This window comes from Fortiea sp. LEGE XX443, from assembly GCF_015206815.1.
GTDB lineage: Bacteria > Cyanobacteriota > Cyanobacteriia > Cyanobacteriales > Nostocaceae > Nostoc_B.
The window spans coordinates 1-54,999 of the sequence record NZ_JADEXZ010000037.1; the positions used below are offsets into that span (position 1 = coordinate 1).

Annotated in this window: 38 protein-coding genes and 1 CRISPR repeat array; of the genes, 16 read left to right on the forward strand and 22 right to left on the reverse strand. The window is 38.2% G+C overall.

Annotated features, from left to right (window positions below; translation table 11 throughout):
• Positions 1-475: 475 nt before the first annotated feature.
• From crtA to IQ259_RS14980, 4 genes are all read right to left on the reverse strand, one after another.
• The gene (gene crtA / locus IQ259_RS14965) at positions 476-1,360 is read right to left on the reverse strand and encodes a cyanoexosortase A (RefSeq protein WP_193886082.1); all 885 of its coding nucleotides are present in this window, start codon (positions 1,358-1,360) and stop codon (positions 476-478) included.
• An 851-nt stretch (positions 1,361-2,211) separates the two neighbouring features.
• Positions 2,212-2,913 (reverse strand): DevA family ABC transporter ATP-binding protein, encoded by a 702-nt coding sequence (locus IQ259_RS14970; protein WP_193886084.1) that lies wholly within the window; start codon positions 2,911-2,913, stop codon positions 2,212-2,214.
• 32 nt (positions 2,914-2,945) lie between these two features.
• A complete protein-coding gene (gene devC / locus IQ259_RS14975) occupies positions 2,946-4,118 on the reverse strand; it encodes an ABC transporter permease DevC (RefSeq protein ID WP_193886087.1) in 1,173 nt (390 codons plus the stop codon).
• Positions 4,119-4,194: 76 nt separating this feature from the next.
• A complete protein-coding gene (locus tag IQ259_RS14980; protein ID WP_193886089.1) occupies positions 4,195-5,388 on the reverse strand; it encodes an ABC exporter membrane fusion protein in 1,194 nt (397 codons plus the stop codon).
• A gap of 667 nt (positions 5,389-6,055) precedes the next feature.
• Between IQ259_RS14980 and IQ259_RS14985 the strand changes: the two genes are divergently transcribed.
• From IQ259_RS14985 to IQ259_RS15015, 7 genes are all read left to right on the forward strand, one after another.
• Positions 6,056-6,286 (forward strand): hypothetical protein, encoded by a 231-nt coding sequence (locus tag IQ259_RS14985; RefSeq protein ID WP_193886150.1) that lies wholly within the window; start codon positions 6,056-6,058, stop codon positions 6,284-6,286.
• Between the two features lie 404 nt (positions 6,287-6,690).
• The gene (locus IQ259_RS14990; RefSeq protein ID WP_193886091.1) at positions 6,691-13,650 is read left to right on the forward strand and encodes a type I polyketide synthase; all 6,960 of its coding nucleotides are present in this window, start codon (positions 6,691-6,693) and stop codon (positions 13,648-13,650) included.
• A 49-nt stretch (positions 13,651-13,699) separates the two neighbouring features.
• On the forward strand, positions 13,700-17,011 hold the full coding sequence (locus IQ259_RS14995; protein ID WP_193886093.1) for a type I polyketide synthase: 3,312 nt from the start codon (positions 13,700-13,702) through the stop codon (positions 17,009-17,011).
• Positions 17,012-17,069: 58 nt separating this feature from the next.
• The gene (locus IQ259_RS15000) at positions 17,070-18,740 is read left to right on the forward strand and encodes a PfaD family polyunsaturated fatty acid/polyketide biosynthesis protein (protein WP_193886095.1); all 1,671 of its coding nucleotides are present in this window, start codon (positions 17,070-17,072) and stop codon (positions 18,738-18,740) included.
• 45 nt (positions 18,741-18,785) lie between these two features.
• The gene (locus IQ259_RS15005; protein WP_193886097.1) at positions 18,786-20,120 is read left to right on the forward strand and encodes a condensation domain-containing protein; all 1,335 of its coding nucleotides are present in this window, start codon (positions 18,786-18,788) and stop codon (positions 20,118-20,120) included.
• A 135-nt stretch (positions 20,121-20,255) separates the two neighbouring features.
• A complete protein-coding gene (locus tag IQ259_RS15010) occupies positions 20,256-20,561 on the forward strand; it encodes a phosphopantetheine-binding protein (protein ID WP_193886099.1) in 306 nt (101 codons plus the stop codon).
• Between the two features lie 60 nt (positions 20,562-20,621).
• Positions 20,622-22,490 (forward strand): hypothetical protein, encoded by a 1,869-nt coding sequence (locus tag IQ259_RS15015; RefSeq protein ID WP_193886101.1) that lies wholly within the window; start codon positions 20,622-20,624, stop codon positions 22,488-22,490.
• A gap of 230 nt (positions 22,491-22,720) precedes the next feature.
• On the opposite strand, the gene IQ259_RS15020 is transcribed toward IQ259_RS15015, so the two are convergent.
• A complete protein-coding gene (locus IQ259_RS15020; protein ID WP_193886103.1) occupies positions 22,721-23,563 on the reverse strand; it encodes a hypothetical protein in 843 nt (280 codons plus the stop codon).
• 1,022 nt (positions 23,564-24,585) lie between these two features.
• On the opposite strand from IQ259_RS15020, the gene IQ259_RS15025 reads away from it, so the two are divergent.
• The 3 genes from IQ259_RS15025 to IQ259_RS15035 all read left to right on the forward strand — a co-directional run bounded on the left by IQ259_RS15025 (position 24,586) and on the right by IQ259_RS15035 (position 28,396).
• The gene (locus tag IQ259_RS15025) at positions 24,586-26,937 is read left to right on the forward strand and encodes a ribonuclease R family protein (protein ID WP_193886105.1); all 2,352 of its coding nucleotides are present in this window, start codon (positions 24,586-24,588) and stop codon (positions 26,935-26,937) included.
• A 20-nt stretch (positions 26,938-26,957) separates the two neighbouring features.
• Positions 26,958-27,578: a flavin prenyltransferase UbiX gene (locus tag IQ259_RS15030; RefSeq protein WP_193886107.1), complete on the forward strand. Its 621-nt coding sequence runs from the start codon at positions 26,958-26,960 to the stop codon at positions 27,576-27,578.
• Positions 27,579-27,697: 119 nt separating this feature from the next.
• Positions 27,698-28,396, forward strand: a complete 699-nt coding sequence (locus tag IQ259_RS15035; protein WP_193886109.1) for a LapA family protein — start codon at positions 27,698-27,700, stop codon at positions 28,394-28,396.
• Between the two features lie 48 nt (positions 28,397-28,444).
• On the opposite strand, the gene IQ259_RS15040 is transcribed toward IQ259_RS15035, so the two are convergent.
• Positions 28,445-28,645, reverse strand: coding sequence for a hypothetical protein (locus IQ259_RS15040; protein WP_193886111.1), 201 nt, complete (start codon positions 28,643-28,645; stop codon positions 28,445-28,447).
• A gap of 469 nt (positions 28,646-29,114) precedes the next feature.
• Between IQ259_RS15040 and IQ259_RS15045 the strand changes: the two genes are divergently transcribed.
• From IQ259_RS15045 to argB, 3 genes are all read left to right on the forward strand, one after another.
• The gene (locus IQ259_RS15045; RefSeq protein WP_193886113.1) at positions 29,115-30,731 is read left to right on the forward strand and encodes an NB-ARC domain-containing protein; all 1,617 of its coding nucleotides are present in this window, start codon (positions 29,115-29,117) and stop codon (positions 30,729-30,731) included.
• A 42-nt stretch (positions 30,732-30,773) separates the two neighbouring features.
• Positions 30,774-31,322 (forward strand): shikimate kinase, encoded by a 549-nt coding sequence (locus IQ259_RS15050; RefSeq protein WP_193886115.1) that lies wholly within the window; start codon positions 30,774-30,776, stop codon positions 31,320-31,322.
• Positions 31,323-31,385: 63 nt separating this feature from the next.
• On the forward strand, positions 31,386-32,279 hold the full coding sequence (argB, locus tag IQ259_RS15055) for an acetylglutamate kinase (RefSeq protein ID WP_193886117.1): 894 nt from the start codon (positions 31,386-31,388) through the stop codon (positions 32,277-32,279).
• Between the two features lie 103 nt (positions 32,280-32,382).
• Here the strand turns inward: argB and IQ259_RS15060 are convergent, their stop codons facing one another.
• A complete protein-coding gene (locus tag IQ259_RS15060) occupies positions 32,383-32,829 on the reverse strand; it encodes a hypothetical protein (protein ID WP_193886119.1) in 447 nt (148 codons plus the stop codon).
• Positions 32,830-32,979: 150 nt separating this feature from the next.
• Here IQ259_RS15060 and IQ259_RS15065 point away from each other — a divergent pair, with 150 nt between their 5' ends.
• Together IQ259_RS15065 and IQ259_RS15070 are read left to right on the forward strand one after the other, a co-directional pair.
• The gene (locus IQ259_RS15065; protein ID WP_193886121.1) at positions 32,980-33,510 is read left to right on the forward strand and encodes a tetratricopeptide repeat protein; all 531 of its coding nucleotides are present in this window, start codon (positions 32,980-32,982) and stop codon (positions 33,508-33,510) included.
• Between the two features lie 77 nt (positions 33,511-33,587).
• Positions 33,588-34,463 (forward strand): DUF3153 domain-containing protein, encoded by an 876-nt coding sequence (locus IQ259_RS15070; protein WP_193886124.1) that lies wholly within the window; start codon positions 33,588-33,590, stop codon positions 34,461-34,463.
• 92 nt (positions 34,464-34,555) lie between these two features.
• Positions 34,556-35,316: a CRISPR direct-repeat array (repeat unit 37 nt; unit sequence GTTTCAATCCCTAATAGGGATTAATTGAAGTTGCAAC).
• 211 nt (positions 35,317-35,527) lie between these two features.
• Here IQ259_RS15070 and cas2 read toward each other — a convergent pair.
• The 14 genes from cas2 to cas3 all read right to left on the reverse strand — a co-directional run bounded on the left by cas2 (position 35,528) and on the right by cas3 (position 49,708).
• On the reverse strand, positions 35,528-35,806 hold the full coding sequence (cas2, locus tag IQ259_RS15075) for a CRISPR-associated endonuclease Cas2 (protein WP_193886159.1): 279 nt from the start codon (positions 35,804-35,806) through the stop codon (positions 35,528-35,530).
• A 55-nt stretch (positions 35,807-35,861) separates the two neighbouring features.
• Entirely contained in the window at positions 35,862-36,866 is a 1,005-nt protein-coding gene (gene cas1d, locus IQ259_RS15080) for a type I-D CRISPR-associated endonuclease Cas1d (RefSeq protein WP_193886126.1), read from the reverse strand.
• Between the two features lie 81 nt (positions 36,867-36,947).
• The gene (cas4, locus tag IQ259_RS15085; RefSeq protein ID WP_193886161.1) at positions 36,948-37,541 is read right to left on the reverse strand and encodes a CRISPR-associated protein Cas4; all 594 of its coding nucleotides are present in this window, start codon (positions 37,539-37,541) and stop codon (positions 36,948-36,950) included.
• Positions 37,542-37,595: 54 nt separating this feature from the next.
• Entirely contained in the window at positions 37,596-37,961 is a 366-nt protein-coding gene (locus IQ259_RS15090) for a four helix bundle protein (protein ID WP_193886127.1), read from the reverse strand.
• A gap of 220 nt (positions 37,962-38,181) precedes the next feature.
• On the reverse strand, positions 38,182-39,009 hold the full coding sequence (gene cas6 / locus IQ259_RS15095) for a CRISPR-associated endoribonuclease Cas6 (protein ID WP_193886130.1): 828 nt from the start codon (positions 39,007-39,009) through the stop codon (positions 38,182-38,184).
• On the reverse strand, positions 38,999-39,619 hold the full coding sequence (locus IQ259_RS15100) for a 2OG-Fe(II) oxygenase (protein WP_193886132.1): 621 nt from the start codon (positions 39,617-39,619) through the stop codon (positions 38,999-39,001). Before IQ259_RS15100 ends, cas6 begins: the two co-directional genes overlap by 11 nt.
• A 31-nt stretch (positions 39,620-39,650) precedes the next feature.
• Positions 39,651-40,358 (reverse strand): type I-D CRISPR-associated protein Cas5/Csc1, encoded by a 708-nt coding sequence (gene cas5d / locus IQ259_RS15105; RefSeq protein WP_193886134.1) that lies wholly within the window; start codon positions 40,356-40,358, stop codon positions 39,651-39,653.
• Positions 40,358-41,374: a type I-D CRISPR-associated protein Cas7/Csc2 gene (cas7d, locus tag IQ259_RS15110; protein WP_193886136.1), complete on the reverse strand. Its 1,017-nt coding sequence runs from the start codon at positions 41,372-41,374 to the stop codon at positions 40,358-40,360. Before cas7d ends, cas5d begins: the two co-directional genes overlap by 1 nt.
• A 46-nt stretch (positions 41,375-41,420) precedes the next feature.
• A complete protein-coding gene (cas10d, locus tag IQ259_RS15115; protein WP_193886138.1) occupies positions 41,421-44,774 on the reverse strand; it encodes a type I-D CRISPR-associated protein Cas10d/Csc3 in 3,354 nt (1,117 codons plus the stop codon).
• Complete coding sequence (locus IQ259_RS15120) at positions 44,767-45,210, reverse strand: DUF86 domain-containing protein (protein ID WP_193886140.1); 444 nt, start codon at positions 45,208-45,210, stop codon at positions 44,767-44,769. The genes cas10d and IQ259_RS15120 overlap by 8 nt, the downstream gene beginning before the upstream one ends.
• Entirely contained in the window at positions 45,207-45,659 is a 453-nt protein-coding gene (locus IQ259_RS15125) for a nucleotidyltransferase domain-containing protein (RefSeq protein ID WP_193886142.1), read from the reverse strand. Before IQ259_RS15125 ends, IQ259_RS15120 begins: the two co-directional genes overlap by 4 nt.
• A 58-nt stretch (positions 45,660-45,717) precedes the next feature.
• Positions 45,718-46,737 (reverse strand): YhcG family protein, encoded by a 1,020-nt coding sequence (locus tag IQ259_RS15130; protein WP_193886144.1) that lies wholly within the window; start codon positions 46,735-46,737, stop codon positions 45,718-45,720.
• Positions 46,738-47,006: 269 nt separating this feature from the next.
• Entirely contained in the window at positions 47,007-47,234 is a 228-nt protein-coding gene (locus IQ259_RS15135) for a hypothetical protein (protein ID WP_228014550.1), read from the reverse strand.
• A gap of 296 nt (positions 47,235-47,530) precedes the next feature.
• The gene (cas3, locus tag IQ259_RS15140; protein ID WP_193886165.1) at positions 47,531-49,708 is read right to left on the reverse strand and encodes a type I-D CRISPR-associated helicase Cas3'; all 2,178 of its coding nucleotides are present in this window, start codon (positions 49,706-49,708) and stop codon (positions 47,531-47,533) included.
• A gap of 97 nt (positions 49,709-49,805) precedes the next feature.
• Between cas3 and IQ259_RS15145 the strand changes: the two genes are divergently transcribed.
• Entirely contained in the window at positions 49,806-50,672 is an 867-nt protein-coding gene (locus IQ259_RS15145; RefSeq protein WP_193886146.1) for a YafY family protein, read from the forward strand.
• Between the two features lie 7 nt (positions 50,673-50,679).
• Here IQ259_RS15145 and IQ259_RS15150 read toward each other — a convergent pair.
• Positions 50,680-54,999, reverse strand: a 4,320-nt coding sequence (locus IQ259_RS15150) for a hypothetical protein (RefSeq protein ID WP_193886148.1), incomplete at its 5' end; no start/stop codon positions are given.

Below are 54,999 nucleotides of genomic sequence, written 5' to 3' on the forward strand. Positions count from 1 at the left end.
GTTCTTTACTATTTTTGATAAAATCTTCTAATGATTGCATCCACATCACTACACCCTCACCTTAGTTGCAAGCGCTACCTTTCTATCTTCTAAGTATTTTCTCATGAATCATTCCGGATTGCTATATCTATTATTGGTAAGTACTACTAAACAATAAATAAAATTTCTTCAATCTAATCATGAATCACTACACGTTATCATTTTTTCAGTATCTAAACTTTGCCAAAAAAAATAGTTTTTATGAAATTTAATCATATAGCAACAGCCAAGGTGATTAAGACATAAATAGATGATAAAACCTGGATAATAAAAGACTTTCACCCCTGTCACCTGTCTTCTGCTATATAAGCCTCACTTCTGTATTCTTCTAGTTTTGGCATGTTTTTTGATTTTTCCTGTAGGACATTCACAAAAACTAAAATAATACTGCCTAGAGTTACAGCTAACAATATAATACGTAGTTTGCTCCAAATCATCATTGGCTTTCAGACCTTGTAATATTCTTTTTTTTAGCATCTTCTTGGTTAAGTAATAACCAGTAGAATAATCCAAAAATAATGACTGTAATCATGCCAAAGACGAAGGAACCATCTCCCACATGCCAAAACTTAAATGCCGCTTGTTGGTCTTGGTTAGCAGCAATAACAGCTAAAATGGCCACTCTTACTGCGTTAACTATAAAAGCAATAATTACAGCCACAATAGGTACGAAGATTCTTTTTTTAGGGTCTGGAGGAAACATCAATAAACCAATTACAGATAATCCTAAAAGATGGCAAATCCATTCGATACCTGCACAGTTTTCTGCAACTTTAATACCACCAGTTGGTAAATTTATATAGACATCTTGGAGATAGACTTCAAAGCCACTATACCAAAGTATTAAAGTGGAAAACTTGGCAGTTAAAACAGATAGTGGTGTAATATCTAGTAAAGCAAAAATTAAGACTTTAGGTACACCAGCAAAAAAAATAATGACGAGTTCTTGCCAATATTGCTTTAATCCCTTCACTCCCGAAGCCAGTAAACTCAATCCAAGAGCAGCAATAAAAGGTGATAGATGAGTGTATACTGCAAATAATTTCCCCTGAGGAAAATACTTGCTAAACCAAAGTACAATGCTTATTATTAGTGCGCCTATGACACTAGAAAAAATATCGCTTTCTAAATTCAGTTTATGTTTTTTATCTCCTATTAATGAGGCTACAGCAAATAAAGCTAAAACACTCATTCCCAGATGAGAATTATCGTCAGCCTTCCAAATTACGGTTAGAAGAATTGCGACTAAACCGCCACTTATTCCTAATAACCACCATTTGGGGTTTTGTATTGGTTGATTTAAAACGTGAGTAGCTTTCATGAGTTGTTTAAGAATAAACGCCTAAAACCAATTCAACTTGAATAATAATTGTTTTTAAACCTTACAAAGAGAAACAGCATCTCGGAAGATATGGCTTGTGGTTGTTCATGTTAGTTAAACACAGAGGTCGTAATGAAATTGTTAACCTTACTATTAATTTGTGATTAACTGATGTTTTTAAGTAATACTTCTCGATGTGTTTAGTAATTAAGATTACTTGTTAAGTAAACAGAATCAACTATTTTGATGAACTTTTATTAAATCTTTAATTTAAAAAAAATCTGGTAATTATTTCCTATTCAGCTACAAATGCTTTAATATCAAGCTTTTATAATCGGAAACAGCAGTCTCCTTTTATAAAATTTATGTAAATTTATTTTTAAACAATGGTAAGCTTGTATTAGTTTATACTCTAAATAAATTTATAAACTCCAAATTTGTAAAGATTTTGTATTCATCCCATACTAATATTTAAAGTGCATCCAACTTTCAGAAGATTTTTTATTTTTAGATTTACTTTAACGTGAGTTCGACGGATTTAAAACGTTATAATCTTTGCGAATCAAAGGTTTTGAAAGTCAAGGTTCAAACTTAGCTCAATCATTTGTTGAGAACAGTGTCAATAATTGACAGATTCAAGGGTTACTGATTTTATTGTCAATAAACCTAGAGATTTTTAGAAATTCTTAGTTCTCACAAACAATACTGGTTAAGGGTTTCCGGCTTTATAGCTCATCGAACTCACGTTACTTTACGAAGGATAATCACCGTATCTCCGTGTCAGCCTCAATCATCCTATGATTCAGCAACGCCCTCTCGACCCTAGCTTAATACCGTATTGAGATATGGGCTTAATGTCGATTGCACACAACTTCTTTAATTAATCTACCGTCTTCCATGTGAATAATTCGATCTGCAATATCTAAAATACGGTTGTCGTGAGTGACCATTAAAATCGCACAATTCTGTTCCTTAGCCAGTTGTTGCATCAGGTTAACAACATCTCGCCCAGATTTACTATCTAAAGCGGCTGTAGGTTCATCAGCTAAGATTAATTTGGGATGACTGACTAAAGCACGGGCGATCGCTACCCGTTGCTTTTGACCTCCAGATAAATCTGATGGGTAGTAATTAATTCGATGTCCTAACTTAACAGCATTAAGCATAGCCTCTGATTGAAGGCGAGCTATTGATTCGGGAATATCTTTGTGTAACTCTAATGTCATTTGAACATTTTGTCTGGCTGTTAAAAAATCCAACAAATTGTGAGCTTGAAAAATATAACCAATATGACGACGTATTTGTACTAATTGCTCATTACTAGCCCGATAAAGCTCTTGATTTAAAAATTTGAGGCTTCCCTCTTGAACAGAACGTAAACCCCCTATTAAAGTTAACAAAGTTGTTTTTCCAGAGCCAGAAGGCCCAGTCATAATTAAAATTTCACCAGATTTAATTACAATATTAATATCAAATAATATTTGGGTTTTTAATTGCTGTTTTCCTAAGTATTGGTTGAGATTGTGTATGTTTACAATAATTTGTTGCTGCATTTTTAAAAAAGTATTTAATTAAATAAAGTGAGTTAAAAAATATCTGCTGGATCTACATTTCGTAGCTTGTTTGTAGATAAAAATCCCGAAACCAAACACATTAAAACTGCCAAAAATAATACTGTAATTGCTCTTTGTAAACTCATTGAGATAGGTAATTTAGTAGCATTTTTTGCTATATCATATAGACCAAGAGATATAGCAAAACCTGGAATGTAACCTAGAGATGCTAAAATTAAAGCTTGTTGGAATACTATACCCAGTAAATATTTATTTTTAAAACCCATAGCTTTGAGTGTGGCATATTCCGCTAAATGAGTAGAAATATTACTATATAGAATTTGATAGACAACAATTACACCAACAACAAATCCCATCACTACCATCAGGTCAAATACAAAGCCGATAGGTGTTCTCAAAGTCCAATAATCTTTTTCTAAATTAATAAAATCATCACGAGTAATGACTGTCACATCTTTCGGTAATTTAGCTGACAACTCAGCCAAAAGTTTTTTTTCATTCGCGCCGGGTTTGAGTTTAATCAATCCTATATCTATATTTTCCACCGAACGTTCTTGAAATATCCGCAGAAAAGTTGAGGTACTAACAATTAAATTTCCATCAACTCCAAAAGAAGGCCCCATACTAAATAAGCCAGCAACTGTTACTTGATACCCAACTAAATCTGTGTATCTAAATATTTCAACATCTACAGTATTTCCTTGGGCAAAATTTTGAGCAATTTCACCAAATTCTGGACGAGAAGCTCGGTCAAATAAAACCTTGTTAGGAAGTTGTAATAAATTGAGATTTTCTTTAATATTCGCTATATGAAAAATTGATCTTACAGGATCAAATGCTAGTATATATATGGGGTATTTCAGACCAGTTTCTTTGTTTTTTAATTTAGCAAATTGTACATATAAAGGACTAACTAATTCTACATCTTCAAAACCCAAAGCCTGATATAAACGCTGACGAGGAAAGCTCTGATTAGAGGTCAAGGATTGATATTGGATACTAATAATAAATAAATTTCCTTCCAGGTTTTGATGTAACTGTGTAGCACTTGCATATAGAGCATCTTGAAAACCAATTTGCAAAAACATCAGCACCGAAACAAAGGCAATTCCAGCTAAAGCGACAATAAAGCGAACTCTTTGTTTAGCTAATTGTAGCCAAGCTAAAGGTATCTGAAGAATCATTAGAAAAACCTCAAGTGATGCAGATGAAACTGCTGATGAGAATAATATAAAATCCGAGAATAATCTCTGTACTCATTTATATATAAATGAGTACTTGTACTTGTAAATTAGTTAAAGCAGTAACTTGTTGGTTATCTGTTAGGTTATTGATCCGAATTTTTACTTCAACTACTTTATTATCAGTATTAGCTTGAGGATTAATATCAAAAATATTTTGTCTACCAACTTGTAGGCCAATATCTGTGACTTCTCCTCGTAATTCTCCTGAAAAAGCATTGCTGGTAATAATAGCCGACTGGCCTAAACGCACTTTTTGAATATCAGTTTCATAGACTTCTGCAACCACAAACATCTGTTGTGTGCGTCCTAAATCAGCTATGCCGTCGTTGCTGATAATTTCTCCTGGACGAGTATTAATTTTTAGCACTTGTCCGTCTATGGGCGATCGCACAGAACTTAAATCCCATTCAGCTTGAGCTTGTTTGACTGAGGCGATCGCACTTTCAACCTGAATTTGTGCTGCTTGTATATCAGTAGGACGGATTTCAGCAATACTATTGAGCCTAGCTGAAGCTTCGCTTAACTGCTTCTGCATACTTTCTACAGTCAGGTAAAAATTAGCTTGTGCTTCATTAAGTTGTTGTCGCACAGTATCAACTCGCAACTGCCTCACCTCTGAATCAGAAGCTGAAATAGCGCCTTCTTTGTATAGCTGTTGATATCGTCGATTTTCGCTGTCAGCATTCTGTAACTCAGCTTCTAAGCGAGCAATCGTCGCTTTTTGTGTAGACATCTTTCCTCTCATCTCAGCTTCTAAACGAGCAATCGTTGCTTGTTGTGCAGAGATGTCTCCAGCTTTTGCTCCGGCTTTTACCTGGTTGAGATTAGCTTGAGCCACTAAAACTTGTTTTTGGGCTTTTTCTAAGGCTGCCAGTTGAGTGTAGTAATTATCTAGAACTGCCACAACTTGTCCTTGACGTAACAAGTCTCCTTTATTAACTAAGAGTCTTGCTACTCGAACACCAGCTTGAGAATTAGCCGCCGATAGACGAATGATTTCATCTTGAGGCTGTAAACGTCCTAATGCAGCAACAGCAATTATTTTTGGGGTAACGTTTGATGTAGTTGGAGGCTCCAATGTAGAGCTTAAACGAAATCTCGAAACACTGTAGAAAGAAACTGTACCAGTAGCTATTGCTATAGCGATCGCCAAAATTATTGACCACTGATTTACAGGTTTTGTGAATGACTGCTTTTGTTTGGGTATCATAGTTACTGTTTTCGTCGCAATTAGAAATGTCTAGCTGCAAGTCACTTGCATTAAGAAGCATCTAGGATAATTCCACATGGGTTGTTGTCAACCTATGTATATTTTTACCTTGCAACTTGAACAGCATTCAATTGCATTTTCAATCATCCTAAGATAAACAGTTTGATACTCAATTGCAACCCATATGCAACAGCTTTGTAGATTAACAATCGGCACAATGGCATAGATAAACTTTATAAATAAGTTATACAAAATAATAGATTTTCATCAGATTCTTTACTCACGTAACTTGATGTGTAACTAAATTTATTCCCCTGTCATCCTTGAGATATAGTTATTAGTAAATAATTTTACATTTCAGCATAAATAATTGATTAAGCCTATCTTTAGAAAGAGAAATTACATGGTTTATGCAATAATTTTAGTATTAGCATCACAACAAAAATAAAAAAGAAAATTCGCAAGTAATGGTTTTGTTTGAAATCCCTCTAAAGAGGTAAAACAAATTTTGTAATTCGCTGAAAATTGCTCTGTATGCAACTTGTATGCAATTTATTTAAATAAATTTTAATTATGTGGCACACTAATGAAATCAGACTTTTAATAACTTTAGAATTAGTGATTGTTCCCCTTCATTAGCATAGAAAAAATGAGATTACAGCGATTCATGCTCTCATTACCAAGTTTTGATAATCGGAGGCTAATCTTTCATGCGTCTCGTCAGACTCTTCGTAAAGCGGAGATGGCACGGCTGGCGGTGCATGAATGGCTAAATCAACACGATTTAGAGCTAGAAGAGTGGAAAAGCAAAACAGCTTTTGAGCTTGGTATTAGTATTAGTGAGTTAGAACAAAAGTTACTAGCACGTCACGGTGGAAATAAGCAGACTGTTAAATAGCCAAAACTTTGTCCTTGTAATTTTACTTACAAGGTTTAGCTATTGTCTAATTAAGGTAGTGTTCTTGATAACTAAGCGATGTATTTAACTGCCTGCATGAACAGCTTTTTTTAGGTAAAACATATTAAGTTGCATATGAGTTGCAATTGAGAATCAAGCAGTTTAATATAACTGCAATTGGCAAATTCATAGGATGACTTCCATTAGGATTAAGCTTCTACGCTAAACCATCCAAACTAAATTTGTGAATTTAGTTACACAGTAGCTTTAAAGATATCCAAAATTGATTTGCCTAAAAAACTGTTTTACCTAAAAAAAATTTCCTAATTTTCTGACTGGCAGAGGAAAGCAGATTTTCCAAATGTCTATCTACATCTCCCAAACATAAAAATCAAGAGCAAGTCATGGTTGCTTCTAGAATTGAAGCTGAATTAGAACAGTTGCAAGCTGAAATCAGCAATTGTGAAAAATCTTTACTTAAGCTAATACAGGTTCAGAATATCATGGTGAACACTGCACCGCTAACGACTAGCGAAATCAATACACAACTGCAAAAGACTCAGATTGCCATTATTGGTATGGCTTCTATATTTCCGCAATCCCAGAACTTACAGGAATACTGGGAAAAGATAATTCACAAAGTAGATTGTATTAGTGATGTTCCTTCTTCACGTTGGAGCATAGATGATTATTATGATCCTGACCCCAAAGCACCGGATAAAACCTACTGTAAACGAGGTGGATTTATCCCGGATGTTGATTTCAATCCTATAGAATTTGGACTACCACCTAATATTTTAGAAGTCACAGACATTTCTCATTTGCTGGGTTTACTGGTTGCTAAAGCCGCCATAGAAGATGCTGGTTATGGCGAATCTCAACAGTTGAAGCGTGAGATTTACGATAAACTTCGCCAGCGCACTGGTGTAGTGTTGGGTGTGGCTATTGGTAGGCAATTGGCGATACCACTCAGTTCTAGATTGCAATATCCCATCTGGGAAAAAGTTCTCAAAAGCAGTGGCTTATCTGATGAAGATACGCAAAACATAGTTGAGAAAATTAAAAGTGCATATGTGCAATGGAACGAAAACGCCTTTCCGGGAATGTTAGCTAATGTAATTGCCGGACGAATTGCTAACCGCCTAGATTTAGGAGGAATGAATTGTGTTGTAGATGCCGCCTGTGCTAGTTCATTGGGGGCGCTGCAAATCGCAATTAGTGAGCTGATTACCGGTCGTTGTGACATGATGCTCACTGGTGGAGTAGACACAGATAACTCTATTCTGGCCTACATGTGTTTCAGCAAAACCCCGGCTGTTTCCCCTAGTGAGAATGTCAAACCTTTCGATGCTGAATCTGATGGCATGATGTTGGGTGAAGGCTTGGGCATGTTAGTACTAAAGCGTCTGGAAGATGCCCAAAGAGACAACGATCGCATTTATGCAGTTATCAAAGGTATTGGCAGTTCTAGCGATGGTCGCTATAAAAGCATCTATGCACCTCGTCCAGAAGGTCAAATTACAGCCTTACGCCGTGCTTATGAAGATGCAGGATTGCCACCTACAAGTATTGGTTTAGTTGAAGCACACGGTACTGGGACGATGGTGGGAGATCCCACCGAATTTGCATCGATTAAAGAAGTTTTTGGCGAAAACAATCCCAAACAACAACATATTGCCTTGGGAAGCGTCAAATCCCAGATTGGACACACAAAAGCAGCTGCGGGTGCGGCAAGTCTAATAAAAGCTACCTTGGCTCTCCACCATAAAGTATTGCCACCCACAATTAATATCACTAAACCCCACCCAAAACTGAATATTGAAAATTCTCCATTTTATTTAAATACAGAAACCAGACCTTGGCTAACTACTAATAACCAACCAAGACGTGCTGGTATTAGTGCTTTTGGCTTTGGTGGGACAAACTACCATGTTGTTTTAGAAGAATACCAAAGCGAACACAACAGCCCTTATCGCATACATAACAGTTCCCAAACCGTACTGCTATCAGCAGCAACACCAGAACAATTGCGATCGCGCTGTCAAGAATTCCAACATCAATTACAATCCGACGAGGGACAACAGCATTATTTAGAACTGATTTCGGCATGTAAATCTCTAAAAATTCCAGTCACAGATGCCAGAGTTGGGTTTGTTGTTGATTCTCTAACTCAAGCTAGAGACTTGTTGCAAAAAACCATCGACTCACTCACAACCCAGCCACAAGCAGAATCTTGGGAGCATCCCCAAGGAATTTATTACCGCAAGACGGGAATTACCACAGAAGGGAAAGTAGTAGCTCTATTTTCTGGTCAAGGATCACAATACTTAGAAATGGGTCGGGAATTGGTAATTAACTTTCCTGAGCTACGGCAGACTTATGCTGAGATGGACAGCCTTTTCCAAGACGGTTTACAGACCTTATCAGAAGTCGTGTTTCCGGCTCCTGTATTCAATTCCGAACAAAAGGCAGCCCAAATAGAAGCTTTGCAGATGACAGAATACGCACAACCAGCAATTGGGGCTTTTAGTGTTGGTTTGTACAAAATACTACAACAAGCTGGATTTAAACCAGATTTTGTTGCCGGACACAGCTTCGGAGAACTGACTGGTTTATGGGCGGCTGGTGTTTTGAGTGAGAAAGATTACTGTTTTTTAGTCAAAGCTAGGGGTCAAGCTATGGCTGCACCAAAAGACCCCCAGTTTGAAGCAGGAGCTATGCTGGCAGTGAAAGGAGATATTAATCAAGTTCAAGAACTGCTCCAGAATTTTCCTTTAATTGAAATTGCTAACTTTAATTCTCGTCAACAGGTAGTACTTGCAGGGGCAAAAGCTGAAATTGCCAAAGTCGAAACAGCGCTGAAAACGCAAGGATTCCATACCGTATTGCTGAAAGTTTCCGCAGCTTTTCACACATCTCTTGTAGCTCATGCACAAAAACCCTTTGCCAAAGCAATTGACAAAATTACTTTCAACCAGCCGCAAATACCTGTTTACACCAATGTCACCGGGAAGCCTTACCCAACTGAACCACAAGCTATTCAAACAATTCTCAAAGAACATTTGGTGAATCGAGTTTTGTTTCAGCAAGAGATTGAAAACATCTATGCTACAGGCGGTGATTGCTTTATCGAATTTGGCCCGCGCAACACTCTTACCAATTTAGTCAAGGATATTCTGAGCGATCGCCCGCATCTAGCTGTAGCTTTAAATGCCAATCCCCGCAAAGATAGCGATCGCGTTTTGCGAGAAGCTGTTGTGCAATTACGTGTTGCTGGCTTGCCTTTAACAAATCTAGATCCTTATCAACTAGAGAGCAAAATCCCCACAGTTCCTCAAAACAAGGTCTTAAATATTCGCTTAAACAGCAGTAACTATGTGTCGGAAAAAACGCAGCAGTCGTTTGAAAAAGCTCTACAAAACGGACATTCAGCAAAATTGTCCATTAGCAATGGTAGTAAATCAGCAGCAATTGTCAATGATCACTCATCAACACCGGATGTTTTCACTTCTGTATCTACAAAAAGCATAGCAGTCAATGGTCAGGCTAAATCTATGAAAAATGCACAATCAGACAAACTAGATCAACTGGATATCGTATCTAGTCCGAGCAACTACCAAAGAGCTATAGATAACTTAGAGTACACACTGATCGAGTTTAATCGCCATCAACGTCAAATTTTGCAGGTTCATGAACAATCCTTGAAGCATCAAACAGAATATGCTAAAACCTTCTTCCAGTTAATGCAACAACAGCACTTATTGTGGGGAAATAGTAAATTCACCGAACAACCAGAGCCAACCCAGCAACTGGCAATTTCCAGTTCTGAACGCAGCATCATGCGGTTTCATGAACATCAAGCTGATAGCCTCCGCATTCATGAGCAATATCTCTACTATCAACAGGAATATACTCATAATTTTTTCCAATTACTCCACCAACATCAACTGCCTACCTCTCGTGATGTGACTCATGACTATCTGATCCCGTTGCTCAATGAACAAGATAGTTCGATATCAGCAGATCAGCTTGTTTCAGACACAACTGATGTAAAGTTTGTCACCCAACCTGAGTCAGTTTCCACAAATGGTCATCACGGTAACGGTAATGGTAATGGTAATGACGCAAATCATGAAATCAAATTAGTTGTAGATACAATTACGCTCAAAGAAAATCATCCTGAAACTGCAACAATAGTATCTGCACCACCAATAGCTCTTGATTTAAGCAACCTCAGTCAGACTTTGCTCAATGTTGTCAGCGATAAAACAGGCTACCCCAGCGAAATGTTAGATCTGTCGATGGATATGGAAGCAGATTTGGGGATTGACTCTATTAAACGTGTGGAGATTTTGGGAGGATTATTAGAACTATATCCCAGTTTACCCCAGCCAAATCCCGAAGCTCTGGGGCAACTACGTACCCTTAATCAAATAGTTGAGTATATGAAGACTTTGGCTTCTGAAAAATCAGAAATGCCTGTCACCATAAATGAAGTCTTAGCAGATCAGGAAGAAGAAAGATTAACATCTCCATCCCCCCCAGTTCCATCCATTGATTTAAGCAACCTCAGTCAGACTTTGCTCAATGTTGTCAGCGATAAAACAGGCTACCCCAGCGAAATGTTAGAGCTGTCGATGGATATGGAAGCAGATTTGGGGATTGACTCGATCAAACGTGTGGAGATTTTGGGAGGATTATTAGAACTCTACCCCAGTTTACCCCAGCCAAATCCCGAAGCTCTGGCTCAACTGCGTACCCTTGGACAAATAGTTGAGTACATACAGCAGCCGACTGAAGTGACAGAAAAAAAAATTCTTTCCATAGAAACACCGCAACACCAGTCACTTGAAAAAAAGACAGAACAGGGGAAAAACTCTTCTCCCCTGCATCCTGTCCCCCCATCTCTGATTTGCCGCAGTCCTGTTAAACTTAAATTTTTGCCTGAACCCGATGTTTTAGATTGCACCTTACCCGCAGAACACATTGTTTTGTTAAGTGATGATGGTTCCCTCACCACAGCAAAACTAGCTGAGGCTTTAAACAAGCGGGGCTGGAAAACCGTTGTCTTAACTTTTCCTCAAAGCCTGATTAAACAACAGTCGCCTTTACCTGAAGGAATCAATCGCGTGGTGCTGGAAGATTTGAGCGAGGAGCATTTGCAATCTCAGTTAGCCGCGATCGCTAGTGAATATGGTCAAGTCGGTGCGTTTATCCATCTGCATCCCTCCAGCCTAGAAGATACAAGTAATCATGTTTGCTATCTGGAAGCAGAAAAGGTGATTTTGCGCCACGTCTTTCTCATGGCTAAACATCTCAAAAAGTCTCTTAATCAAGCAGCAGATTATGGACGTAGTTGTTTGTTCACCGTTGCTCGTCTTGATGGTGAATTCGGATTAGGACAGAAAACTAATTTTGGCGCGATCGGTGGCGGACTTTTTGGACTAGTTAAAACCTTGAACCAAGAATGGGAACCTGTATTTTGCCGAGCATTAGACCTCAGTCCTGATTTAGATGCTCAAACCTCAGTAGAGTATATCCTTGCAGAACTGCACGACCCGAATAAATTAGTTGTAGAAGTGGGATATAGCTCACAAGGACGCACAACGTTGGTGTGTGAACCACAATTAGAAACTAGGGAAATATCCACAGACAAACAAATTTCTTCTGCTCAAGTATTTCTTGTAAGTGGTGGTGCAAGAGGAATAACGGCTAAATGTGTGATCCAACTAGCACAACGTTATCAATGCAAATTCATTCTCCTGGGTCGTTCTGCGGCTGAACCCGAACCAGTATGGGCTGAAGGCTATGTGAGCGAAACGGAATTGAAACAGCGAATTATAGAAGATTTTATCGCCAAAGGAGACAAGCCTACACCTGCAATGGTAGAGAAAAAGTTTCAAACTATTGCATCCAGGCGAGAAATAGCCGCTACCCTACAAGCCATTGAGCAGGCGGGTGGACAAGCAGAATATTTGAGCGTAGATGTCACCGATGCGATCGCCTTATCTGAAAAACTTGCTGGTGCAGTAGAGCGGTTGGGTGCAGTCACAGGAGTTATTCATGGAGCCGGTAATCTGGCTGATAAATTGATTGAGAGAAAAACAATCCAAGATTTTGAAACAGTTTACGCAGCCAAAGTTAAAGGTTTAGAAAATTTACTGGGATCTGTACCAGCCAGCCAACTGCAATATTTAGTTCTGTTTTCTTCTGTAGTTGGTTTTTATGGAAATGTGGGACAGTCAGATTATGCGATCGCTAATGAAATTCTCAACAAATCAGCTTATCTATTCAAACGCAATTATCCCCATTGTCATGTAGTTGCCATTAATTGGGGCCCTTGGGATAGTGGGATGGTATCTCCAGAATTGAAAAAAGTTTTTGCACAGCGCAATATCAAGACAATTCCTCTAGATATCGGGGCGCAAATGCTAGTTAATGAACTAGATAGGGCAAATCAAAATACCACACAAGTGGTAATTGGTAGTCCTTTAATCTACACACCAACAGCACTCAACCCAAAGTTAAATAGCTTTCGTATCCAACGGCAATTAACATTAGCAAAAAATCCATTTTTATTTGACCATGTAATTGCCGAACATCCAGTGTTACCTGCCATGTGTGCATTCGCTTGGATGGCTAATACCTGTGAACAACTCTACCCTGGTTACAAGTTCTTCAGTTGTGCAGATTTCCGGGTGTTGAAAGGAATTATCTTCGATGGTAATCAAGCCAATGAATACACTTTAGATTTAACAGAAATTTCCAAAACTGATGAACAAAAAATCGAATTACAAGCTCAAATATCTAGTCATAATTCTGACAAGCCGCGTTATCATTTTAGTAGCCGTATTCAGCTACAATTGCAACTACCAACGCTGCCAATTTATCAATCATTCAATCAAGAAAGAACCGTCTCTGAATCAAGCACAACATATTATCAAAATGGGGCATCAAGCCTGTTTCATGGAACAGCTTTTCAAGGTGTAAAATCAGTTTTAAATATTAACCCCAACAAGATAACCGTGGAATGTCTTTTACCCATATTAGAGGAAAATAAACAAGGGCAATTTCCAGTTCAATCCTTCAATTCTTATATTTTTGATGTTCAGATACATTCATTATGGATTTGGAGTCAATATTTTCATCAAGTTGGTTGTTTGCCTTCAGATTTCAAAAAACTAGAACAATTTGCATTCATACCTTTTGATGAACCATTCTACATTTCTTGTGAAATCAAATCGAAGAACGACTTAGCAGTAATTGCTGATATCATCACACACAATCAGCAAGGACAAATATATTCCCAAATCCAGGGAGCCAGAGGAACAATTCTACCTCGACAGTTAAGCAAAAACATTTAACTACACATTGTCCACTGAAGTTATACATAAAAGTTTTAAGAGGTGGGTAATGGACAAGATTACACACAGTAAAATACCTAAAATAGCAATTGTGGGAATGGATTGCTATTTGGGTGGTAACTGCCAAGGATTAGATAATTTTGAACGGAGTATTTATGAAGTAACTCAACACTTTATTCCCCTGCCTACTCAGAGATGGCAAGACATCGAAACGCAAAAGCAGCTACTAGAAAAATATGATTTTGCTAATGTTCAAGCATCATTAGGCGCATATATCAAAGATTTTGAAGTCGATACTGTACGATTGCAAATTCCACCAGAAACAGTGGATAAATTTAATCCTCAACAACTGTTGATACTTCAGGTGGCTGATAATGCTTTGCAAGATGCAGGTTTTCATCCAGGTTCAAAAATTGCTGTAGTCATCGTTACTGCCACAGAACTAGCTCTACCTCCAGATACACCAATAGAATACCCAAACATCGAAAACCAACCGGCTAATTATATTTCTAAATTGTGGAATTTTTCTAGCCCGGCATTAACATTAACATCTGAACAAACGTCTGTTTTCAAAGCCTTGGAATTAGCACAAAATTTACTCACTCTCCAAGAAGTTGATGCTGTTTTAGTCGGTGCAGTAGAACTTGCTGGTAATAGTGCCAGTGTTCTGCTAAGGAATCAAGTTTCACCAGTCAACACAGGTGTAAATACTCTTAGTTACGATCGCCAGGCTAATGGCTGGATGGTAGGTGAAGGTGCAGCCGCTATTGTCTTGCAGCTCCACGAAACCGCAATCCAACAAAATAATCGCATATATGCAGTCATTGATGGCATCAGTCTTGTAGAAAAAACTAAATCTCAAATTTATTCTATTCCCACTGCTATAGATGCGGCTGCTGTAACGCAAGCTTGTCAACAGGCTTTTGTGTTGGCAGATATTAAACCAACAGATGTCAACTATTTAGAAGTTACTGGCAGTGGTATTCCCTTACAAGATGAGTCAGAAATTCAGGGTTTGCACCAGGCTTATAGAACTTCTGAATCTAGTCTTAGTTGTGCCTTGGGTAGTGCTAAAGCTAATGTCGGTCATACCTATGCGGTATCAGGGCTGGTGAGTTTAGTTAAAACAGCACTCTGTCTATATCGCCGCTATATTCCTGCTGTTCCCCAGTGGAGTAGTCCCAAAATGCCTGAGGTGTGGCAAAATACTCCCTTTTATGTGGCTACGGAATCCAAACCCTGGTTTTTAGAACGAGGAGCTACCAAAAGAATAGCGGCTGTGAACGGTATGGAGGTGGATGGCAGTTATGCACATTTAATTTTGTCCGAGGAGCTAGGCCAGCAAAAGCATAGCAATAAATATTTAAAGGAAATTCCTTATTATTTATTTGCGATCGCAGCTGATGATTGTTCCAGTTTATTAGAGCAGATCCATACTCTGCAACAAACTATTACTGATTGCTCTTCTCTTGCTGCTGCTGCCAACCAAACTTTTGTCGCTTTCCAAAAGCATCAAACAGCAACTTACGCCCTGGCGATTCTCGGACGTAACCAAGATGAATTGATGCGGGAAATTCAACGCGCTGTTCAGGGTATTAGTGTTGCCTTTGAGACGGGCAAAGATTGGAAAACTCCTGTAGGCAGCTATTTTACAGCCAAACCACTAGGTAAAGATCATCATATAGCTTTTGTTTACTCTGGTTCTTTCAGTGCTTATGTTGGTATAGCCAGGTATCTCTTTCGTTTATTTCCCCAAATTTATGATGACTTAGTAAATAGAGGAGTTTACAACCGTGCTGCCAGTATAGAAAAACTGCTTTATCCCAGAAGCTTAACTAAAATCTCAAAAAGGCAATTGGAAATAATTGAACAAAAATTGATAGATGATCCAGTAACATTACTTGAATTTGAAATATGTTTTACCGGATTCATGACTGCAATTCTAGGAGATTATTTTCAAATTAAGCCTCAAAGTGCTTTTGGATATAGTCTGGGTGAAACTAGCATGATGTTTGCTCAAGGTGTCTGGACTAACTTTGAGCAAACTAGTAAAATTCTAAATTCATCATCTTTGTTTAAAACCAGGCTATCTGGCCCTAAAAATGCTGTGCGCGAGTATTGGAGATTGCCTCTACAACAGAAAATTCAGGAGGATAATCTTTGGTGTAACTATGTTCTTTTATGTCCAATATTTCGTGTTCAGGAAGCTATCAAAGCAGAAAAAAAAGTTTATGTAACTCTCATCAATACACCAGAAGAAGTTATCATTTCTGGTGAACCACAAGCTTGCCAGCGAGTAATTGAAAATCTCAAATGTAATGCTTATCCCACACCTATTAAGCATGTTATTCATTGTGAGCCAATGCGCTCTGAGTACGATGAACTTGTTCAAATTAACACTTTACCGATTCAAAATTTATCCAACACCATTTTTTATTCCGCAGCGGAATACAAACCCATGACTCTTGATAGTCATTCTATTGGTCACAACATTGCCCAAACTCTATGTCAAGAGCTTGATTTTCCTCGGCTAGTTAATTGTGTCTACAATGATGGTTCTAAAATCTTTATTGAAGTAGGTATTGGTGGTAATTGTTCTCGGTGGATTGATAAAATTCTCCAAAAAAAAGAACACTTTGCTGTATCTTTAAATCAAAGAGGAATAGATGATCATGTTTCAATTATCAGAGCCTTAGCAAAGCTGTTAAGTCATCGAATTGAAATGAACTTATCGCCACTTTATTCTCTCTCACCACCAATTTATAGTTGCAATAAATTAGGATTAAAAACCATTACTATAGGGACTAATAAAAGTGATCCGATATTTTGGCATGAGAAAATTCAGGAAAATTGTGCCAAATATCCAACATCTGATTTACTGACTAAGGTTTCTGAACAACAGCATGAATTACTACAACTTAGTGAATTAGAAAACCTCAGTCATTCCAGAATAAACCATTTGAATAAAAGTGAGCAAAGAAATCTGATGAATACTTTAATTACTGAAAATACACTGGAAATTATTGACTCTAATAATAGTAATAATCCTGAACAAACCTTACTGGGCGATCGCGCTACTACATCTGAAAAAAAAATTCCAAATCATGAGAATTTTTTGACAAAACAGGAATTGTTGCCTTCTAGCCATATAAATGACAGCTTTCTCAGCAAAAAAGATTTACCTAATTTACGTCATCTTCACTATCAAAAGCTCAGTGAAAATGCTTTTCGCATTACCGAAGCCCATGCTGTTTTATTACAAGCACGCCACGAATCTCTCCAGCAAATTAGTTTGGTAATCCAGCAACAATTAGCTTTATACAATAAGTTATTTGACGAAGCTTCAAGTGCTAATTCTTAATTAGTGAATGAGTTGCAATCGCTGTTATTTTTTTCTAACCTTATCAGGGTAAAATGTCATGCTTTCTAATCATAAATTCAAGCAAAGAAATACTATTTTTCCTCTAAAAATCCCAGATTTTTTTATTAAAATAAATCAATATTGGCAAGGTTCTTTAGATACAGTATCTTTTGACGAAGACGGTATAAAAACTAAACTACTTAATTTAGCCAAACCGTGTTATGTGATCAAATTTGAAGAAGAAATTGGTATTACGAACGAAGGATATTTGCTAGATTCACATAATAATCAAACAGGAAAAGTCGAACTGCTCATGGCTATTCCAGCTATGCAGATTCAACATTTAGGTGATCCCAATTTTTTAAATTTCCATAATGTGAAATATGCCTACGCTACTGGTGCAATGGCTCATGGTATTGCTTCTGAAGAATTAGTAATTGCACTGGGTAAAGAGAAGATTTTGAGTTCCTTTGGTGCAGGAGGTTTATCTCCTTCCCGTGTGGAAGCAGCCATCAACCGTATTCAGCAAGCTCTACCCCAGGGCCCTTATGCTTTTAACTTACTCCACAGCCCCGGTGAACCTGCTATTGAACGCGGTGTCATTGATTTGTATCTGCAATATCAAGTAAGAACAGTCGAAGCTTCGGCCTTTTTAGATTTGACTGATAACATTGTTTACTACCGGGCTGCGGGATTAAATTTAAATGCAGCTAATCAAGTGGAAATCAAAAATAAAGTCATTGCTAAAATTTCTCGCAAAGAAGTTGCTACAAAATTTTTACAACCTGCTCCCACCAAAATTCTCAAACAATTAGTAGAGCAAGGTCTCATCAGTGAGTTACAAGCAACTCTAGCCGCCAAAATTCCTATGGCTGATGATATCACTGTGGAAGCAGATTCTGGTGGTCATACAGATAATCGTCCTTTGGTTTGTTTGTTACCTTCAATTCTAGAATTACGAGATCAAATTCAACGCCAATATGGTTACGAAATACCAGTCAGAGTTGGGGTAGCTGGAGGAATTGCCACTCCACAATCAGCTTTAGCTGCCTTTATGATGGGTGCTGCGTATGTTGTGACTGGCTCTATTAATCAATCTTGTATAGAAGCTAAAACTTCTCAACATACTAAACAATTATTAGCTCAGGCAGAAATGGCTGATGTGATGATGGCTCCAGCCGCAGATATGTTTGAAATGGGAGTAAAATTGCAAGTTCTCAAAAGAGGAACTATGTTTCCTCTGCGGGCGCAAAAATTGTATGATTTATACAAAAACTATGACTCAATTGAAGATATTCCATTGGCAGAAAGAGAAAAAATAGAAAAGCAAGTTTTCAGAAATAGCCTAGATGCGATTTGGCAGGAAACAGTTAATTATTTATCTCAACGTAATCCCGATAAATTACATAAAGCTACCAACAATCCTAAACTAAAAATGGCCTTGATTTTTCGCTGGTATCTGGGATTGTCTTCTCGTTGGTCTAATTCTGGTGAAAAAGGTAGGGAAATTGATTATCAAATCTGGTGCGGGCCAGCAATGGGAAGCTTCAATAACTGGATACAAAATTCTTACTTAGCAGATTTAAATAATCGCAAAGTAGTTGATGTAGCTCACCATATTATGATAGGTGCGGCTTATTTATACCGATTACAAAGTTTAAAAATACAAGGGTTACAAATCCCTGATTCTTTTAGTCAATATCATCCAGTTATTTCTCAAAATTTGTAAAAATTTTCCCTACTCGACCAAACTAAACAAGAATCATACAAAAAAATGATTGATAACAGAAAGCTGGGATGTCTTGAGCAGGCTATGGAAAAGTTAAATAGCCGTGCTAAAACATGGAACATAGTAACTATCAGCCGTATCAAAGGCATCCTCAATGAGAAAATTATGAGACAGGCTTTAGATACTATACAGTGTCGTCACCCCCGACTTAATTCTCGGATTATCCGATTTCAGAATAGTCTTTATTTTCAAACTGAAGGGACAACAAAGATTCCTTTGCGTGTTGTAAATAAATTTGATGATCAGCAATGGCAAGAAGTTGTTCAAGAAGAGATGAACCTGGTAATTGATAGTAGCAAATGTCTAATGCGATCTGTACTTGTTCATATCCAGAGTCACAGCCAGATAAATTATCTGATTACAACAGGACACCATGCTGTGGGAGATGGATTATCATCTATTCAACTACATTCAGAAATTTTGACTTATTGTCAGCAAATTATCTCTGGAAATTTAATTACCCCAGTTGCGAGTTTAGTTCCCCTACCGCCTGTAGAAGAATTATTACCTGCGTGGACTAATAAGTTCACAGGTAAAATCAGCAGTACACTTTTTTTGTTGCAGCTTGGGTTACAAAAAATTTGGTATCGACCTAAAACTTTAGGCTTTGAGAAATATGCACCCATTGATCAGCGTAGTTGTCATCTGATTCATAAACAACTTGACTCAGAGTTAACGCAAAAATTTGTTAATTGTTGTCACCATGAGAATACAACTATAAACAGTGCTTTATGTGCAGCTATGATGTTTACAGTTGCTAGTAAATTTACGAAAAAAGAAAAGAAATCTATTAGGGTTAACTGCCTATCATATCTGGATTTGAGGAGATATTTAGAGCCGAAAATCAGTGATGAGCATATGGCTGTATTAGCTTCATCTACTATGGGTTTTTATAGCATACAAAACAATACAACTTTTTGGGATTTAGCGCGGAAAGTTCAACAAAATATTGCGGCTATTACTAAGCATAGTGATATCTTTAAAATGATTTTAGCGGCTAAACATCTAATAGATTTTTCTTTGAATTATCCTAGGCAAGTAGCTGCTACAGTATCTGTATCTAATGCAGGTAGAGTTAATGTTCCCAAAATCTATGGTGAATTTGAACTCGAAGAAATTAGTTTTCTTGGCTCTCATGCTTTATACGCAGGTATGTTTATTACCCATGCTTCAACTTTTCAAGGAAAAATGCTGTTGAATTTCGTATTTTCTGAGCCTTCAATTAGCCAGAATACAATGGAAGAACTTGTAAACAATTTTATGCTGCTTATTTGGCATATTTGCCAGTTTAAAAATGAGAAAAGTTTGACGACTGTTTAAAGCTAAAAATATTTTACTCATCAATACTGACACAGCATTTTTGTTTCTAATTGAAATTTGTGAGATTTAAAAAACATGAATGCTATTTTTTTACTATCTTTAAGATTTAATTACTGTTAATTTAGGGGTAAATAAATGAGTCAGTCTATTCCCAATTCAAATGCTAATCAGTCTTATACTGTAAAAGAAATTCAAGGTTGGCTGATTTCTCATATTGCTGAACATTTGAGTATAAAACCCGATGAAATAGATGTTAACGAACCGTTGGAGAGCTATGGACTAGATTCAGTACAGGCTATTTTGCTGGTAAATAAAGCAGAAAAATTTTTAGGATTTAAGCTGTCTCCTATGCTCCTTTGGCATTATCCTACCATTTCATCACTAGCTAAACGTTTAGTCGAAGAATTGGAAACTTCAGATTCGGAAATCTTTCAAATTTAATCGGTTGCTAAGAGTGTGATTAAACTCATATTTTGCTATAAATAGGGAATTTTGGAACTTATGAATACATCGGAATTTGTTACAAGTCTGACTCAACAAGGTGTTTATTTTTGGGTTGATAATGATAAACTCAAAATTCGTTCTCCAAAAGGAGTCATCACACCAGAAATTCAGGCTGATCTCGCAGCTTATAAAACAGAAATTATAAATTTTATTCGTGAGAAAAATATTATCAAAAATACTGAGCTTGTTCCAATAATTCAGGGCATCAATCTACAAACTATTGGACATTTAATTGGTGGATATATCGGACAAGAAAATGCAGAAGATAAGCCACCAATTGTTGATCCTAGAATAATGGCTCAACAATTAATAGTTACTTTTAAGTCTTTACCTGAAAATTATAAAAATCCAGAAATTTTGCAATTTCGTCAAGATTTACAACATTATTTCCAAGAATATGGCGCGAAAATTCTTCCTTGGGAGCAAGCAACTACAGAATTTAAACATGACATTTTTTTCCCTATCATTAACCAGAAAAAAACCTTTAAATTTAGGGGTGTTAAAGCTGAAATTAATGCTGTGATTGATGTCGAAATACCTGCATCTTGGATGAGAAAATTGGGGATTTTAGTGGCTGAAAATTGGTATTATTTTTATTCCAAATTTATATTAAAAAAACGAGAAATTTCAGTATCTAATATTGCCAGACTGAGTAGTTGGGCGGAAGATCATGCAGCGAAATATGTTGAAAATCCTACTAATACTCAGGTAATAGTTTTAACTGAAATAGATGATGATTTCATTAACCCTGATATTCCGTATCAACAAAAAATTAATATTGGCTTGAATACTTTGGTACGAACTTTTTCAGAGATTGTAATTGGAGTTGCTGTTGATAAGATTTCTATTTTAAATATGAATCTTTCAGACTCTATTTTTGCAAAAAATGAAATAGAAACTTTTGTATTAAATTCATTAATTCCGAAAATTTTTGTGCCAATTTCTCCCCTTTTATTGAATAGATTTGAAGTAGGACAGTATCAACCGAAAGAATCAATCTATGCTAAAAATTTAGTAAAATTGGGTCAGGAACTGGCATCAACAGGTTTATTTCCACCTGGCTTTAAACTAGATGAAGTCATTAAAAGGAAGTCTCACAGAGATATTGTCGATATTATTGTCAACGGCAGAACAGGTGTTTCTTATGGTTTTGTAGCTTATGCTGAACCGCCACAATATTTTGGTGCTAAAGAAATCAATATAACGGAATGGGAAAGTCTGTTACCTATTGCAGGATTTGACAGCAATGAACTTCGTCAAAATGCACAAGGTAGACGTTATCTAAAAACCAGCATACAAGGTGAAGATGTCTTTCAGCAAATTCCTGATGTCTGGCTTGTTAGTTCTCGTTCTGGGTCGAATAAAACAAACTTGAATATTGCCAGTGATATTATCAGAATTGGTTTGAAAGAAAAATTATATCTGGAATTACCTCAAGGTATTCATACAGAGCTAGTAGATATCAAACCTTCTTATGATATTTATGTCATGCTTGCTATTAGTCTTGCTGCTGCTTTATATGCACCAAAATTAATTCAAGATGGTGCGCCAATTGTGCATTTTCATGGCTACCCGGCATTTAATTGGTTTCAAGCAAATGAATATTGCGTTGGAGTACACAACCCTTCAGTACCTTGTGGTACTTATGAATCAGGAGTATTCAATTTTTTAGGAATTTCCAGTTTAGCAAATCAAGCGATCGCAAATATATCTTTAGTCAGTCTAGTCGAGCCAGATCATGGCACAAATTTTATAGCTCACGATATGGATTATTTGCTTAAAAGATTGAAAACTGGATGTGCAGAGGGGCAAATTGAGTTAGGTGGGAAGCATTTTGCGTCTCTCAAGGCTAAGGTAAATAATTAGGAATGGAATAACACTAAGAAAAGCACAAACGCTTATCTGGAGTAAAAGCAAGACGGGAGTATCCCATAGTCTCATTGGTAAGGTGGGCATTATCGTAAGTAGAAAGGTGCAAATAAACCGAACTATGTAACGGAAAGTAAAGTAGCTTGAAAACCTCTTCCCTTCTGCCTTCTGCCTTGTCATAACGACAATTTTTAACACCGACCTACTTACCCATCCTATCAAGCCCATCAAAACCCGGCTATGGGATCAGGTTGAGATTGTAAGTGTTGTAGAAAACTGTGCAATTCTTCTTCAGTAAGTAAAGTGCGCCCTCGCTTACCGTAGGTTTTAATCAGATGCTCTCTTCCTTGTTCTGGTGTCCAGCCTAAACGTTGAAGCTCAACATCGGTTTTCGCAATTACATCCGACAAATCCACTGGTTCAGCTTTCTTTTTTCTCTTGCTTGTTCCCGTTGAAGCAGGTGTATTTTCTTGTGAACTATAACTGCGGGGCGTAAATGGTGTGACATTACTAGCAGCCATCCCTGAAAAAGTTGGAGTTCCTGGCTGATGACTAACTTCTATTTCCAAATTATCCCCAGGGGTAGCAAATGCTGGCTCTTGGCTAGTAGTTAAAGGTAGGTTAGGGCTTAAATCTTGATTGTAAGTATCAGCACTTAGTGTTTCAGTTACGAATAAATCTGGCTGAATATTCTTGTCAGTGGGCAACGGTAGAGATGTTTCAGCCATATTTGTGGCTGATCCCACATCCTCATCTTTTGTAAAAAAATAAGTTGATTCACGTAAATCTGCTGTTGTGTTAATGACGGAATTTAGCTGTACCGGAATTGTTGACTTGGGAGATGGTTCAGCCTGTGTTTGTGGCGAACTTGTGACACCCAAAACCATCAATGCCCTTGTTCGAGCTTGGTCTTCTGCGGCTTCCACGGTTTCTGCGGCTGCTAACCCAGTAGCACGGGTTACACCGTCAATCTGCACGCTGGCTCTAACAATATATTTGCCTTGAAAAATGTCTACTAATTCCGAAATCAAACTACCGTTGGGATACAAGCTCTGAAATTGAGCCAACATAATACTGTCACCAAATCTAATGTCTGCTAAATCACGGGGTGAATACTATATACCCCAGTCAGTTGTCCTGCCTGTGTGCCATCTCCTGAACACTCAGATTTTAGGGAATTTGAAACTGTAGTGGGAGACGACTTATTTTGTCCACAGTAAATCTATGGAAATATTTTAATTTTAAGTCCTTAAATCCTTTGTTGGCAGAGAAATATGTGATTAAAATTAAATAATCTTTGTTTGAGTCGCTGAATTTGTGGGAGATTGATTTCTCAGAGTGAGCGATCGCCAATTACTTACCACCCTGAACTATCGGGTCACTTTGTCTGGTATCTTAAAACTCAAGGTAATGTTTGTGCTGTGTTTGTGTGTTCTAATTTTGGCAGTAACTATTTTTTTCACTAATATGATTGACTACTGCCCCTATTAGCTAGGTGATCTCATCTTCAATGCTATACTATTTACCTAATTCTTGATCTAGAATTATTTCCTGGAAGTACGCTCTAAATCTACAATAATGGAGATAAGGTTCGCCCTCACTGCTTGTATGGCTGCCGACTTAATTGTTACCGATTCTACATGTGGGAAAATTAGGTTTATCGGCAGTTTCTCCTAGTTAAAAATCAGAGTCTGATGGCATAAAAGCACCTTCAAGCTAGACAATCAAACACCTGTGGTTTTTCCTAACCTAGCGCTTTTGGGCAGTGTGGAGAGTAATCCTAAGCCAGCCTCTCAAAAACCCTCTGCGTAATTACTTAGTAAGTAAAAACCCATTAGGCGTACTTTATCAGTTTGGTTAGGTGTAGAAGCCCAAGCGCAAGCTAACTCTGAAATCGTCGTGCAGTGAGAAGTTTCAAGATTTTGGGAGCGGCTTTATCTCAGGGTAGGCTGGCTTCCTAGGCTTGGAATTTCGGGAACCATGCCTCAGGGCAATTCGTTTCCAGTTAGTTAGTGTCTGTAGGCCGTGAGGGTATACAGAAAAGAACCAGATTAAACCAACATGATGTTTTGACCAAAGGTCGGTTCACTGCATGGAATTTTCAATCGCTACACTCCTTGCCAATTTCACCGATGATAAATTGGTAGCTCGGAAAGTTTTAGAAAAGAAACTTGGCTGTGAGGATGAAGATAGTTTAGAAAAGCTGCATATTGCCTTAGAAATACTAGAAAAAATCGGGATTTTGGTCAAAGAACGAGGCAAATATCGCCGCGTGTTTGAAGAAGGCACGATCGAAGCCAAACTCCGTTGTTCCAGTAAAGGCTTTTGCTTTGCGATTCAAGATGTGGAAGGTGCGGAGGATATATACATCCGCGAAAGTCATCTGAGTAATGCTTGGAATGGCGATCGCGTTTTGGTAAGAGTTCTCAAAGAAGGGAGTCGTCGCCGTTCTCCTGAAGGAGAGGTCAAATTAATTTTAGAACGCTCTAACCACACTTTACTAGCTCGGATTAAACAGGTAGAAAGCGGTTTTCGGGCAGTACCTTTAGATGATCGGTTATTGTTTGAACTCAAACTCCAAACCAACGGCATGACTTTTGCAGAAGCCATCGATCATCTCGCCCATGTCGAAGTTCTGCGTTACCCGTTAGCACAATATCCACCCGTAGGTAGAGTAGTGCAAATTTTGGGTAGCGATGCTGAAGCCGCAGCCGATATTGATCTGGTGACTTGTAAACACGATCTATCTCGCAATTTCTCAGAATCAGTCCAAGAAGCAGCTGCCAAGTTACCGAAAAGGATACTGAAAGCTGACTTGAAAAATAGATTAGATTTACGGAGTTTATTTACCTTAGCAATCACTGGCATAAATGCTGATGCCAAGCTGGTAGAAAACGCCTTGAGTTTAGAAAAAACAGCTAACGGTTGGCGTTTAGGTTTTCACATTGCCGATGTTTCCCACTACATCCAACCGGATGAAATCTTAGACAGGGAAGCCCTGAAGCGGGGACGTTCTGTGTACTTGGGTGACTTAGTGCTGCCCATGTTACCGGAAGCTGTGGCAGAAAGATGTTCTTTAGTCACGGGAAGCGATCGCCTAACTCTCTCATTTTTGATTACTATTGATCTTAAATCGGGGGAAGTGTCGGAGTGGGAAATCCAACCGAGTGTGATCAACGTAGACACAGCCCTGAATAAGGATAAAGCCGAAGCAATTTTAAGCGGTCAAACCTCCAAGGAATCTGAAGAAGTAATTCAACTCCTACAAGACTTAGACACCTTCCATCAAACTGTTAAACAGATGCGGTTGGCGCGTGGGAGTTTGCAGTTAAATCTGCCACCAAACCAAAATCCTTACTTTGATGAAGGGATGTTAGGTGCTGTGGTGATGAATGATTTATCCGTGCGATCGCTCCTCACGGAGTTTGTGCTATTAGTAAACCAATTAATGGCAGAACATCTCAGCGCTTTAGGAATACCCGCCATCTGGCGAGTTCAAGGCACACCCGATCCTGAAGATGTCCAAGAAATGCTGAAATTGGCCATTAATTTAGGCGTAGAACTGTCATTAGAATCAGAAGCAGATATTCAACCCCTAGATTACCAACTTTTAACAAGGGCATTTGCCGAATCTCCCTCGGAGCAGGTGTTAACTTATCTGTTGCAAGATACCCTCAAGCCAGCAGCATACAGCATCACCAAAGGAACTCACTTTGGTTTGGCATTGGCGCAATATACCCACTGTACTGCCCCCTTGCGCCGATATCCCGATTTGCTGTTGCAAAGAGTCTACTACAGACTCATCGAACATGGACGCGATCGCCGCAATACCCGTGTCAAAGATCGCATTAACCTACGTCACTCTTCTTCTCACCTCGAAATTAACTGGAATGTCTTACCCCCAGAATTGCAACAAGAACTGCAAAGCGATTTGACTAGGGTAATTATTCAACTCAACGACCGTGAAAAAGAAGTTCAAGAAGCCGAAGCCGACTTAGCTGGATTGCAAAAAGCCCAACTGATGAAACAGCGCATCGGTCAAGTCTTCCAAGGTGTAATTACAGGCGTGCAATCCTACGGATTCTTTGTCGAAATTGAAGTACCAACCACAGAGTCGCCAAAAGACAAACATCCCAGCGCCCCCTTACGGGTTGAGGGATTGGTACACGTCAGTTCTCTCAAAGATGATTGGTATGAATATCGCGCCCGACAACAGGCACTGTTTGGCCGGAAAAATCGCGCTTCTTATAGATTAGGCGATCGCGTGGCTGTACAAGTGAAAAGTGTCGATTACTACCGTCAACAAATTGATTTAGTTACTGTTGGTAGCGATGGCATACCTAAAGGTTTCAGTAATAGCAGTATGAATGGCGATCCAGTAGATATCTATCTCTCTGGCGAACTTGAACCTAGCGACTTAGAACTTTATGCTGATGATGAATAAGTTTTGTTAAGAAAAACCGCGTGTCACATCACACCAAGCCCCTAATCCTCGGCGTATCAGGAGCATCTGGGCTAATTTATGCCGTTCGCGCTCTAAAATATTTGCTTGCCGCCGACTATGAAATTGAATTAGTTGCCTCTAAATCAACTTACATGGTTTGGCAAGCAGAACAGGAAATTCGGATGCCAGCCGAACCAATTCAACAAGAGCAATTCTGGCGCGAACAAGCTGGCGTGTCCCTGACAGGCAAACTACGCTGTCATCCTTGGAGTGATGTCGGAGCCAACATTGCCAGTGGCTCCTTTCGCACTTTAGGGATGATAATTATTCCATGTAGTATGAGTACGGTGGCCAAGCTCGCAGTCGGCTTGAGTTCCGATTTATTGGAACGGGCAGCAGATGTCCAACTCAAAGAAGGACGCAAACTAGTTATCGTTCCCCGTGAAACCCCTTTTAGCCTGATTCACCTGCGTAATTTAACAACCTTAGCCGAAGCAGGAGTTAGAGTTGTCCCTGCCATTCCCGCTTGGTATCACAACCCTCAAACCATCGAGGACTTGGTGGATTTTGTTGTCGCCCGTACTTTAGATCAACTAGAGATTGACTGCATCCCAATTCAACGATGGCAAGGAAGGAAGTAAAAAGGTAAAAGTAAAAGGGTAAAAGTAAGATAGACTCTATTTTGCTTTTTTACTCTTACCTTTTGTTTTCATTAACTTAAGTAACTTTTAACTTTTGCCTTTTAACTTTTGCCTTTTTTATGGCTGTAATTCGCTTAATTTTGTTGGTGGTAGTACTAGGAGGGCTAACACTATTGTTAGTACAAAACTGGTCGCCTGCCATATCGTTAGCATTTTTGGGTATGCGTACTCAGCAACTACCCCTAGCGATGTGGATTTTATTCGCCAGTACAGCAGGTGCATTTACATCTGTATTGATAACTACCTTATTTAAATTTTCAAGTTACTTTGAGGGACAACCACGGCAAACTCCTTTGAAATCAGCAGCAACTTCACGGCGTGTCAAAACACCTCCCTCAGAAGAACCTACACCTCCTCCTTTTACTTCTCAATCACCTAACAGCCAAACCAAGGCTGCTGCGAGTGAAAAATTTGATGATTGGGAAACAAGCAATACAAACGATGATTGGGACTTTGAAGAACAGCCGCAACAAACGCCGCCTCCCAATCCTAGAACTCAATCTGCACGCAACTTTGAATCAGAAGAACGCCAAGCAGAGCCAAAAAGTTCTTCTCAGTCGGGTTCTGTTTATTCCTACAGTTACCGCGAACCAAAAAATACGGCGGTAGGAAAGACAGAATCTGTTTACGATGCTGATTACCGCGTTATTATCCCTCCCTACAAATCACCAGCTGATGAACCAGCCGACAAGACTGATGATGACTGGTCGTTTTTTGAAGATGATGAATTTGGAGATGACGATAAGCCACAGAAGTAATGAGTCATTAGTCAAAAAGCTAAAGTATGAAATTTCATACTTCATACTTCATACTTCACACTTCATACTTCTTTCACGCGACTCTTGCTTGACTTTACCGTTCATAGCAGCTTCCTGCAAAGCCATGAAAGCATTGAAATCTTCCATATCATAACGGGTAGTTAATAAATGCCGTAATTGATTTTCTGCTTCAACCGTCAGATAACCAGTTACTAAAGCTTGTTGTACAACGTCACGAATTCGAGTCATGGTTGATGCCTCTTAACACACCACATTGATTCTTGGTTAATACTCCGGTGAAATATGTATCGGTTTTTGTGTCTAAACCTTCAATTTTCCTAAGCTTGGTTTGTACAAGTTTAAAAACATGGTCATTTTTTACACCTTTCTCGGCAAGAATTATTGATGAAAACCGATTTTTAGGGAATTTTATAATTCTAATAATGTGATGTTAAAAACACAGTGTGATGCCTATCTAAAAATTCCCACAGCACAGATCAAAAGTTCCGTAGATATATATTGACAGAATTTGTTTGCTTAAAGTTTCAAACAAGCTTGATAAAATTTCTGTTAAGTCTAAAGATATCTAAGCACGAACTTCCAAGTCACCTAACAAGAGTTAGCAAATTCGTTAGAAATTTATCTTTGATTTATTTTTGCTTCATCAAATAATAGTTAGGATATTGCCGGGGTTAGATTAAATACATAAATATTAGTAATGTCAGCACCTGATTCAAGTCAAATAGAAGAAGAATTTGTTGAGGCTAAAAATAATTGGGAGTTAGAAAAGTTATACGTAGATTTAGCATCAACAAAAGGGAAAGCTTTAACACCTGTAGAAAAAAAATTCTTGAGAGGTTTACTGTGTGGTTGTAGCCCAGCAGAAATCGCTAGTATAGTTTATCAAAGTCGTAGTAGTAGCACTGTTAGAGTCTATCTGTCTAATGGATTATACAAGTATCTAGAAGAAATGCTGAGTAATGCAGCTGGTCACTCAGTCAAAGTTAAAAATTGGAGTCGTGTAACTTATTTACTCGAAAAAGCTGGGTATAAAAAAGGAAGGTTTCAATTACCGACAGCAATCACTCTCAGAAAAACTCACAAAGAACAAGACTCAGAGTTAGTAAAAATTAATTCGACCTCAATCAGAGATTGGGGTGAAGCAATTGATGTGAGTGTTTTCCACGGACGAAAAATAGAACTGGCGAAAACTCAACAATGGATTTTGCAAGAGGGCTGTCGCCTACTGTTAATCTTGGGCATGGGTGGTATTGGTAAGACAGCTTTTTCGGTGAAGCTGGCACAAGAAATTCAAGATCAGTTCGATTATGTTATCTGGCGATCGCTGCATTTTTCCCCTTCCCCAGAGCAGATATTAGAGCAACTAATTCAGACTTTATTGCCAACCCCAGAGACTGCAACTGCAAAAACTGTCGAAAGTCGCATCTCTCAATTGATAGACATTTTTCGTAATGCTCGGTGTTTAATTATTTTAGATAATTTCGATACAATTTTAGCCAGTAGCGGCAATAGTTACGCTAAAACCGAATTTTCCACTTTAACAGTCAACAACCAAGGCACAAAAAATCTCCTGCCACAAATTCAATATCGTCAAGGATATGAACTATATGGAGAATTAATTAGGCGGATAGGAGAATCTCAACATCAAAGCAGCTTAGTGTTAACCAGTCGGGAAAAAATTCCCGAAATAGCTGCTCTAGAAGGTAATACATCACCTGTTCGCTCTTTCAGGTTAACTGGCTTAAATCAATCAGAAAGTCACTCAATTCTGAGAGCTAAAGGTTTTATCAACATCCCAGAAGACAGATGTCGAGTCTTAGTAGAACAATATGGCGGTAATCCGTTATTTCTACAATTAGTAGCTACGACAATTCAAGAGTTATTTGGTGGCAATATTGATGAGTTTATCGCCCAGGGAACTGTAGTTTTTGGAGATATTCGCGCCATACTAGATCAACAGTTCAATCGTTTGTCTCAACTAGAAAAGCATATGATGTACTGGTTGGCGATGAAGCAAAACGCTGTTTCTGTAAGACAGTTGCAGCAAAACACTATACCCGGATTGTCACCTAGACTATCGCAAAGATTAATCTTAGAAGCTGTAGATTTATTACATAGGCGATCTCTAATTGAACAACAAGCATCCAGTTTTTCTCAAACTCCAGTGTTAATGGAGTACATGATTGAGCGATCGCTCGAAGAAAACTTAAAATTAAGTGAAGAACAAGAAGGCTATTTCTTAATGAGCCAGACAATTTTTGCCGCCCACTTAAAAAACCATCTCCGAGAAAGTCGCCTGAATGCGGAGATTTAAAGTAAAGTGAGGAGTTGAGAATTTACTGGAGTAAAGCGACTGGTGAGCAGCTTATTGCAAGGAGTCAGCCTGTACTTAATTGGCATGATGGGCGCTGGAAAGACCACAGTAGGGCGTTTACTAGCACAGCAGTTGGGTTATGGGTTTGTAGATACTGATGATGTCATTGCTAAAGCCGCAGGTAGACCCATCACTCAGCTATTTGCGGAGGAAGGAGAAGCAGCATTCCGCCAGTTGGAAAGTGATGTCTTGGCACAGGTATGCGCTCATGTGAATTTGACAGTAGCTACAGGTGGCGGAATTGTGATGCGGCGAGAAAATTGGAGTTATCTGCGTCACGGTTTAATTGTGTGGCTAGATGTGCCAGTGGAACTACTCTACATCCGCTTGGCTGAGGATACCACAAGACCATTGCTACAAGATCCCGATCCTCAAGGTAAATTGCGATCGCTCCTCGAAGAACGCCAACCACTATACGCCCAAGCTGATTTGCATATCACAGTACAAGAAGGGGAAACACCAGAACAAATTGCCAACAGAGTTATGGAAGCAATTCCTAGTGTACTGAAAACATCTGTTTCACACGAGTGAAGTGATTGTGACTGGTGAAAAAGTCTTCTACACTGACTGCATAGGTTTTAAATTTCAACCAAGATGGTCAACGATACTGAGTATATCAGGCACGATGAAGCTACTCGTGTGCGAGTCCTTAGCGAAGCACTACCTTACATTCAACAATTTGTAGGTCGCACTGTTGTAGTTAAATATGGTGGTGCGGCGATGAAAGATAGCATCCTCAAAGACAAAGTAATCCGCGATATTGTTTTTTTATCCTGCGTTGGCTTACGCCCAATTCTTGTACACGGTGGTGGCCCAGAAATTAACAGTTGGTTAGATAAATTAGGCATCGAAGCCCAATTTAAAAATGGTTTGCGAGTCACCGACGCTGCCACAATGGATGTGGTGGAGATGGTTTTAGTCGGTCGAGTTAATAAAGAAATTGTTGCCTTGATTCATCAAGCTGGTGGTATGGCAGTGGGGCTGTGCGGTAAAGATGGTAACTTGATTACAGCCCGTCCCCAAGGTCAAGAAGGCATCGGCTTTGTGGGCGAAGTTAGCGGTATTAATATCAAAATTTTAGAAACCCTTTCTAGTAATGGCTATATTCCGGTAGTGTCGAGTGTAGCCGCAGACGAGTCGGGACAGGCTTATAACATTAACGCAGATACTGTTGCTGGGGAAATTGCGGCTGCACTGGGGGCAGAAAAGTTGATTTTGCTGACCGATACTAGAGGCATTTTAAAAGATTATAAAGACCCGTCTACTTTGATTCCGAAAGTAGATATTCGGGAAGCCCGCGATTTAATTGCTAGTGGTGTTGTTAGTGGGGGAATGATACCCAAAGTTAGTTGTTGCGTGCGATCGCTCGCTCAAGGAGTCAAGGCTGCACACATTATCGATGGTCGTCTTCCCCACGCGCTGTTACTGGAAATCTTTACTGACGTTGGGATTGGGACGATGATTCTGGGTTCACAGTTTGCACCCTAGGAGCAAGGGAGCTTTCACCCACAAGTGGAGTGATTTTTCCCCCTGCTCCCTGCTCCCCTGCTCTTTAATTTATCTTCTTCCCGTGTCTCCCTCATTTTCCTGGCTATCGATACCAACGAGGATGATTTAAAATTACCCGCGATCGCCCTCTAAAAGGTGTCCGCCGCCAGGAATTGTTGATAATCACCGGATTCCCGAATTTGGAATTATGAAACCTATGGTGTCTTACTCTGGGATAATAATTAGGGTAAATAGTCCGACTCGGTGATTTGTAATCATAAGACCTGTGATGTCTTACCCTGGGATAATAATTAGGGTAAATAGTCCGACTCGGTAATAATCCTGTTGAGGGATCTACTGGTACAGGGGTGGGAATCGGACTACCATAAATAAATGAACCAACAGCAGGTGGCTGATTCACACTATAAGGATTGCTGCGTTCAATAAAAATCGCACTTTGAGCAGAAGCTGGAGCGTTCACAGCACTCATCAACATTAGACTAATTCCTGCTCCTAGCCAATTTAGTTGAGAAAGCTTGATATTTACCATATTTTACTTGCCTGTAATGAATAAATGAGTGTTTTTACAGTTGACTACTAGTTAAAATTTTAAAAGTTTATCTACTTTAAGATTGCCAGCTTTTAAAAAGATTACAAAAAGATTACTGGCTTTGGCAAAATTAAGGCAGTACGGATTTATATGCAAAACGTGAGTGAAGAAAGTTTAGAAATTGCTAGAAAGCTTTACCAAGCGGGTAAGCTTGCCTTTGAAAATGGGCAATATCGAGAAGCTATAGAAAATCTGGAAAAGGCAAGTGCTTTGTTAACTCGTAATTCCCGCCTTGGAGGTGAAGTAGAAATTTGGCTAGTAACAGCTTATGAAGCAGCCGGACGTAATGAGGAAGCGATCGCACTTTGTAAGCAACTCCAAAGACATCCCTACGCGGAAACCAATAAACAAGCACGGCGGTTGCTGTATATTTTACAAGCACCAAAGCTCAAACGACCAAGTGAATGGATGACCGAAATTCCAGATTTGGCTGCATTATCTGACAATGAATCTAAAGTGCGTGTCGCTGTCAATCCTGGCAAATCCTCTCCACCAAAAAAAACTACTGAACCAGAATTTGTTGATCTCAGCCAGGTCAATACCAGAGATAATCGCTTTATCTGGGTGGCGCTAATTGTGATTGGATTAGTTTTTTCATATTTAGTTTGGTCGGCTGTTTAATTAAATATGAAGTATGAAATATAAATTTTATCTTTTATGCTTCATACTTTATTTGATTTTTTGGGAGAAATATAGTGATGAATTTTTCTATTGTGGGAAAGACTTTTATGTGGTTAATTCAACCATTGAGTTTTTTGCAAGCCAACATAAAACGCGATCGCATTAATCGCTTTTTTCCCACTCGTAAACCCATACTGTGGTTGGTGGTGTTAACATCGCTGCTGCTGTCTGGTTGTGTAAAGTATGATATGAGCGTGAACTTTAACCACTCTAATAGTGGTGAATTGGTGCAGCATATTAAGTTAGGTGAACGGCTTACAAGTTTTAGCGGTGATTACGTATATGCTTGGTTAGATAGTATAGAAACTCGTACCCGCAAACTCGAAGGTAAAGCCCGACGAATTTCTCCAGAAGAAGTAATAGTTACAATTCCCTTCAGTAATGCTCAGGAATTACAAACTAAATTCAATGAGTTTTTTAACTCCCATAACAATCAAAAATTAGAAGCTAAACCTAGCGAATCTGATTCTGAATTACCAAAAATTGAATCAAATTTATTGCTATTTCAGAATAATTTTTTACTATTAGTCCGAAATCGGTTAATTTATGATTTAGATTTGCGATCGCTCGCCTTAATTGCCAGTAAAGGTAATGTGCTTGCTGATGCTGGTGCAATTCTTGATTTGGAATTTACCTTAAAAACCCCTTGGGGAGCTAAAAATATTCAACTCACTGAAAATGCCATCGAACCAGAAAAGCAAGGTAATCAACTGGTATGGCGACTCAACCCCGGTGAACTTAACCATATAGAAGTAGTTTTCTGGCTTCCCAGTCCCCTTGGTATTGGTGGTTTGTTAATCATTCTCTTTGTCTGGGGTGGATTGTACTTAAGATACACCTTTATGCCAGATCCCAGAGTTCAGTTTGCGCCTCAACCCGCTGCTACGGAATAGTAAGGTACATGCGATCGCCACTAATAAAATTAATTTTGAAGATAGCGATCGCTATCCCAATTAAAGAATAAATCAAAGTGATCATCTATACTGTTTCAATCCCTAATAGGGATTAATTGAAGTTGCAACCTGGCTTTTCTGGTTTGTGCAAACGGAGTAGCACGTTTCAATCCCTAATAGGGATTAATTGAAGTTGCAACTCAACTTGTTCTAGTTGATAGCCAAGCAATGGAGGTTTCAATCCCTAATAGGGATTAATTGAAGTTGCAACTGGAGGCTACACCAGGGAATCAGCCGAGTGTATGTACCAGGTTTCAATCCCTAATAGGGATTAATTGAAGTTGCAACGAGCAGCATATTCAGGACTATATAAAGGCTGTTGTTGTTTCAATCCCTAATAGGGATTAATTGAAGTTGCAACAATAAATCCAGGATCTACCTCTATGCAGTTTTCAGTTTCAATCCCTAATAGGGATTAATTGAAGTTGCAACCTTCGATTCTTTTTTCATCGTTTGGTAGATAACCAGTTTCAATCCCTAATAGGGATTAATTGAAGTTGCAACTTAATAATCAAAGCTTTTTCTGAAAGTAAGAGTTTTAGTTTCAATCCCTAATAGGGATTAATTGAAGTTGCAACAGATTTCATAGAGCAACTAAAATCGATGCCTGAAGTTTCAATCCCTAATAGGGATTAATTGAAGTTGCAACTCAATACGAAGGGGCTGTACATCGCATTAAAGAAGTTTCAATCCCTAATAGGGATTAATTGAAGTTGCAACTTGCACTCTATAAAGTGCCACGAAATCAGCATCTAAGTTTCAATCCCTAATAGGGATTAATTGAAGTTGCAACGGCGGAAGGCGCAAAACTAATCTGTATTTGGTTTTCGAGGTTCGGTTTCGCGGATGGGAAAAGTATAGCATCAAAAAAAGACAATTGATTTAAGTCAAACGGCTGAAACCCAGACAGTATAAGGTGCGCGGCAGGTTTTAATTTATTTTTTCTGCAAAAGCTTGTACGGAAAGGAATACAGCCATTTTGACTCGAACCTAATTTTTTACAGCTACCCATCCGCGCATTCCGCAAAGAAAATGGTTTCGTCGCGGGGTTGTTCACCACCGATGCGTTCAATTTTAGGAAAACAGCAGCCACACAGAAAGTAAAAGCGGATGCTATCGGTGTCTGGCTTGATGAGTTTGTGTAAGCGTGATCGCAGTTTAGCATATTGAGTATCAGTCAGCTGACATTCAAACACACTATACTGCACCCACTGACCATAGGATTTGAGGATTTTGTGAATTTTGGTGCGGCGTTTATCCTCTGAGATATCGTAGGATATCATGACTTTCTTTCTTAATTCGTCTTTCACTCAAAAATTTCCCCCTGTCACCTATCACCTATTTCAAAACCAGAGGTGGATATTTCTCGGTTTCGCCCATGAGGTATTTAGCCAATAATCGCGTTTGTAGTTCAAAGGCTTCTTGGTAAGTGCATTTGCGCCCCATGACGGGGTGTTTAAATTCGGTTTGTTTTTTTTGTTGGTATAAGCGCAAGAATGTTTTTCGTCCTTCGGGTGTGAGGGAAACTGCGCCGCTTAAGGGTTCGGTGACAAAATCGGCGGTTGTCAACAATTGCTTATTTAAGGTAGATAAAACCACTGCGTCTACGATGAGGGGACGAAATTCTTCCATTAAGTCGAGTGCGAGAGAAGGTCTACCATAGCGATCGCAATGCAGGTATCCTAAATATGGGTCAAAACCCACTATATTAATTGCTCCTTGGACATCATGGCGTAATAATGAGTAACCAAAACTGAGTAAAGAATTCACAGGATCGGTTGGCGGACGGCGCAGGCGGTGAGAAAATTGAAAGTCTGCGTTCCGAATTAGTTGATTGAAACAGCCAAAGTAAGCTGCACTTCCCGCACCTTCTAAACCGCGCAGTGAATTGATGTTATGAGTTGTATCAATGGGTGCGATCGCTTGTTCTAAATGGGTAATATTTTTTGATAAATCTATATCTGGAGATTCCCGTTGGCGGCGGGTGAGAAGCTGACGATAATTTTTCAATTTACCGCGTACAAAACCTTGTACTATATGAATTGCTTGGGATGATTCGCCAGCAGCTTGCCATTGGGCTTTGCGGACAAATATATTTTTGGTGACTTCTGGTTCTATGCGTCCTAAATAACGTCCATTTTCTGTGAGAAAGGTTAGGGGAATATGACGTTCTAGTAGTTCAGAAATAACCGCAGGTGAAACAGTGGCGCGTCCTAAAATTACAACACCATCTATTTTGATGAGTGGGATATCTAAAAGAATTTTTTTATCAAATTTAACGCTGAGGCGCTCGTCAATTTTGCCAATGAAGGCATCTTCTTGGGTGATATAAACTGTACCCATGATTGTCTCCTGAGTTATTAGATGGGGAGGAAAGATTTAACGCAAAGTGGCGCGGAGTTAACGCAGAGTTACACCGAGTGTTTAACTGATTTCTTGATAAGATTTGACTTTTTCGGTGGATTGTGGTATGCATTGCTGATACAAACTGCATCCATCACAGCGCTTAGTTTTGATGGCTTTGGGCATTGCGCCTGTAAATAACAGCATTTGTACGGCTTCAATGGTAGCGATCGCACTTTGGCGTAATGCTGAATTAATTTCTACTAATTGACGTTGGTGTGAATGGGCATAATAAATATAGCCAGTGTTGATAGTTTTGCCTGTCATTTCTTCTAAACATAAAGCTTGAGCGCAGACTTGCAATTCATCGTTATCCCATTCGCCTTTACGTCCGCGTTTATATTCTACGGGATAGTATTCACCGTTTTCTGATTCAATTAAATCGGCTTTACCAATAAGTTTATACTGGTCTGATTTCAACCAAATAGCGCGGATTTGCCAAGTTTCTTCACGCTGTCCTTCACCTAAAGTATGGACGCGATCGTGTAAAGTTGTGCCTTCAATTGTGTATTGATTATCGGTAAATTCGCCTGCACAAAACATCCGCCAACAGCGATGCGGACAGTAAGCATATTGGTTTAATGCCGCAATTGCAATGTATTCATCAGGTGACAGGTGACAGGGTAGATGAGTTAGGTAAGGGAGTATTTGTGAGGTTTGGATTAGTCATTAGCTTTTAAGTATGCGATAGCGAAGAGAGGTGATCATTTTGCTAATTTCTGTAATCAAAGATAATGTTGAATTAGCTTGATCTAGTGAGAGATAATTAAGTCTTACTGCCAACATCAAAAAAGTTTCTGTTTCCATTAACGAGCCTTTAGATATAGACAAAAAATGAGCATAATCGTTTTTGCTACTACCGCGTGCGTGATCTTCTGCTATATTTGCAGGCACAGATATGGCTGCACGAGTAATTTGTGATGTAATGCGATATATTTCTGTTGCTGGAAAGTTCGTGGTTAACTGATATATTTGAACTACCATATCCATAGATTTTTGCCAGACAATTAAATCTCGATGTGATTCAATTTTCATAGGTGATAGGTGACAGTTTATGAAGAAGGTTTTGTTAGCTCAAAGCATTACTATACAAAGTAGTATTCCCACCTATTCATAACTGCTAACTATCCCCTTTTTTAATCGCCTCACTCTTTAACCTGCAACCTATAACCTGTAACCTATAACCTGTAACCTGTAACCTATAACCTGTAACCTGTAACCTGTAACCTGTAACCTGTAACCTGTAACCTATAACCTATAACCTTCTTACCATTCCCATACCCATAGTTGTTTTTCGCCCCACACCTGCATATAAAGCGAAGTCTGCTAAAGCATTAATTTGCTTAATTTGAATCGGTTCAACTTCTCCTAGAATTCGATAATTAATTTCTCCAATAATACCGATAAATTTACTACGAGAATCAGCTATTATTTCTGTATGGATATTAATAAAAGAAGGAAAAATTGAATCAAGTGCAATTTGAGAAAATTCTATCCCACTATATTTATTCCACCGCGAAAGTAGAGAATTAAAAACACATTCTCTAGTAGGAAGGGTAGTGTCATACTTTCCTTGACGAAAGGCGGTAGGCGTGGAAAATGCCAGGTCAATGCTGGTGATGCGATCGCTTGCCTGTTCGTATAATTGAGGGTAAGTACAAGCATTTGCCCAAGGTTGTATAGATTGGGGTGTACCTTGAATGCTAGTAATATATAAATCAGCGGGGCCAAGGTGCCAAGGATGATGAGGATTAAGATTTAGCCATAGTTGGGTAAGTTTGCTAAAGAGAGTATCATCTAATAGAGAAATACGCCACCAACAGGGTGTTCCAGCAGGGATTGGTTGTTGATGTTCCCATTGCAATTTAGATCCCCCTTTACCGCCCTTTAAAAGGGGAGAATTAATTTGTAGCGGTGAGAGAGTGAAAGCTTTGTCTGCATTGGAATCATGTAAGCGATCGCCCAATGTTTTATCTACAGAACTGACAAGAGTTAAAAATAGGGCGTGAAAATGTCTACCTGTTAAGAATTGCTGTGGAATAGGCGACTGAGGAAGTAGATTTAGCACCAAGCTATGAGGCATATTTTTTCTTTTTGGATGTAGATTGAGAGCTTCTTGACTCTATAGTAAATTGCGGTATTTCCTGGAGTTCAATTTCACTCAAACTGTACTGTTCACAAACTAAGCTGAGGCGATTTCCCGGAGTTTTGACAGCATTTACAGAATGAGTTAAATCACCTTGAAAGTAAACTAAAGTATTAACTTGTGGTTTAATTTGTCCGAGTTGGCGTTTGTGCGATCGCAATACCAGTTCTCCCCCTTCCATATTCTCTGGTACGCGCACATAGAGAACGCTGACAAGTGTAGGCGGCTCAACGGTTTTGCAGTAGGAACGCAAAGAGCGATCGATATGCGGATCAACGCGGGAGCCTTCTTTAAGTAGTAAGGGATTGAGGTAAAAAGCATTACAGTTAGGCTGGAGAGCCAAATCTAGGTAAGGCTGGAAGTAGGGGAATTTTTGGGCTACTGTGGGGAGGTGCGATCGCGTGAACACCACAGAAAATCCTTTAGTACCGACAAAATCGCGGTTAAGGTTGTTGACAGCAAAGTAAGGACAAGCGTGGATTTCTCCCCATAAGTTATTTAGGTAATCGCTAGGGAAGGCGTTGGGTTGTTGCTGGTAGTGTTTCACAGGGGATAGAGGAGCGATCGCACAGTAATTATTAACTACGAAAATGATAAGCCATCCGAGCCGGAATTTTGATGTCTTTCATCTCAGTAAATTGGTAATATTGCCCTCGCATTTGAACATTCTGAATTAAACTAACTGGAGGCATATTCACCACATCGTAGCTCATCACTTGATTGGTGAACATCACATCTAAAGGATTTAAGGGCTGTTTGCAGGTGAATAAACCTTCAGTAGTTTGAGGTTTAGGTAGTTGCTCAACTGTCAACTCAGCTTTACTCATCCACTTACCCAAGCGAAGCCATTTTGGTAATTTGAGTTCTTTTTGGGAAATCACGAAAAACTCAAATTCACTTTCAGGTGCTATTTCTTTCGCTCTCCCAAAACTAGGGATATTTTTCTGCGTTTTCTCCATTTCAACGTGGTAGTTGTTATTAGCATACTTCCAAGTATTGAGAATTGCAGAATGACTAATTGCACGCGCCGGAGTAACGTAAATCTCTTGTTGATTGAGTGGAGTTAAATGCTCCTCATATTTTGGCACTTGTTCAGGACAGAAATAGCGATAGGAATCTTCTTCAGCTACTGTAGTAGAGTAGATTTCACTATCAACTAATCCCATCGCGTAACAGAGAGCGTAATTATGAATTACTGGCTCTGTTTCGTATAATCTCCCAATTTCCCGCGTGGCATAATAAAGGCTGTCATGCAACTCTAATTGACAACGGTAAATCAATACCATCACTCTTTCCCCGCCTTAGCAGCAGTTTTCTTTTTACTAATGTGTTTATTTGCATAAGCCTTAGCTTCAGCGTCAGCTTTTTGTAAAATACTTTTAATTCCTGTTTCATTCGCAGTGAGGTTTTTCACTTCTTTTAATAAAGACTCAAAAGCATCACCAATAAAGTCAGTATGCACAATAAATTCTTGGGACATCAAAGTTTCAATGGCATTTTTAGCAGCAGTAATTACTTCATCTTCATCCAAAGGATCAGGAGAATTTAAAGAATTATTAGCTTTCATCTGATCATATATGGCTTGAGTCCAGCGTAGATTGCTGGTAATTTCTCCATCAGCAAATACAACCCCAATTAACTCATTTCTCACCCTACCTGTACGGGTTGTTTGTGCGCCGTAATGGCGTGTCCGCATGATGTTATTAAAAACGTATAGAAAACTAGCTTCCGTAGGGTCTTTGAGGGTGACAATACTAGGAAAGAATACTTGCGGTCTGATGTGGTCTTGTTGATTAATTCTGCTAGTGACTTCCCCTGGTTTTGAGCCATTTTCACCTTTAGAAGCCATTGTCCCATTTTCAAAGGGAGCGTTAAGAGTAAAGGTTTCATGAGATTCATCAAACGCAGTAATTGAAAATGCTGTATCTACTACAACTTTTGATTTTTCAGAACCAGAATCACCAATAGCAAAACCGTAAATAATACAGTCAGGATTATCCATTGCAAAGTTGACGTTATATTCGCAGTCTTCTGGTTTCATCAATTCATATTTGCGGAGTAATTCTCGTCCTACTAAACGTTCTGGTGTAGATTGTTTGCGCTTGAACATTGACAAACGACTAATTGTAGTCTTATCTTTAACTCCGGCTCTGACTCGTGCTTTATTTAATTCGCCATCTGTTTGAAATAAGGGATAAGATTCGGTGATACGAATTGTCAGAAAGTGAGCATATTTACCCATTGGTTTGTAAGGTATTTCTGCTTGAAATAATTGGGAATCAACAGTTTTGAGTAATGTCATGATTAATCTCCTAAAAGTTTAATAATTGTTGTAGTCAGATAACTTATTAATCATCGTCAGATTCGGTGGATTTATCACCTTTACCTGCATTTTCTTTGTCGTCTTCTAAACGGTAAAGAAACTCACAAGTGTCACGAATTAAATTGATTTGTCGTCCTGCTAAACGGGCGCGATCGCCTGCAAATGCTTTCTCAAATACTTCGATCACAAAATACTTGGCAAAATCCAAAACAGCTTGTCTTTCTTCTTCCCGTTTACTCATTACCCAGCGTCCTTCCGCAGTAGAAGCATGAACGCGATCCATGAGTCTAAAAACTTCTGCTGCTACCCCTGCAACTAAAGCCTCTCCTTGAAATACACTCGACTCCCCTTTAAGGATGGTTTCTGCTGCAATATCAATGGGTTTTAACACAGCATTAGACTTAGGATTATAACGCTTATTCGCTCGATAAAAGCGGCGATAAAGCTCTGTTAAATTCTTGGGATGATTCAGACTAGATTCTTCTTTCACAATCAACGTTTTCGTATTCATGTCATACTGCACATAAGGGTCAAAACAAGGATAAAAATGATAGGTATAAAGCCGAATTTTTTCGATACGTGCTGTTTCTACTCCTTGGTTACGCACCCAACGATTGAGATAAGAAAATACGTACAGAGGACTGGTTTCAAAATCCTTTGCTAGTTCCGTAAATCTTCCCCAGTTGGCATCATAACCAGATTTACCTTGTCTAGCATTCACATCAAGGTGAATTGCATAGGCGGCGGTAAGCACATTTAGAGGTGCGGGGTATTGAATGCCGTTGTCATGCCAACCTTCCAGGATGTAATCTAGACGAAAGCGATCGCGTCTGACTAATGCACGGAAAGCATGAGGCGCACTATCGAGAAACACGCTTTCTTCAAACTCAGCACCATTATTAAACGGTGGAATTGGTGACTCAGACACCACAGTTTTAACATCTAAAATCATCGGGAAAGCAAACGCTAACCAACTAGGCATAATCCAAGATTCGGTATCGCTGCTATCTCTACCTGGTGGTAATGCCATGAAGTAAAATGTTAACGGTTGGTCTTCGGGATAAGACAGTTTAAATGTACGGTCTTTATCACGTTCCAAGTTTTCATCAATTAAGAAAGCATCGACACTTTGATAATTTTCTCGTTCTAAGTTCGCTTGTAAATCTTTGCTAATAAAGTGATTACGAATGCTAGTATCGAAACGAGTTTGAGCAATACCGTTGTAGGCTTTTTGTAAAAACTTGTTGGTTTCAGGTGTGAAGTAATAAGTCGGGTAAAAGTAGAGATAACGATATTTACCATCTTCAAATCGTTTACCCACTGCTTGAGTTTGATTCATTAAAATTTGCCTCAGCATCATCTCCACACCCGCAATACTGGAGATGTTGCGCTTGGCGTTAGAACCTCCTAACATTTGCTTGTTTGTATAAACTTGTGGCGTAAATAAAACTGCTGATTCCATTTGCTCAGTAACCGTGTAAGCAGAATGGGAAATTGAGCAGATTAATTGCTTACCACGTCCTGGTTTTTTGGCAGCATTATAGTTGTTCAACTCCGCTAAAAATGTATCGACTTGCGTTGTAGCTGGTGTTTCTTGATTTGTATTGGGTAACATGACAACTCGTGATACCCAAAGTCTTAAATCATCCCAACCATCAGGTAATTCGTACTGTGCAATGATGGGTGTTATTAAATTTGTGAGATATTGAATCACCTGCTGGCAAGTTTCACGGACATTTTCAATACCAGGATGATGTTCTAAATATTTAGCCGCAAGATAATACCATTCATACGGTACACCTCCCGTATTGCCTTTTAATTTGTTTTCTTTCAGGCTTTCATTGATGCGCTGAATTTCTCGAATTTGGGGTAAGTATGCTGTCAAGTTCCAAAATTCAGCAACTTTATGCGTTAAATCTAAAGATGGTACTTCTGGCAGCTTTTTATCTTTCTTGCGAATATCCTCAATTCGATTTACCGTTTCATCCCAAATTTTGCGACTAACTAAGTCACCAAATTCTGCTATTTGATCAATGCGGATATCATCATCAAATTTAAAGTCATAGTCCGCAGATAAAACGTTTTGTTGCTGAAACTTCATTAAATTCTCACTGCGACTTTTAGCCACTGAATCTTTATTCGGGTTTAAAATGCGTAAAGTTGCATCCAACGCCACCTGCATCAAGCCAGGAGAATTAAAAAATAAGTTGTAATATTCGGCATATTTCATGCCTTTACCATCTCTACCAAAACCTGTTTGCCTCAGACGTAGTTGCCCTGCACAAAGTGATTTAATATTATCAACTACTCTGTCTGGTAAGTCTTGTGGTAATATTGGAGGCGCATTACGTGCAGCTAAATAAATTACGCCTGTTGGCAGATATAGCAAAGGTTCATAGTAGGTATGCTCATCTGTATTCAAACTAGTATGAGCTTTAATTAAAGCATTGTTAACTACATTAGTTAAAACACCTCTATTTTCAGCAATGCTGTGATAAGTAAGTTTTAATTGTCCATCACTTAAAAAGTGGAGAACTTCTTTAAGCTTGGGATGTTCTGCATCTTGAGGATGTTTAACAATTGAAGCGAGAGAGTCAGCCAACAAAGTTAAACCTGATAGTTGTCGCAGAGTGCGATCGCGTAATACTGGATTCAACCCAAATTCCGAAAAATTCCAGTTAGTATCCCAACGACTTTGTGCATTATAAGCCATGCACAATAAATCATCAATATATTCTTGATAAGCCTCTAAATTCTCTGGATTGATAAATTTATCCAGTCCTAATTGGCGAATTTTGTTATCAATAATGGGACGATGTTCTGCTAACGGCAACTTCCGGCAATCATTCGGTACATCAGGGAATTTTTCAAAGTCATGTAAAATAAACCCAGCAATTACTAAGCGCCGTTCTCTTTCTTTCACCACTCGCCGGATAGTTGTATCAAGCTGCTGTAAACGTCTCTCAATTAAATTAGCAGGGAATAACCCATTTAATAAATGTGTATTCAACGATTGATCAGCAGCGTTATCGCGTCTAACTTTAGTTTTTCCTTCCGCTTCCCGTTGCTGGTCAATTGCATCAAAATACTTACCACCTTTAGCTGTGACACCAATCGCTATTCGTAAGAGATTTGGTAACACATACTCAGCAAAATCAGTCATTACAGAATCATCAGGATTTTGTGCCTGAATTGCTTCGCGTAGTAGTTTCAGGCTGAGTAATTCACCTTCAGTTTCGATAGTGCGGCTACCATCACCATCAAATCCAAAATCACCTGATAACCAATCATCCTCTGCTGCATCAGAATTGGTATTGTTTTCTGTTTCTAAAAGCGATAATTGCTGATATTCATCTGAAGTTTTACTTTTTTTAGCCATCGTCTTGACTCAGTGAGATTAAGTAGGAATTAACTTGGTATACATAAAGCGGATATTGCTGCAATGCCAAACCGATAGATTTAAAAACTTGAGATGGATCTATCTCGTCATATTCATGGACAAGACGATTTCTTAATCCTGATGATGGTGCTATTTGTCTGGCTAATTCAGTAGTGATTACACCATATTTACCAAGGCTGATAAAACCATCAAAATTAGTTTCTGACTTCCCTGGATTGAGCTTTGATAATATGTGGTCATTAATATCTATCGCTGCTTGAGCCATTAATTGTAAAAGTCTCTCAGTAATTAGTTGACTATCAAAGTCAAGCAAGTAATCATTTAAACTAATTTGCTCAAATCTTTTGAGATTATCAAGATAACGAGCAATCAAATCCAACCTCGTTGTGATAATTACTGTATCTATTTTGGTCATATACCCCATCTTTGGAGAAACTGTTCAATATTTTGTCGTTTAATACTTTCAATTTTTTTAAGCTCTGAATTACTCAATAGCATTCTTTGTTTAAATTCCTCAAATTCTTCTGGCTTATCCTCATACAAAACTCTGCCATCACGAGCGATAAAATGTGATATTAATTCAGAGCATTTATTAAGTTCTACAACATCAATTTGATCGGAGTTGATTTTGAATATTTCGCCAATAATTATAGGTAATTCAAACAATAGAAAAGCATTATCTTTGACATAAGCCTCACGTTGTTCTTGATCACACAAAACTGCAAAATCCCAGTCACTCTTAGCATTGGTATTACCAGTAGCTCTAGAACCAAACAGAACTAACATTTTTACGTAAGGAATTTTTTCTGGTATTTGTGAGGAAAGTTCTTGCAACTCTGCAATTGTCGGTGTGTGGTTTTGCATCTGATGCTTCTCCCTTCGGAACAATAATCTTCAAAATTTAGTTGCTCACTCTATAATTCTATTCAAATTCTTCCAGTAATTTGGCAACTTGCTCAGGAGCAGGAAGTTGATTTTGTAAATCTTGAGGCAATGTAGAAAATACTTTATAAGTCGCTACACCAATGGGTTTATTTGATTCTCGTAGTGCATATTCAACAATAGTTTTATTTTTGGACTTACAAAGAATAATTCCAATTGATAGATTTTCGTCTGGTAGTCGAGATAAATCATCTAACGCTGCTAAATAAAACTGCATTTTTCCTACATACTCAGGTAAAAAATCTCCAGTTTTTAACTCAACAGCAACTAAACACTTTAATTGACGATGGTAAAGCAATAAATCAATAAAAAATTCCTGTTCACCAATTTCTAAGCGATACTGACTACCAACAAAAGTAAATCTGCCCCCCATTTCTTGCAGGAATGGTTCAACTCTGGCTAAAATTGCTTGCTCTAATTGCCGTTCGCTGTGTTCATCTGCTAATTCTAAGAAATCAAAAGTATATTCATCTTTTACTGCTAGTTTTAATTGGTTACGAATTTTTGCTGGTACAGTTTGGTTAAAATTCGTTTGATTTAGGAGAGTTTTTTCATAAGTTTGATTTTCAATCTGGTGAATCAAAACATTCTTTGTCCAACCAAACTTACGAGTCATTTTGATATAAAACTCTCGTTCTAGGTCATCTTTGCACTTCTCTAAAATGACTATATTGTGAGTCCATCCAATTTCTGCCACCATTGGTGGCAGAATTTCTTTTGAGTGATATGTCAGATAAAAATCTCGCATTCTCCAAATATTACGAGCAGAAAATCCGCTAATACCAGGAAACTCTGTTTGTAAGTCTTTTGCTAACTGTTCCACTACAGATTTACCCCAATCTGCTTCCTGCTGTTGGGTAACAATCATCTTTCCAATATCCCAGTAAAGGGCAATGAGTTCTCTATTTACTGCCTTCAGTGCTTCATATTGAGCAGAACGAATGCGCTGTTTAACTTCCATTAGCAAATTTCTGTATTCGTCTGGAATTGGTTTACTCATGGCGGTAAATATTCAAATTAATTCATCATGAACTTCCAATATTTTGAAGTTTTTTAACTACTCTTTCTTGGTAGGAGGAAAGAGGAAAGCTTGATTTAAACTTACTGTTTTAAGGTTTAGCATTATAAGTGACTTATTCAACCATCAGCCAAGCTGTTGGGGATTAAGACTGCTTACGCCTGAGCTTAATACCGCAAGCTGGTACTTCCCTCTTGCAAGGGAATTCTCTATTTAAATTAGAAAATTCCCCAGATATGCTATCGAATTGGCTATGCTGCTAACAACCGATATTCAAATTGGTTATAAGCAACTTGCCTTTTCTCAACAAAGTACCCTTTCTTGCGAGCTTCAAATACAGTGTGTCCAAATCGAAAACTAACCTTTGCAGCTAGTTCATCGCTCGAATGCCATTTACCGTCCTTGAGGATTGCAATCAATTTTTCAAGGTTTGTCGATTTGACAAGCATAGTATTTCCCTTATTTACAAGTTTTGACATACAGCCACAACAGCCCAAATGCTTGTTATATTTGAGCTTTAGCGATTTGTATAATCTGAAACTACATAAAACGACACCTCTTGTCAAGTAATTTTTTTTGTTTACTATAAGTTCAGACTTATTCAACACTTGATAAGCATTGACATATTCAACCCAATCATGAAATGCTTTTAAGTGAGATGGCTTACTGGCACAAAATAACTTAATTAATCCCTATCAGGGATTGAAACGAATAAGTCTGTGCTTAAAACCGTAAGCTTTTGTCTCAAAAATAATCCCTATCAGGGATTGAAACCTCAAGCAATCCATATCTCATCTCCTTTGCTTTTAAAGGTGTAGGCTAATGTATCAAGCAACAAAGCAGAATGACCAAAAGCTATACAATACGGTGCTGTCGTATCATGAACACTGTTTTGATCGCTAATTGGGTAAATCTGAAAGTGCATCGGTAGCCGTAGCCGCATCCGCACTTCCGCCACAGGATGGCGCAGCACGTAACAGACTAAACCTTCTTTCTTCAACTTTTTGTTAATTGCACCAATCCAGTAGTTTTCAGGTTGCCAAATTTCCACACCCTTTAAAATCTGAACTTTCCAAGCATCAGCGATCGCCTGCAAATCCCCAGAGTAGGTAAACTTCCAATTCAGTCTTTCCTCGCGGTAAGAACGCAACTTCATAAATGCTAGACAGTGAGCAAATCTACCTTTGGCGATAGGTTGTCCGGTACGTGCTGCGGTTTCTTTGAGTGTCCGTATAAATCCCGCTTCTGTCCAGACTTCAATTTCTAAATTACCTAAAATTCCAGGTAAATCGTAGGTTTTAAATCTGTCTACTTCGTTTTCTTCGGTTAAATCATACAAACCACATTGCAAAGGACTCGAACCGCGAAAACTAGCAGCATCATCTGCAATGGGATTTCCTGATTTACCTGATAGTGCTTGCCAATCTTTTGCCCAACCGGAAACACGTCCAGATACAGATTTTAAACTGGTGTCAAATACTTTTTCACAGTGTTTTTGAAAATTTTCGCGGCTTTGGGTGTACTGTTCTTTAATTGTGCGATCGCCTAATTTGCAAACCAAGTAAAATGACTGGACTGCACCCCAACGTTTGTAATAGCCGCGAAAATCATTAATTTGGCGATATTTATCAGCAATTATGTTATGAAAAGTGGGGCGATCGCAAATCTTATCTACCTCTAAAGGTGGTGTATCTCCCAGAAATAAACGTTCTACCAAGAAGTTAGGTACTAAAGCAAAAGCGGTAAAGTTTTGAAACTTAATTAGTTGACCGTCTTTTTCATAACCATCATGTCTACCTAATCGTCCCAAGCGTTGAATAAAGTTACCAGCATCAGAGGATTCAAAAATTAGGAAATTAATTTTAAAATCAACACCTACATCAATTGTGCTAGTTCCCAACACCAAATCAGCCGCCAAACTCCGCTCTTTTTCTCCTTTTCCTGATAAACCCGTATTTTCTCCTACTTTTAATCCATAGGGGTGCAGAATTTCTTGAAAAAACGGAGTCAACCGTTTAACTGCTGCAATTGAGTTAAGGATGATTGCGCCTTTACTCTCTGGATATTGCTGAAACTGGTCTAAAATCAAATTACTATTTTCTTTAAGCCAAGCTTCTGATGCTTTAAAACTCGCTTCTAAAGGAACAAAATTCAGTGAGATTGTCCGCGCAACTTGTCGCCATCCTTGGATTTTCAGTTGCTGTTCTTGTTCTAGAGTATCAGGAAATTGATATTTGTTTTGTGCCATCGGATTGATTTCCTGACAACGAAATCCCGCTTGTTCTAATTTACCAATTAAGTTGCTATCTGGTGTTGCTGAAAGAAACAGAAATTTTTTTCGGCGATTTGTGCAGCGAATTAACAAGATAGTATTAATCACACTGGCTATTTGTGGCGCAGCAAAAACATGAAATTCATCAAAAATAAACAAATCAAAATCTTTGTCGATTTTCCCCCATAGTTTATCGGGACTATCGCCACGAATTATGTAAGCCCCTCTATGTAAATAATGAAAAATATCTGGGTTGGTTAATAATGCTTCTCTTTGGCTTGTGAGAGTGCCAATTGCTGAACCTTTTTTCAATCCTTCATCTTCGGCATAAATTTCTAAATCAGCACCACTCAATCTGACTACGCGCGGTTGATTTTCGGGTTGAAATATTTCTATATATCCTTGAACTTGCTTTTCTTGATCACGTGCTAATTCATTAGTTGGGTAAAGCCCAATTGCTGAAAATTCACCCTGGAGAACTTCTAAATAAGCCGCCAAGCTTTTACCATCGCCTGTCATTGCAGTGTTGAATACTACGTCAATATTGGGATTACGTAGAGCTTCTAATGTTGCAGCTTGATGCCAAGAAAGCGGCCAACCTTTTGGTATTTGCACCCCATCAGGTGTGGGGACTGTTTGAGAATAAACGGGCTTGAGAGTGATTTTGTAACTTTCGGACATAAAATCAAATAGTGTCCGTAACTGGTTGTTAAAAACTATATTGGCACGCAAAATAGAAGTTGGCAAGATATATCCGTATAAAAGTGTCCGTACATAAATGAGTCGTAAAGGTCAGTCTATAACTCTATCGGTATCAGAACGAGATAAAGCTGAGTTAGAAAACTTAGCTCTAGAATTTGGTATGATGTGGGGCGATCGCCCGAATATCTCCAAACTGATAGAAGCGATCGCCCGTCATCATTTAACTATTGGTAAAAATCACGACTGGTCAGAGTCACGTATCCGTGCGCTTGACCGAGCGATGCGTTTGTTAGCAGATATTGGGCAAAATGAACAAGCGCAGATAATAGCACAAATGTTACTGGAACGTAGCGAACTACCAATACCTCTGCGAACCGACATCGAAAGTTTTTTAGGAAACTTACCCCCGCCTTGGCGTTTAGAAATAGATCGTTACATCTTACGTAAACAACCCTTTCAACTCAGTTATCAAGATGCAGCAAATAAAATATGGAACTTTACAGTACGCTACGCCAAAGTTAACCCCCACGAAAAGCGTCAATATCTTGATTGTTGGTGTGAAGAGACAGAAGGTAACTTTGACGTGGAAGAATTACAGCACAATTGGAGTTTGCGCTTGGATAGGATACAAGATGCTGCGGTTTTACCTATTGCGGGTGAGTGGCGTTCTGGTTTAGCAGAGATAGATGTAGAAATGTATCTCTTTGGTGGTTTAGCCTTTGCTTATCAACCCAAACCTGAAGACAAAATCAATGAATGGCTACCAGATACACAACGAGTGCGGCGAGTGATTAGGGGTGTGTCTACTACCTTTTGGTTTATTCGGGAAATCATGCAATATGCACCTGATTGTGTGATTGTATCGCCGGAGAATGTGCGATCGCTCATCAAAGAAAAACTCAAGACACTTTGCCAGAATTATGGCTTGAAAGTTGATTCCTGATATCAATTTACCAAGGTAAGCGCCCAGAATAATTATTTCCTCGGCGTTCACGTTCTATTTCTAAACGCCGTTGGAGCATTTTGTAGACTTCTCTTGCAAGAATTTCCAGAGTTTCTAATTCGTCTTCTGAAGAAGAATTTTTATTAGTTATTGAATTACTATAAGTCTCCTCATTTGATTCGGTTGAAGTTGAATTTTCAGAGGTAGTATATGCTTGAATAACTTGGTTAGATGTTTCATTTTTCCAAAAATTAGCTTTGTTTGGAGTTTTAATATGTTGCAATTGAGTAGATTTTAAAGGCTTTAATTTATTGTCCCATTGTTTCTTGTCTGTGAGCGGTTGTACAACAATAGTTGGGCTAATACTATCAACTTGATTATCACCAAACAATTCAGCAATACTCGACCATGAATTTGGTATATCTTGTTCTGGTGCTTTTTGGATGTGGTGAGCAGGAGTATGAGAAATAGGAACAGGATGAGGTATCTCTTGTGAGTCTATATCATCTGCAAATGTAGATGATATAAAGTCTGATGGTTGAGAAAGAGGCTGAAAAATTGAGATTTTTTTTAAGGCTTTAGGTAATTGAGGGATTTCCGGTTTCTCATGAGAATTTTGCTGTGCTTTTTTAGGTTGAATAACTGTTGAGTCTGAAGATGATGTGTGTTCTGATGATTGAGATGATGTTGATAGGTTTTCTATTTTTGGACTAGCAACAGAATCCTGATTATCTCGTCTTGGTTGAATAAGTCCAGTATTTGTTGATGATTGAGATGATGTTGCTAGATTTTCTATTTTTGCACTAGTAACAGAATCCTGATTATCTCGTCTTGGTTGAATAACTGTTAAGTTTGAAGATGATGTTTGTTCTGATAATTGAGATGATGTTGCTAGATTTTCTATTTTTGCACTAGTAACAGAATCATGATTATCTAGTTTTGGTTGAATAAATGTTGAGTCTGAAGATGATGTGTGTTCTGATAATTGAGATGATGTTGATAGGTTTTCTCTTTTTTGACTAGCAACAGAATCATGACTATCTAATTGTGCTTGAATGAATTCAGTATTTGTTGATAATTGAGATGATGTTGCTAGGTTTTCTATTTTTGCACTAGCAACAGAATCATGATTATCTAGTTTTGGTTGAATAAATGTTAAGTCTGAAGATGATGTGTGTTCTGATGATTGAGATGATGTTGATAGGTTTTCTCTTTTTTGACTAGCAACAGAATCATGACTATCTAATTGTGCTTGAATGAATTCAGTATTTGTTGATAATTGAGATGATGTTGCTAGGTTTTCTATTTTTGCACTAGCAACAGAATCATGATTATCTAGTTTTGGTTGAATAAATGTTGAGTCTGAAGATGATGTGTGTTCTGATAATTGAGATGATGTTGATAGGTTTTCTCTTTTTTGACTAGCAACAGAATCATGATTATCTAGTTTAGGTTGAATAACTGTTGATTCTGAGGATGATGTGTTTTCTAGTGGTTGAGATGATGTTGATAGATTTTCTCTTTTTTGACTAGCAACAGAATCATGATTATCTAGTTTTGGTTGAATCAGTCCAGTATTTGTTGATGGTTGAGATGATGTTGCTAGGTTTTCTATTTTTGCACTAGCAACAGAATCATGACTATCTAATTGTGCTTGAATGAATTCAGTATTTGTTGATGATTGAGATGATGTTGATAGATTTTCTATTTTTGGACTAGCAACAGAATCCTGATTATCTAGTTTTGGTTGAATAAGTCCAGTATTTGTTGATGGTTGAGATGATGTTGCTAGGTTTTCTCTTTTTGCACTAGTAACAGAATCATGACTATCTAGTTTTGGTTGAATAAATGTTGAGTCTGAAGATGATGTGTGTTCTGATGATTGAGATGATGTTGATAGGTTTTCTCTTTTTCGACTAGCAACAGAATCCTGGTTATCTAGTCTTGGTTGAATAAATGTTGAGTCTGAAGATGATGTGCTGTCTGGTGATTGAGATGATGTTGATAGGTTTTCTATTTTTGCACTAGCAACAGAATCATGACTATCTAGTTTTGGTTGAATCAGTCCAGTATTTGTTGATGGTTGAGATGATGTTGATAGATTTTCTATTTTTGCACTAGCAACAGCATCCTGATTATCTAATTTTGGTTGAATAAGTCCAGTATTTGTTGATGGTTGAGATGATGTTGATAGATTTTCTATTTTTGCACTAGTAACAGAATCCTGATTATCTAGTTGTGGTTGAATAACTGTTGATTCTGAAGATGATGTACTGTCTGGTGATTGAGATGATGTTGATAGGTTTTCTATTTTTGCACTAGTAACAGAATCCTGATTATCTAGTTGTGGTTGAATAACTGTTGATTCTGAAGATGATGTACTGTCTGGTGATTGAGATGATGTTGATAGGTTTTCTATTTTTGCACTAGTAACAGAATCCTGATTATCTAGTTGTGGTTGAATAACTGTTGAGTCTGAAGATGATGTGTGTTCTGATGGTTGAGATAATGTTGATAGATTTTCTCTTTTTTGACTAGCAACAGAATCCTGATTATCTCGTCTTGGTTGAATAAGTCCAGTATTTGTTGATGATTGAGATGATGTTGATAGGTTTTCTATTTTTTGACTAGCAACAGAATCCTGATTATCTAATTTTGGTTGAATAACTGTTGAGTCTGAAGATGATGTGTGTTCTGATGGTTGAGATAATGTTGATAGATTTTCTCTTTTTTGACTAGCAACAGAATCCTGATTATCTCGTCTTGGTTGAATAAGTCCAGTATTTGTTGATGATTGAGATGATGTTGATAGGTTTTCTATTTTTTGACTAGCAACAGAATCCTGATTATCTAATTTTGGTTGAATAACTGTTGAGTCTGAAGATGATGTGTGTTCTGATGGTTGAGATAATGTTGATAGATTTTCTCTTTTTTGACTAGCAACAGAATCCTGATTATCTCGTCTTGGTTGAATAAGTCCAGTATTTGTTGATGATTGAGATGATGTTGATAGGTTTTCTATTTTTTGACTAGCAACAGAATCCTGATTATCTAATTTTGGTTGAATAACTGTTGAGTCTGAAGATGATGTGTGTTCTGATGGTTGAGATAATGTTGATAGATTTTCTCTTTTTTGACTAGCAACAGAATCCTGATTATCTCGTCTTGGTTGAATAAGTCCAGTATTTGTTGATGATTGAGATGATGTTGATAGGTTTTCTATTTTTTGACTAGCAACAGAATCCTGATTATCTAATTTTGGTTGAATAACTGTTGAGTCTGAAGATGATGTGTGTTCTGATGGTTGAGATAATGTTGATAGATTTTCTCTTTTTTGACTAGCAACAGAATCCTGATTATCTCGTCTTGGTTGAATAAGTCCAGTATTTGTTGATGATTGAGATGATGTTGATAGGTTTTCTATTTTTTGACTAGCAACAGAATCATGATTATCTAATTTTGGTTGAATAAGTCCAGTATTTGTTGATGGTTGAGATGATGTTGATAGATTTTCTATTTTTGCACTAGTAACAGAATCCTGATTATCTAGTTGTGGTTGAATAACTGTTGATTCTGAAGATGATGTGTTTTCTAGTGGTTGAGATGATGTTGATAGATTTTCTATTTTTGCACTAGTAACAGAATCCTGATTATCTAGTTGTGGTTGAATAACTGTTGATTCTGAAGATGATGTGTTTTCTAGTGGTTGAGATGATGTTGATAGATTTTCTATTTTTGCACTAGTAACAGAATCCTGATTATCTAGTTGTGGTTGAATAACTGTTGATTCTGAAGATGATGTGTTTTCTAGTGGTTGAGATGATGTTGATAGATTTTCTATTTTTGCACTAGTAACAGAATCCTGATTATCTAGTTGTGGTTGAATAACTGTTGATTCTGAAGATGATGTGTTTTCTAGTGGTTGAGATGATGTTGATAGGTTTTCTCTTTTTGCACTAGTAACAGAATCATGATTATCTAGTTGTGGTTGAATAACTGTTGATTCTGAAGATGATGTGTTTTCTAGTGGTTGAGATGATGTTGATAGATTTTCTCTTTTTTGACTAGCAACAGAATCATGATTATCTAGTTTTGGTTGAATAACTGTTGAGTCTGAAGATGATGTGTGTTCTGATGATTGAGATGATGTTGATAGGTTTTCTCTTTTTTGACTAGCAACATCATCCTGATTATCTAGTTTTGGTTGAATAACTGTTAAGTTTGAAGATGATGTTTGTTCTGATGATTGAGATGATGTTGCTAGGTTTTCTATTTCTGCACTAGTAACAGAATCCTGATTATCTAGTCTTGGTTGAATCAGTCCAGT

Bases quoted from the DNA above. Each gene is read 5' to 3' on its own strand.
- crtA (WP_193886082.1), bottom strand. From the start codon at position 1,360: ATGAAAGCTACTCACGTTTTAAATCAACCAATACAAAACCCCAAATGG.
- IQ259_RS14970 (WP_193886084.1), bottom strand. From the start codon at position 2,913: ATGCAGCAACAAATTATTGTAAACATACACAATCTCAACCAATACTTA.
- devC (WP_193886087.1), bottom strand. From the start codon at position 4,118: ATGATTCTTCAGATACCTTTAGCTTGGCTACAATTAGCTAAACAAAGA.
- IQ259_RS14980 (WP_193886089.1), bottom strand. From the start codon at position 5,388: ATGATACCCAAACAAAAGCAGTCATTCACAAAACCTGTAAATCAGTGG.
- IQ259_RS14985 (WP_193886150.1), top strand. From the start codon at position 6,056: ATGCTCTCATTACCAAGTTTTGATAATCGGAGGCTAATCTTTCATGCG.
- IQ259_RS14990 (WP_193886091.1), top strand. From the start codon at position 6,691: ATGGTTGCTTCTAGAATTGAAGCTGAATTAGAACAGTTGCAAGCTGAA.
- IQ259_RS14995 (WP_193886093.1), top strand. From the start codon at position 13,700: ATGGACAAGATTACACACAGTAAAATACCTAAAATAGCAATTGTGGGA.
- IQ259_RS15000 (WP_193886095.1), top strand. From the start codon at position 17,070: ATGCTTTCTAATCATAAATTCAAGCAAAGAAATACTATTTTTCCTCTA.
- IQ259_RS15005 (WP_193886097.1), top strand. From the start codon at position 18,786: ATGATTGATAACAGAAAGCTGGGATGTCTTGAGCAGGCTATGGAAAAG.
- IQ259_RS15010 (WP_193886099.1), top strand. From the start codon at position 20,256: ATGAGTCAGTCTATTCCCAATTCAAATGCTAATCAGTCTTATACTGTA.
- IQ259_RS15015 (WP_193886101.1), top strand. From the start codon at position 20,622: ATGAATACATCGGAATTTGTTACAAGTCTGACTCAACAAGGTGTTTAT.
- IQ259_RS15020 (WP_193886103.1), bottom strand. From the start codon at position 23,563: ATGTTGGCTCAATTTCAGAGCTTGTATCCCAACGGTAGTTTGATTTCG.
- IQ259_RS15025 (WP_193886105.1), top strand. From the start codon at position 24,586: ATGGAATTTTCAATCGCTACACTCCTTGCCAATTTCACCGATGATAAA.
- IQ259_RS15035 (WP_193886109.1), top strand. From the start codon at position 27,698: ATGGCTGTAATTCGCTTAATTTTGTTGGTGGTAGTACTAGGAGGGCTA.
- IQ259_RS15040 (WP_193886111.1), bottom strand. From the start codon at position 28,645: ATGACTCGAATTCGTGACGTTGTACAACAAGCTTTAGTAACTGGTTAT.
- IQ259_RS15045 (WP_193886113.1), top strand. From the start codon at position 29,115: ATGTCAGCACCTGATTCAAGTCAAATAGAAGAAGAATTTGTTGAGGCT.
- argB (WP_193886117.1), top strand. From the start codon at position 31,386: ATGGTCAACGATACTGAGTATATCAGGCACGATGAAGCTACTCGTGTG.
- IQ259_RS15060 (WP_193886119.1), bottom strand. From the start codon at position 32,829: ATGGTAAATATCAAGCTTTCTCAACTAAATTGGCTAGGAGCAGGAATT.
- IQ259_RS15065 (WP_193886121.1), top strand. From the start codon at position 32,980: ATGCAAAACGTGAGTGAAGAAAGTTTAGAAATTGCTAGAAAGCTTTAC.
- IQ259_RS15070 (WP_193886124.1), top strand. From the start codon at position 33,588: ATGAATTTTTCTATTGTGGGAAAGACTTTTATGTGGTTAATTCAACCA.
- cas2 (WP_193886159.1), bottom strand. From the start codon at position 35,806: ATGATATCCTACGATATCTCAGAGGATAAACGCCGCACCAAAATTCAC.
- cas1d (WP_193886126.1), bottom strand. From the start codon at position 36,866: ATGGGTACAGTTTATATCACCCAAGAAGATGCCTTCATTGGCAAAATT.
- IQ259_RS15090 (WP_193886127.1), bottom strand. From the start codon at position 37,961: ATGAAAATTGAATCACATCGAGATTTAATTGTCTGGCAAAAATCTATG.
- cas6 (WP_193886130.1), bottom strand. From the start codon at position 39,009: ATGCCTCATAGCTTGGTGCTAAATCTACTTCCTCAGTCGCCTATTCCA.
- cas5d (WP_193886134.1), bottom strand. From the start codon at position 40,358: ATGGTATTGATTTACCGTTGTCAATTAGAGTTGCATGACAGCCTTTAT.
- cas7d (WP_193886136.1), bottom strand. From the start codon at position 41,374: ATGACATTACTCAAAACTGTTGATTCCCAATTATTTCAAGCAGAAATA.
- cas10d (WP_193886138.1), bottom strand. From the start codon at position 44,774: ATGGCTAAAAAAAGTAAAACTTCAGATGAATATCAGCAATTATCGCTT.
- IQ259_RS15120 (WP_193886140.1), bottom strand. From the start codon at position 45,210: ATGACCAAAATAGATACAGTAATTATCACAACGAGGTTGGATTTGATT.
- IQ259_RS15125 (WP_193886142.1), bottom strand. From the start codon at position 45,659: ATGCAAAACCACACACCGACAATTGCAGAGTTGCAAGAACTTTCCTCA.
- IQ259_RS15130 (WP_193886144.1), bottom strand. From the start codon at position 46,737: ATGAGTAAACCAATTCCAGACGAATACAGAAATTTGCTAATGGAAGTT.
- IQ259_RS15135 (WP_228014550.1), bottom strand. From the start codon at position 47,234: ATGTCAAAACTTGTAAATAAGGGAAATACTATGCTTGTCAAATCGACA.
- cas3 (WP_193886165.1), bottom strand. From the start codon at position 49,708: ATGTCCGAAAGTTACAAAATCACTCTCAAGCCCGTTTATTCTCAAACA.
- IQ259_RS15145 (WP_193886146.1), top strand. From the start codon at position 49,806: ATGAGTCGTAAAGGTCAGTCTATAACTCTATCGGTATCAGAACGAGAT.